This is a genomic window from Burkholderia sp. LK4 (assembly GCF_001043615.1).
In the GTDB taxonomy this organism is placed as follows: domain Bacteria; phylum Pseudomonadota; class Gammaproteobacteria; order Burkholderiales; family Burkholderiaceae; genus Burkholderia; species Burkholderia cepacia.
In genome coordinates this window covers 114366-160896 of record NZ_LDUL01000036.1, presented here as the reverse complement: position 1 = coordinate 160896, position 46531 = coordinate 114366, and the positions used below count along the sequence as shown (strand labels likewise).

The following is a 46531-nucleotide window of genomic DNA, read 5'->3' as shown; positions in this document are numbered from 1 at the left end:
AACACGAAATTCCTGACAGGCCCCTATTTTCTGGCCATCGTCGAACTCAACAACCTTTCCCGTGCGGCCGAAACAATGTGCGTCGCGCAATCCACGCTATCGCACGCCCTTCGGCAACTCGAAGAGGAGCTAGGAATTGCTCTGTTCGATCGAGTCGGGCGTGGCATTCGCCTTACACAGGCCGGCCGGGTTTTCCGCGACTATGCCGCACGCACTTGCAATGAAACGACACGAGCAAGACGTGCCCTACAGGAACTGAACGAGCTCAACGCGGGCACCTTTACCTTGGGGGCGATCCCGATATTCCCGCTGTCATTTCTACCTCGAGCGGTCTCATCCTTTAATCAGCAGTATCCGAAGGTCCGGATCGTAGTTGAGGATCTACTCGCAACTGAGCTCGAGGAGAAACTGGCACTCGGAACACTCGATCTCGGTCTCGCCTTCCATCCAGCTTCGCGGGACGATGTCGAATCCGAGTATCTCTTCACGGAGCGACTTGTCCTTGCTGTCGGCCGGAGCCACCCCTTCGCACAGAGGCGCCGGGTCCAATGGAAAGCGCTCGATTCAATTCCCCTTGCGCTGCTGACACCAAAATTCTCGACGCGCACCCTGATCGAAGAGGCGTTCAAAACTGCCGGCGTCCAGTCGAGGGTAGTCGTGGAAATGGATACCACGGAGTCGCTTCTGGCAGTTGCCGCAGAAGGGCAACTTGCAACTATCGTTCCGGAACGTGCTGGTTCCGGCTTCGAACGCGTCAACTTGATACCCGTCACGCATCCGGAGTTGTCTCGAAAACTCGGTTTGTTGTGGCCGAAAGGAACGGGGCGAACTCGTGCCGCAACCACTTTCGCAGACGTGCTGAAAGCCGCGTCCGCAAATCTGCGGCGCGACTAGAAAACGTAATCTGTGGCCGAGTGAATTGGGTCTGCGACAATTCGCACGTGGTGGCGCTTTGCCACTACAGATCAGCATGCTCCGGTAGCCGGGCAATACAAGGGCACCTTCCACGCCCATGTCGAATGACCGGTACCGGGCAAGCCATGTGACTGTTTCGGGGCGGCTGCCAATGGCCGAATTCCGAAATCGAGCGGGCCACGCAGATATGAATCGACCGCCGTTGCGCCAGATGAAGCGTGCTTCTGCTCACCCCCTCAAAAAATCGACCTTCCCGAATAAGTCGTCAACCACTCCAACGCCAGCGTCCCCGCCAACGAGTTCCCATTAGCATCGAGCCCCGGCGCCCACACACAAACCGCCATTTCCCCGGGCAGCACCGCCACGATCCCGCCACCGACACCACTCTTCGCCGGCAACCCGACGCGATACACAAAATCCCCCGCCGCATCGTAAGTGCCACAGGTCAGCATCAACGCCGACAGCCGCTTGGCGGAACTCGAATCCACGATCCGCTCGCCGGTCACCGGCGCGACCCCGCCATTCGCGAGAAACAGCGCCGCGCTCGCCAGCTCGACGCAGTTCATCTCGATCGCACACTGCCGGCAATACGCGTCGATCACCGTATCCGGCGGCATCTGCATGTTGCCGAAGCTCGCCATGAAATGCGCCATCGCGCGGTTGCGCTCCGCGTGCTGCAGTTCCGACTGCGCGACGCGCGAATCGTAGTTGATGTCGTTCGCGCCGATCAGCCGCCGCACGAATTCGACGAGCGCCGTCTCGGCCTTCACGAAACGCCGGCACAGCACATCGGTGACAACCAGCGCCCCCGCATTGATGAACGGGTTGCGCGGCTTGCCGCGCTCGCTCTCGAGCTGGACCAGCGAGTTGAACGCGTTGCCGGACGGCTCGCGGCCGACCCGTTCCCACAGGTCGTCGCCCAGCAGCTGGAACGCGAGCGTGCACGCGAACAGCTTCGAGATGCTCTGGATCGAGAAGCGCTCGTGCGCGTCGCCGACCGTGCAAACGTTTCCATCGAGTGTGACGACGGCCATCCCGAACTTGTCGGCGGGCACTTTCGCGAGCTCGGGAATGTAATCGGCGACCCGTCCCTGGCCAATCCAGGGGGCGAGTTCGGTGTGGATGCGTTCGAGGATCGTTTGGTAATTCATCAAGTCAGGCGGGCAGCGCATGGCCCGGATTCAGGCGAGCCCGTATGGAACCGTCCCGGCGCCGATTCGTCAAGCTCGGCCGATATCGTTCCCTTATTTTCAAGACCGCTAAACAGGCAATCGGCTGTCGCAGTATCATGCGGTACGTTTCGGCCACTGGCCGGCGTCCGGCACCGGCCGGCGCCGCCGTGGCTTTCCCGATGAACCGACCGCTGCCCATGTCTTTTCGCATCCTGCTCGTCGAAGACGACACCCGCCTGTCCACGCTGATCGCCGGCTACCTGCGCAAGAACGACTATGAAGTCGACACTGTGCTGCATGGTGACGCCGCGGTGCCGGCGATCCTGTCCATTCGCCCCGATCTCGTCATTCTCGACGTGAACCTGCCGGGCAAGGACGGCTTCGAAATCTGCCGGGAGGCGCGCAAGCAGTACGACGGCGTGATCATCATGGTGACAGCCCGCGACGAGCCGTTCGACGAGCTGCTCGGCCTGGAATTCGGCGCGGACGACTACGTGCACAAGCCGGTCGAGCCACGCATCCTGCTCGCGCGGATCAAGGCCCAGCTGCGCCGTGCGCCAGCGCGCGCGCCCGAGAGCAGCGCGCCGCAGCCCGAACGCTACGCGTTCGGCAAGTTCTCGATCGACCGCACCGACCGCTCCGTCGTGCTGCCCGACGGCAGCACGCCCGACCTGACGTCGGCCGAATTCGACCTGCTGTGGGCACTCGTGTGCCATGCGGGCGAAGTCGTCAGCCGCGACGACCTGATGCTGCAGTTGCGCGGCGTCGAGTTCGACGGCCTCGACCGCACGATCGACGGGCGCATCTCGAAGCTGCGCCGCAAGCTGCGCGACGACGCGAGCAACCCGCAGCGGATCAAGACGATCCGCAGCAAGGGTTATCAATTCAGCAAGCACGCGTGGGAATGACGCGGCCTTCGGGCGACGCCGTCACGTTCCGCGCGGGCATTCCCCCTGCCGGCCGGGAGCCGAGATGATCCGACGAACCCGTTCGCACCCCGATGCACCGCCGCTGCCGACGCTGCGCTACGTCAAATGGCGCTGGCTGCATTTCCGCCGCGCGTGGACCGATACGCGCGCCGACCGCATTCCGAGCTGGTCGCGCCTTTACGTGCGCACCTACCTGCATCTGCTCGGCCTCGTGCTGCTGACCGCGCTCGTGCCGGCGCTCGCGCTGTGTGTCGAATTGTCGCCGCAGGTCGTGTGGCATGCGTTCGATTCGCTGCCCGGCGACATCTGGATCGTGCTCGCGTTCGTGTTCGCCGCACCCGCGCTCGCGGCGTACCGGTGGATGCGGCCGGTGTGGTCGGATCTCGTGATGGTGCGCGAGCGCGCGATCGACTTCACGGGCGGCCGCTTCAACACGCGCGCGCGCGAATCGCACAGCGTGATCATCGGCCCGCTCGCACGGACGCTGAATGCGCTCGCGATGCGGATGGAACGCCTGATCGCCGCGCAGCGCGACCTCACGAACGGCATCTCGCACGAGCTGCGCACGCCGCTCGCACGTGTGCGTTTCGCGCTCGAAATGCTGCGCGAGCCAAGTTCCGCGGCCGAATACCAGAGCGCGCTCGAGAGCATCGCGCAGGACGTGACCGAGCTCGAGGAACTGATCGACATGAGCCTGACGTTCGCGCGGCTCGAATACAGTTCGCTGCAGTCGAATCTCGAGATGACGGCCCCCGTCGCGTGGTTCGAACACCAGGTCAACGATGCGCAGCTGCTGTATCCGGAACGCGCGATCGAGTCGCGTATCGCGATCGCGTCGGACCTGCGGGTGAAGATGGACCGGCGGCTGATGTCGTACGCGATGCGCAACCTGCTGCGCAACGCGAGCAAGTACGCGAGGTCGCGGATCGTCGTCGGGATCTCGCTCGTGCACGGCAACATCGGGATCTTCGTCGAGGACGACGGCCCCGGCGTGCCGGAGAGCGAGCGCGAGCGGATCTTCGACGCGTTCGTGCGCCTCGACCGCCGCACCGGCGGTTATGGCCTCGGCCTGTCGATCACGCGGCAGGTGCTTCACGCGCACAACGGCCGGATCGCGGTCGTCGACCCGATGGAACTCGGCGGCGCACGCTTCGAGATCAGCTGGCCGGTCTGACGATCCGCAACACGAATCCCGGGCCCCGGGACTCGACAGCAACCCCGCACGACCCCACGACAGCCGCGCGCGCCGGATTCGAGCGCGTCGCCGGCTTGTCCCGCCGTTCCTTTCCCGTCCCGATGTCTGCCCGCACCGCCACCGCATGACGATTCGTTTGCCCCGCGCGCACGCTTTGCATTACGATTGCAATTGCAACTGTGTAGGCGGGCCGATCCGTGTCAGTGGAGGCGGGCGGCCCGCGACGCAGCCGTGAAGCCGGGGCAGCCACGATGGCCGCTCCGTTGTTCATGCATTCCTGTCAGGGTCATACGTCATGCGGCTTTTGAATATCGTGTCTTCTCCCCGCGGCGCGAGGTCGGCGTCGATCGCGGTCGCCAATGCCTTTGTCGATGCGTTCCGGGAAACGGGCGCATCGATCGACGTCGATACGCTGAATGTCTGGGAAGAAGACTTGCCGGACTTCGGCAGCGACGCGATCGGCGCCAAGTACAAAGGCGTCGCCAACGCGCCGATGGACGACGCGGAACAGTCGGTCTGGCGGCGCATCCAGGCGCTCGTGAAGCGCTTTCAGGAAGCGGACCGGATCGTCGTGGGCGTGCCGATGTGGAATTTCGGCTATCCGTACAAGCTCAAGCAGCTGATCGATCTCGTCAGCCAGCGGAACATGCTGTTCACGTTCGACGGCAAGGCCTACGGTCCGCTGCTGGAGATTCCGCGCGCGCTGGTCATCCATGTTCGCGGACAGAGCCGGGAGACGGGCGCCGGTGCCGACAATCCGGGGTTCCGGCATCAGGCCGACTACATCGAATTCTGGTTGAAGTTCATCGGCGTGAGCGAGGTCAGGAGCCTGACCGTCGAACACACGTGGGGGGCGCGGGCGAGCGACAGCATCGAACAGGCGCAGGCCCGGGCGGTCGCGATGGCCGCGGCGTTCTGATCCGGGCGTGTCGCACGAAGGCGTGGCGGATGCCGCCGAAGCGGCACCCGCGCACGCTCAGTACGTGCGGCCGAGCTGCAGGTAGAAGTTGCGGCGGCCGCCGGGCGCGAGCGCCACGCCGAGGTAGACCGGCCCGAACGCGGTCGACAGGCTCGTGAAGAACGTATAGCTCTGCTTGAGCGCGCCGCCGCCGATCTGCTGCCCGCTCGACCAGACGTTGCCGACTTCCGCGCTGGCGCCCACCGACAGCGCCTTGATCGGCGATGCGTTGAACGTCATCAGCTGGTTCATGTAGGTCACCTGCGCATACGCGAGTTCGTTGCCGTTCAGCTGGTCGGCCGCATACGCGGACAGATGCTGGAAGCCGCCGAGCGTGAAGTTGAACGCATTGATCAGGTTGGTGCCGCCGATGCTCTTGCCGCCTTCGATCGTCGCGCTGACGCTGTGGCTGCCGAACTGCTGCGCCACCATCGCCTTGCCGTAGATCTCGGTGTAGGGCGCGTTGTTGATGCTGTCGTCGAATTCGCTCGCCGAGCCCCCGTTGCGCGACACCAGCGAGCGCTCGACGCGGAACTCGGTGAAATAACCCTTGCGCGGGAACAGCGGATCGTCGAGCTGGTCGATGACGAGCCGCGCGCGCGCGATCAGCGCCTGCGACGTGAAGCTCGGCCACAGCAGCGTCTGGCCGCTGCCGTCGTCGAACGGGACGTTGTAGGTCGGCGAGCCGTGCCCGGTCACGTACCCGACGCCGATCCGGAAATCGCCGAGCCGCGCGATCGGCAGGCCGAAATCGAGCCCGGCGCGCGCGGTCTGCATCAGGTACTGCGTGATCTTCACGTCGCCGGAGTCGTCGTACAGGTTCGCGTAGCGGCGCTGGTATTCGGCGTAGGGCGACAGATAGACGCCGTACGCCATCGACAGCGGCTGGCGGAATTCGACGCGCGCCGATTGCAGGTCGCTGCCGATCGTCGTGTCCGCGCGGAATTCGAGCCCCGATTCGGTCAGCCACGGGCGCCGGTAGCCGACATGCAGGCGGAAGCCGCCCTCGTCGGTCGAGCTGCTCGACATGCCGAGCCCGAACAGCAGGAAATTCGGCCCCCAGTATTTCTCGCGGGCGTCGATCTCGAGCACGTTCTCGTCACCGTGGCTCACGATCTGCTGCGTGACGCTCTCGAAGTTGCCGCCCGTCGTGAGGCCGAGCAGATCCTGGCTGACGGTGTTCGGATCGTACGTGTCGCCGGGCTTCACGTGCAGCGCGTTGCTGACGACCCGCTTCGGCACGCCGCCGGAGGTCTTGATCTCGATGCGCGTGATCCGGATCGGCGGCGGCAGCGGTTGCGCGTGCGCGGAGCGGTACGCCGCATATTGTTCCGGCGTGAGCGCGAAGCGCCGCAGCCTAGGCAGCGCCGCGGTCGCGGCGGCCGCGCCGGCGGCGATCGCCTGCTTCGCGTTCTGGAAATCGGTGAACGCGAGCGAGCCGAGGTCCGGCGTGAGCAGCACGTCCTGCGCGTCGAGCTGCTTGCGCTGGGCGGTCACGTTCTGGCGGATCAGGATGCCGACCATCTGCTGCATCACGTCGGCGGGCGACGCGAGCGCGTCGAGCGGGCGCAGTTGCGAGCCGATGTCGACCGCGATCACGACGTTTGCGCCCATCTGCCGCGCGGTGTCGACGGGCAGGTTGCTGACGAGCCCGCCGTCCACCAGCGCGCGCCCGTTGATCTCGGCCGGCGCGAACAGGCCCGGCATGGCCATGCTCGCGCGGATCGCGAGCGGCAGCGAGCCGCGGTCGAGCACCACCATCTGGCCCGTCTGCAGGTCGGTCGCGACCGCGCGGTACGGGATCGGCAGCCGGTCGAACGGCTGGTTGGTCGGCACGGCGGCCGTCCAGTTCGCGAGCAGCGCCTGCAGCCGGTTGCCCTGCACGAGGCCGACCGGCGCCTTCACGCCTTTCTTGCCGAAACCGAGCGTCAGCCCGTTGATGTACAGGCGTTCGTCCTCCCGGCTGGTTTGCGGCAGGTCCGCGCGGTCCGTCACGTCGAACGCGATGTCCGCGAGGTTGACCTCCGAGAGCCGCTTCTGCATCTCGCCGGCGGCCATGCCGCTCGCATACAGCCCGCCGACCACGGCACCCATGCTGGTGCCCGCGATGCAGTCGATCGGGATGCGGTTGTCCTCCAGCACCTTCAGGACCCCGAGGTGTGCGTAACCGCGCGCGCCGCCGCCGGACAGCACGAGGCCGATCGACGGGCGGCCGGCCGGGCCGCCGTCGGCGTCGCAGGTGTGCCCGGATGCGGCGGGCGTGGCAGCCGGCGCGCTGGCGGCGGTGGCCTGGGCGGCGGCGGATTCGGGGGCCGGCAGCGGTTGCGCGGCGACCGTGCAGCACCAGAAGGCGACGAGCGTCGTGCAAAGCGGGCGCACCCGCGCCCAGCGGAAGGAAACGGTCGCTGTCATGGAGGAAATACCTGGCGTGATCGGGCGTCTGAGGCCTGCCGGGAGCAGGCAAGACCGAGAGATTACCGTGTTTTACAGACGTAATGCGAGAGGCTGTGGCGTAGCCGGATGTGTCCGGAACGGCACATTTGACAATTGCGTCGCGAAAAAATCATTGGAATTGCCTAAAGTATCGGAACGATTTGCCGCTAAGTCCGTGATGGAGCGGCATGGCCGCGCCACGGAAATGCGGCGCGGCTGCCCCGCGTCCGTTCGATTACAAGGGTTTGATATGTCGACACCGCTGTTCGGAAAGTTGTTTGCGCAACCCGTTGCGATCGACCCTGGAACGGCAAGTACGCGGATTTATACGCACGAACGCGGCGTGGTGCTGAACCAGCCGTCGGTCGTCTGCTTCCGCAAGGCCGGCGCGACCGATGCACGGCCGACGCTCGAGGCCGTCGGCGAGCTCGCGAAGGCGCTGCTCGGCCGCGAGCCGGGGCATCTCGAAGCCGTGCGGCCGATGCGGCACGGCGTGATCGCCGACGCGCACGCGGCCGAGCAGATGATCCGCAGCTTCATCGACATGTCGCGCACGCGGTCGCGTTTCGGCCGCCGCGTCGAGGTCACGCTGTGCGTGCCGTCCGATGCGACGGCCGTCGAGCGCCGCGCGCTTCGCGAGGCCGCGTTCGCGGCGGGTGTATCGGAGGTCGAACTGATCGAGGAATCGCTGGCGGCCGGGCTCGGCGCGGGCCTGCCGGTGACCGAGCCGGTCGGCTCGATGGTCGTCGACATCGGCGGCGGGACGACGGAAGTCGCGGTGATCGCGCTCGGCGGCATCGTCTACCGCGAGGCGATCCGCGTCGGCGGCAACCAGTTCGACGCGGCGATCGTCAACCATGTCCGCAACCTGTATGGCGTGCTGCTCGGCGAGCAGACGGCCGAGCACGTGAAGCAGTCGATCGGCTCGGCCACCAGCGCGGTGCCGCGCAGGTCGACGCGCGCGGTCGGGCGCAGCGTCGGCGACGGCCTGCCGCGCTCGATCGAGCTGTCCAACCACGACGTGGCGGACGCGCTGGTCGCGCCGCTCAAGCAGGTGATCGGCGCGGTGAAGTCGGTGCTGGAGAACGCGCCGGCCGAGCTCGTGACCGATATCGCGAATCGCGGCGTGGTGCTGACGGGCGGCGGCGCGCTGCTCGCGGATCTCGAGCGCCTGCTGTACGACGAGACGGGCCTCGTCGCCCGGATCGCCGACGAGCCGGCCACCTGCGCGGTGCGGGGCGCCGGCGAGGCGATGGGGCGGCTCGCGATGTGCCCGGTCGACTGATTCGGGCTGGGCCGGGCATCGCGGCACGGTTATTGACGTTCCTTCGATCTCCGTAAATTTCCGGAGACTTTCCCTTTCCAGTTGCCTGCCCGCTTCGCCGGGCACGCTGCTCCGGTCGACTTGCCGGAAGGCCGGCCATCGTCCGGCATCGGTCCGCCGCGTGGACACCCGAACGCGCACCGTGCTAGCGTTACGCGCCCGCGCGGGGCCGGGCACGCCGAAATGCCCGGCGAGCCCGACGAGTCCGACGACCTGAGAGACCGAAAACCTTGAAAAACCGTACCAAACGGGGCTTCTTCGCCCGAACGGGCCGCCTGCTGGCCATCGTTGCCTGCCTGTGGATCGTCGCAGCCGTTGCGCTCGTCGCGCACGGGCTGCGGATGCCGAGCGAGCCGGCCGACGTTGCCGTGATCTTCGGCAACGCGCTCGACGCGACCGGCGCGCCGAAGCCCGTACTCGCCGCCAGGCTCGATGTCGGCGTGCGCTGCTACCGCACGGGGCAGTGCCCGGCGTTCCTGGTCAGCGGCGCGATCGACGGCCCCGGGCTGAACGAGGCGACCGCAATGCGCGACTATCTGGTGGCGCGCGGCGTGCCGGCCGACCGGATCGCGGTGGACGACCAGGGCGACAACACGCTCGCGACGGCGCAGCACACGCTCGCTTACCTGCAGGCGCACCGCGTGTCGCGCGTGCTGATCGTCAGCCAGTTCTACCACCTCGCGCGGGCGCGGCTCGCGTTCGAGCGCGTCGGCATCGCGCGGGCGAACATCTCCGCCGCGTACCCGGCCCGTTTCCAGTTGCGCGACATCTATTCGAGCTGGCGCGAAGTGCCGGCCTACGCGGTGTATGCGGTGCGGTTGTGGGTGAACCCCGATGCGCGGCCCGTCTCGTTCCGGCCGATGCTTTATCTGATACGGCTGTTTTCGTCACGCGGTGCGGGTCTTCCGATCGACGCGTGACGAACATCGACTAACCCTGGACATCCCGCACGTTTCGTCTGACGAATAACGGCGGGTGGATTATCGTGTGTCGATACTTCCCGCGCATGTGGATATTGCGTTGCAAAAAAATTCGGCCGTGATAATCGCGTGGATATCCGTGTTTTCACGGATGCGTTATTTTCGATGCTGTAAATAAATATCCGGGAAATTGACAAAAAAGGAATGCCGATTTACCTGTCTGACGCGTCCCGATAAGTAAAAAATGCGTGCCCGCCGGACCTCGATCAAATGGGGAAAAGATCGACTGGAAAAGCCTGTTTTTTTGATATAGCCTTGTCTGACAAAAGCAGGGCGGTGATCAAATCAACCAGAAAATCGCTGCAGAAAAACAGGGGCCATCGACATGTCATTCGACTAGTTTCACGCCTGCCTTCCCGGGCCAATTAAAGATTCGTCCATGAATTAACCGACGTCGCATCGCGACAGGCGGCGTGGATGCTTTTGTCCGCGATTTTCTGCTGCCGGCCGTTCGATTTCACGGTAATACCAATTCCAATAACGAGGGAAAGCATGAATCTTGCGCGTTCGAAAAAAGCCGGCGAACCGTTTCCGAGATTGCTGTTGCCGACGGGCGTTTTCCTGGCGTTGTCCGGCGCCGGTATCGTGCCCGCCCAGGCGACCTGCAGCACGGCGGGCACGACGGTGACCTGCTCCGGGGTCGCCAACCCGCTTGCGCCGAGCTATGCGAACAGCGCGAACAACATCCAGGCCACCGTCAATCCCGGCGCGAGCGTGGGCGTTCTGCTCGGCGTCGGCGGCACCGCGATGTCGCTGACCGGCAACGGCGTCAGGCTGACCAACAACGGCACGATCGACCCATCCGCACTCGGCTCGGGCCTCGGCGTGCTGTCGAGCGGGGCAGTGGTCGGCAATGCGTCCGCGAGCGCGAACACCACGGTCGTCAACAACGGCACGATGAACGGCTCGACCGGCGTGGCGATCAGCGGCGTGACGGGCATGGCGCTGTCGGTCCAGAACGGCACGGGCGGTACGTCGACGATCAACAACACCGGCACGATCGGCTCGAACCCGCTGGTCGGCGCGACCCTCGTCGGCGCGGACGCGCCCGTGGTGGCTGCTTACGGCGGCGCCACGGTCAACATGACGAACAGCGGGACGATCAACGGTCGTGTGTCGCTCGGCTCGAACGGCACGCCCGGCCAGGGCAATACGTTTACCAACTCGGGCACGATCAACGGCGGCGTGTCGATGGGCGCGAACAGCACCAACACGTTCAATGCCGTGACGGGTTCGTCGGTCAACACGGCGGGCGGCACCGGCGGCGGGTTCAACATCACGATCGGCCCGAACACGATCAACGTGGCGGCGACGGGCACGGTCGACGGCGGCGCGGGCGGCAACAACACGCTCAACCTGCAGCAGGGCACCAGCGCGAACGGCACGATCGCGGTCAATAATTACGTCAACTTCAATCACGTCGACGTCCAGAGCGGCAACTGGACGATCAACGGCGCGTCGACCGCGCAGGACACGACGCTGGCGGGCGGCGTCGCGATCATCGGCGACAACGCGTCGCTCGGCACCGGTAACGTCACGGCCAACGGCGGCGCGCTGCAGGCGGGTGCCGCGGGGCTCAACGTCGCCAATACCGTGACGCTCGGCACGGGCGGGCTGACGGTGCAGGGCGCGACCGGGCTCACGCTGTCGGGCGCGGTGACGGGCGGCGGCGCGCTGACGAAGAACGACGGCGGCACGCTGACGTTGAACGGCGCGAACAGCTATACGGGCGGCACGAACCTGAACGGCGGCGGCATCGTCGTCGGCAACAACGGGGCGCTCGGCAGCGGTGCGCTGAACGTCAACGCCGCGGCCTCGCTCGACTCGAGTGCGAACACGACGCTCGGCAACAACGTCAATCTCGCCAACAGCAGCACGCTGACGGTCGGCGGCAGCAACAATCTCGGGCTGGCCGGCACCATCAGCGGCAACGGCGGTCTCGTGAAGAACGGCGCGGCGACCACGACACTGACGGGCGCGAACACCTACACGGGCGGCACGACGATCAATGCCGGCACGCTCGCAGTGGGCGCGGGCGGCAGCCTGGCGGCGACCGGTGCGGTGAACCTGGCCAACGCGGGTGCGACGCTCGACCTGAGCGCCGCGACGAGCGCTCAGGCGATCGGCGCGCTGGCGGGCTCGGCGGGTACCAGCGTGAACCTCGGCGGCAATTCGCTGACGCTGAACGGCACCACCAATGCGACGTATGCCGGCTCGATCGGCGGCGCGGGCGGCATCACGCTCTCCGGCAGCGGCACGCAGACGCTGACGGGCACGAACGTGTACTCGGGCGGCACGAACCTGAACGGCGGCAACCTCGCGGTCGGCAGCAATACGGCGCTCGGCATCGGCGCGGTGAACGTCAACGGCTCGTCGTCGCTCGACGCGACCGCCAACGTATCGCTCGCGAACAATGTCAACGTCGCCACCGGAACGACGCTGACGCTCGTCGGCAGCGCCGATGTCGGCCTGAGCGGCACGGTCTCGGGCGGCGGCGGTCTCGTGAAGAACGGCGCGGCGACCGTGACGCTGTCCGGCGCGAACAACTACGCCGGCGGCACGACGCTGAATGCCGGCGGCCTGGTGCTCGGCAACAACTCGGCACTCGGCACGGGCGCGTTGACCGTCGGCGGTGCGGCGACGCTCGATACGAGCGCGAACCTGTCGGTCAACAACGCCGTCAACCTTGCCACCAGTTCGACGCTGACACTGGGCGGCAGCCATGCGCTCACGCTGAGCGGCGGCATTTCCGGCGCGGGCGCCCTCGTGAAGGACGGCGCGGCGACCACGACGCTGACGGGGACGAACACCTACACCGGCGGCACGACGATCAATGCCGGCACGCTCGCGGTGGGTGCGGGCGGCAGCCTGGCGGCGACCGGCGCGGTGAACCTGGCCAACGCGGGTGCGACGCTCGACCTGAGCGCCGCGACGAGCGCGCAGACGATCGGCGGGCTGTCGGGGGTGGCCGGGACGAACGTCAACATGGGCGGCAACGGGCTGACGCTGGGCGGGACGGCCAGCGGCACGTTCAGCGGCGCGATCGGCGGCACGGGCAGCCTGACGCTGGCCGGCACCGGCACGCAGACGCTGAACGGCGCAAGCACCTACTCGGGCGGCACGAACCTGAACGGCGGCAGCAGCGTCGTGCTCGGCAACAATGCGGCGCTCGGCACCGGCACGCTGAACGTCGGCGGCGCGGCGACGCTCGACACGAACACGAGCCTGTCGGTCAACAACGCGGTCAATCTTGGCAACGGTTCGACGCTGACGCTCGGCGGCAGCAACGCGCTCACGCTGAGCGGCGGCATTGCCGGCGCGGGCGCTCTCGTGAAGAACGGCGCGGCGACCACGACACTGACGGGCGCGAACACCTATACCGGCGGCACGACGATCAATGCCGGCACGCTCGCGGTGGGCGCGGGCGGCAGCCTGGCGGCAACCGGCGCGGTGAATCTGGCCAACGCGGGCGCGGCGCTCGACCTGAGCGCCGCGACGAGCGCGCAGACGATCGGCGGGCTGTCGGGGGTGGCCGGGACGAACGTCAACATGGGCGGCAACGGGCTGACGCTCGGCGGGACGGCCAGCGGCACGTTCAGCGGCGCGATCGGCGGCACGGGCAGCCTGACGCTGGCCGGCACCGGCACGCAGACGTTGAACGGCGCGAGCACCTACTCGGGCGGCACGAACCTGAACGGCGGCAGCAGCGTCGTGCTCGGCAACAACTCGGCACTCGGCACGGGCACGCTGAACGTCGGCGGTGCGGCGACGCTCGACACGAACACGAACCTGTCGGTCGATAACGCGGTCAATCTTGGCAACGGTTCGACGCTGACGCTCGGCGGCAGCAACGCGCTCACGCTGACCGGCGGCATCGCCGGCGCGGGCGGTCTCGTGAAGGACGGCGCGGCGACCACGACGTTGACGGCCGCGAACACCTACACGGGCGGCACGACGATCAACGCCGGCACGCTGGCGCTCGGTGCCGGCGGCAGCCTCGCGGCGACGGGCGCGGTGAACGTGGCCGGCGCGGGCGCGGCGCTCGACCTGAGCGCCGCGACGGGTGCGCAGACGATCGGTGCACTGAGCGGCGTGGCCGGCTCGGCCGTGAATCTCGGCACGAACGGGCTGACGCTGAGCGGGACCGCCAGCGGCAACTTCGGCGGCACGATCGGCGGCACCGGCGGCCTGACCGTGGCCGGCACGGGCACGCAAACGCTGTCCGGCACGAATACCTACACGGGCGGCACGACGATCAACGGCGGCAGCACACTCGCGCTCGGCGCGGGCGGCAGCCTCGCGTCGACCGGTACGGTGGACCTCGCCGGTGCGGGCGCGACGTTCAATCTGAGCGGCGCGTCGGGTTCGCAAACGATCGGCGCGCTGACCGGTGCGGCGAATACGAATGTGGATCTTGGCGCGAACGGGCTGACGTTGAGCGGCAACGGCAACCACGCGTTCGGCGGGACGATCGGCGGCACGGGCAGCGTGACGTTCGCGGGTGCCGGCACGCAGACGCTGACGGGTGCGAATACGTACACCGGCGGCACGACGATCAACGGCGGCAGCACACTCGCGCTCGGCGCGAACGGCAGCCTGGCGTCGGGCGGTGCCGTGAACCTTGCCGGCGCAGGCGCGACGTTCAACCTGAGCGGTGCGTCGAGCCCGCAAACGATCGGCGCGTTGAACGGGGCGGCAAATACGAACGTGGATCTTGGCGCGAACGGGCTGACGCTGAGCGGCACGGCCAGCGGCACCTTCGGCGGCGTGATCGGCGGCACGGGCGGCGTGACGTTCGCGGGCACGGGTACGCAAACGCTGACGGGTGCGAACACCTACACCGGCGGCACGACGATCAACGCCGGCAGCACACTCGCGCTCGGCGCGAACGGCAGCCTGGCGTCGGGTGGTGCCGTGAACCTTGCCGGCGCAGGCGCGACGTTCAACCTGAGCGGCGCATCGGGCTCTCAAACGATCGGCGCATTGAACGGCGCGGCAAATACGAACGTCGATCTTGGCGCGAACGGGCTGACGCTGAGCGGCACGGCCAGCGGCACCTTCGGCGGCGTGATCGGCGGCACGGGCGGCGTGACGTTCGCGGGCACGGGTACGCAAACGCTGACGGGTGCGAACACCTACACCGGCGGCACGACGATCAACGGCGGCAGCACGCTTGCGCTCGGCGCGAACGGCAGCCTGGCGTCGGGCGGTGCCGTGAACCTTGCCGGCGCAGGCGCGACGTTCAACCTGAGCGGCGCGTCGAGCCCGCAAACGATCGGCGCGTTGAACGGGGCGGCGAATACGAACGTGGATCTTGGCGCGAACGGGCTGACGCTGAGCGGGACGGCCAGCGGCACGTTCGGCGGCGTGATTGGCGGCACGGGCAGCGTGACGTATGCGGGCACCGGCACGCAGACGCTGACCGGCGCGAACACCTACACCGGCGGCACGACGATCAACGCCGGCAGCACGCTTGCGCTGGGCGCGAACGGGAGCCTCGCGTCGGGCGGTGCCGTGAACCTTGCCGGCGCAGGCGCGACGTTCAACCTGAGCGGTGCGTCGGGCTCGCAAACGATCGGCGCGTTGAACGGCGCGGCGAATACGAACGTGGATCTTGGCGCGAACGGGCTGACGCTGAGCGGCACGGCCAGCGGCACGTTCGGCGGGACGATCGGCGGCACGGGCGGCGTGACGTATGCGGGCACCGGCACGCAGACGCTGACCGGCGCGAACACCTACACCGGCGGCACGACGATCAACGCCGGCAGCACACTCGCGCTCGGCGCGAACGGCAGCCTCGCGTCGGGCAGCGCGGTGAGTCTCGCCGGCACGGGCGCGACGCTCAACCTCGGTGGCGCATCGGGCGCGCAGACGCTCGGCGTGCTGACCGGCGGTACCGGCACGAACGTGAATCTCGGTGCGAATACGCTGACGCTGAACGGCAGCGGCAACAACACGTTCGGCGGCGCGATCGGCGGCACGGGCAGCGTGACGTTCGCGGGCGCCGGCACGCAAACGCTGACGGGCGCGAATACGTACACCGGCGGCACGACGATCAACGGCGGCAGCACACTGGCGCTCGGCGCCGGCGGCAGCCTGGCTTCGGGCAGCGCCGTGAATCTCGCGGGCACGGGTGCGACGTTCGACGTGAGCGGCGCATCGGGTGCACAGACGTTTGGTGCGCTGAGCGGCGCGGTCGGCACGAACGTGAACCTCGGCGGCAACGCACTGACGTTGAACGGAAGCGGCGGGACATTCGGCGGGGCGATCGGCGGCACGGGCAGCGTGACGTTCGCGGGTGCCGGCACGCAAACGCTGACGGGCGCGAATACGTACACCGGCGGCACGACGATCAACGGCGGCAGCACGCTGGCCCTGGGGGCGGGCGGCAGCCTGGCTTCGGGCAGTGCGGTGAATCTCGCCGGCACGGGCGCGACGCTCAACCTCGGCGGCGCATCGGGCGCACAGACGCTCGGCGTGCTGACCGGCGGTACCGGCACGAACGTGAACCTCGGTGCGAATGGCCTGACGCTGAACGGCAGCGGCAACAACACGTTCGGCGGTGCGATCGGCGGCACGGGCAACGTGACGTTCGCGGGCGCCGGCACGCAGACGCTGACGGGCGCGAATACGTACACGGGCGGCACGACGGTCAACGGCGGCAGCACGCTGGCATTGGGTGCGGGCGGCAGCCTGGCGTCGGCGGGCGCGGTGAATCTCGCGGGCACGGGTGCGACGTTCGACGTAAGCGCCGCGACGGGCGCACAGACGATCGGTGCGCTGACCGGCACGGGCGGCACGAACGTGAACCTCGGCGCGAATGCGCTGACGCTGAACGGCAGTGGCAACAACACGTTCGGCGGGACGATCGGCGGCACGGGCGGCGTGACGGTTGCCGGTAGCGGCACGCAAACGCTGACGGGCGCGAACACCTACACCGGCGGCACGACGATCAACGGCGGCAGCACGCTCGCGCTGGGCGCGGGCGGCAGCCTCGCGTCGGCGGGCGCGGTGAATCTCGCGGGCACGGGTGCGACGCTCGACGTAAGCGCCGCGACGGGCGCGCAGACGATCGGCACGTTGAACGGTGCGACCGGCGCGACGATCAATCTCGGCGCCAACGCGCTGACGTTGAACGGCAGCGGCAACGGCACGTTCGGCGGGACGATCGGCGGTGCGGGCGGCGTGACGATCGCCGGCACCGGTGTTCAGACGCTGACGGGCGCGAACACGTACACGGGCGGCACCACGATCGCGGCCGGCGGTGCGCTGCAACTCGGCAACGGCGGCACGTCGGGCAGCATCGCCGGCAATGTCGTCGACAACGGCGCGCTGATCGTCAATCAATCCGGCAACGTGACGATTGCAAGCGTGCTGTCCGGCGCGGGCTCGCTGACGCAGGCCGGCAGCGGGCAACTGACGTTGACGGGCACCAGCACCTTGAGCGGGCCGACCACGGTCAGCGCGGGCACGCTCGCCGTCAACGGGTCGCTCGGCCAGTCGACCGTCACCGTGCAGAACGGCGCGACCGTCACGGGCACCGGCACGATCGGCGGCCTCGTGGTGCAGGGCGGCGCGACGGCGGCCGCGTCGCAGCCGGGCGCGGCGCTGAACGTGGGCGGCAACGTCACGTTCCAGCCGGGCTCGACGTTCCAGGTCGCGGCGTCGCCGCAGCAAAGCGGCAGCCTCGCGGCAGGCGGCACGGCGACGCTGAACGGCGGCACCGTGCAGGTGCTCGCGAACCAGAGCGGCTACCAGCCGAGCACGACCTACACGATCGTGACCGCGGCGTCGGGCGTGCAGGGCGCGTTCAGCCAGGTGAATGCGAACTATGCGTTCCTGATGCCGACGCTCAGCTACGACCCGAATCACGTGTACCTGCGACTGGTCCAGAACGGCACGTCGCTGCCCGACGTCGCGACGACGCCCAACCAGCGCGCGGTCGCGGCCGCGCTCGGCGGGCTCGGCGCCGGCAATCCGCTGTACGACGCAGTCCTGACGACCGACGTGCCGACCGCACGCCGCGCATACGGGCTGCTCGACGGCGAACTGCAGGCGAGCCTGAAGAGCATGCTGCTGCTCGACAGCCGCTACGTGCGCGACGCGGTGACCGATCGCGTCCGCCAGGGCCTCGCGCCCGGATCGGGCCCGCTTGCCGCGCTGTCGTCGGGCGGTGCGGCGCTGTGCGGCGACAACACGGCCGGCGCGGTCGACCCGACGCTGCCGCCGGAGCGCCGGATCGGTTCGCGCGAGGGCTGCTACGGCGGCACGCCTTATCAACCGGTGGTCTGGGGGCAGGCGTTCGGCGGCCGCAGCCGGCTCACCGGCGACGGCAACGCGTCGACGATCAACCGCAGCATGACGGGCTTCATCGCCGGTGCCGACATGGCGCTCAACGACAAGTGGCGTGCGGGCCTGGCCGCGGGCGTCACGCACAGCTCGCTCGACAACGCCCAGAGTTCGTCGGCGTCGGTGAACAGCTACTACCTGTCGCTGTACGGCGGCGCGCAGTACGGTGCGCTCGGCGTGCGCGGCGGCGCGTCGTACACGTGGTACCGGATCAACAGCGACCGCAATCCGGGCTTCGCGGGTTTCTCCGATCACGATTCGGCCGGTTACGACGCGAATTCGGCGCAGGTGTTCGGCGAAGTCGGCTACGCGCTGCCGGTCGGGCCCGTGGCGATCGAACCGTTCGCGGGCCTCGCGTATGTGAACCTGCATACCGACGGTTATACGGAAACGGGCGGCGCGGCCGCACTGCGTGCCGGCGGCGAGACGACCCACGTCGGCTTCTCGACGCTCGGCTTGCGCGCGGCGTCGCAGCTCGGCTCGATCGGGAGCGGCACGTTCACCGCGCGCGGGACGGTCGGCTGGCGGCATGCGTTTGGCAACGTGCGGCCGTCGTCGGCGTTCACGTTCGCGAACGGCGGCACGTCGTTCCAGGTATCGGGCGTGCCGATTGCTCGCGACAGCGCCGTGCTCGAGGCCGGCATCGACGCGAACATCACGAAGCGCCTGACGCTCGGCCTCACGTACAGTGGCCAGTACGGCAGCGGCGTGCGCGACAACGCCATCCTCGGCAACATCCTGTGGAAATTCTGATCCGCATTTGATGTGCCTGTAAGCGACGCCAGGCGGCGACGGCAACGTCGCATGGCGTCGCGCTCTTTTCGTCGCTGCGCACGTTCCCCGTTCTGTCCTATCCTGTGCGAACCACGCGGCGCGCGACGCGCGTCGCGCTCGACACAGGAGCATCGATGCCGAATCACGCCGAAGCCACGACGACCCAGGCGCCCCAGGTTGCGCCAACTGCCCCGACCCACGCGTCGGGCCCCGCCTTCATCGCGCCCGAAGCCGATCCGCAGGCACTGGCGCGCAACAACCAGTACGTGCTGAAATCCGGCAACGCGTTCGTGGTCAGCGACGCGCTCGGCGACATCGGCGGTCATGACGACGGCCTGTTCGTCGACGACATGCGCGTGCTGTCGAAGTGGCGCCTGACGTTCGGCGGCCGCGCGCCGTCGCTGCTGTCGGGCGCGACGAGCGCCGACAACGCGTCGTTCACCGCCCACCTGACGAACCGCCCGCTGCCGCCGCTCGGCGGCCACGAAACGCCCGAGGGCGTGATCCACATCGAACGGATGCGCGTGCTCGCGGGCGACGTGCTTTACGAAGCGCTGACGCTGACGAACTACGGCTCGAGCGAGGCCGAGGTGCCGCTGTCGCTGTCGTTCGCGGCCGATTTCAAGGACATGTTCGAGGTGCGCGGCACCCAGCGCCCGAAGCGCGGCACCGTGGTGGCGCCGCGCGTCGACGCGGGCGCGGTGCGGCTGCGCTATGACGGCCTCGACAGCGTCGAGCGCAACGTGACCGTGCATTTCTCGCCGGCGCCCGACGCGCTGTCGGTCGATCGTGCCGATTACACGCTGACGATCGCCGCGCAGGCATGCGTGTCGATCTACCTGACCGTCGATGCGACGCTCGGCCCGGTGCATGAGGAAGGGCCGGGATGCGGCCGCGTCGCGCTGCGCACCGCGCTCGTCGGCGTGCACCGCGAAATGCGCGCGCGGCGCGAATCGATGGCGCGCGTGAACACCGGCAATCCGTTGTTCGATGCGTGGCTCGACCGTTCGCTCGCGGATCTCGGGCTGCTCACGACGCAGCTCGACACGGGGCCGTACCCGTATGCGGGCATTCCGTGGTTCTCGACGCCGTTCGGCCGCGACGCGGTCATCACGTCGTTGCAGATGCTCTGGCTGCAGCCGTCGCTCGCGCGCGGCGTGCTGCGGTTCCTGGCCGAGCACCAGGCGCGCGAGACTTCCGCGTTCCGCGATGCCGAGCCCGGCAAGATCATGCACGAGTTCCGCCGCAGCGAGATGGCCGCGACGGGCGAGGTGCCGTTCGCGCTGTACTACGGCGGTGTCGATACGACGCCGCTGTTCATCGTGCTCGCGGGCGCGTATGTCGAACGCACCGGAGACGATGCGCTGATCGACGAACTGTGGCCCGCGCTCGAGCGCGCCGCGCAATGGGTGATCGACAAGTGCGACCGCAATCCTTACGGATTGCTCGATTACCAGCGCACGTCGGAGCGCGGCCTCGCGAACCAGGGCTGGAAGGACAGCCACGATTCGGTGTTCCATGCGGACGGCCGCTTTCCGGATGGGCCGATCGCGCTCGTCGAAGTGCAGGCGTATGCGTGCGCGGCGCTCGATGCGATGTCGATGTGCTCGTACCGGCGCGGCCACGCGGCCGACGCCACGCGTTATGCGCTGCGCGCGAAGGCGCTGCGCGAGCAGGTCGACGCGCTGTTCTGGATGCCGGAAGGCGATTTCTACGGCATCGCGCTCGACGGTCATGGCGACCTGTGCCGCGTGTTCGCATCGAACGCGGGCCACCTGCTCGCGTTCGGGCTGCCCGACGCCGAGCGCGGCGCGGCGGTTGCCGGCGTGCTCGGCTCGGCGCTGTTCCAGACCGGCTGGGGCATCCGCACGCTGGCCGCCGGCCAGCCGCGCTTCAACCCGATGGCGTATCACAACGGCTCGGTGTGGCCGCACGACAATGCGCTGATCGCGCGCGGCCTCGCGCGCTACGGCGACAAGACGGCCGCGGTGAACCTGCTGCGCGCGCTGTTCGAGGCGGCGGTGAGTTTCGAGATGCGCTTGCCCGAGCTGTTCTGCGGGTTTCCGCGCCGACGCGGCGAACCGCCGACCGCGTATCCGGTGGCCTGCCTGCCGCAAGCATGGGCGGCGGGCGCGCCGTTCATGATGCTGCAGGCCTGCCTCGGCGTGAGCATCGACGCGTCGCGTCACGAGGTGCGCGTCGAGCGTCCGGCGCTGCCGGAAGGCGTCGACTGGCTGCGGATCGACGCGTTGCGCGTCGGTGAGGAAACCGTGTCGCTCACGTTCCGCCGCGTCGACGGCCAGGTCGTCGCGTCGGCGGAGCAGCCGGGCCGCGTGAAGGTGGTCGCGGTGCTGTAGCGGTGCCGCGCGAACGTTGCGCGATGTCGCGCCACGTTCGCACGACGCGGCATAGAATCGTGACATGACCCTTGAACGATGGCGGAGGTAAACGATGACGACCGACAACCGGCCCGACGACGGCGAGCACAAGCTCGAGAATCTGGAAGCGGCGGTCGACCACCTGCACAAGTCGATCGAATCGCAGAGCATCGCGGTCGGCGCGGCGAAAGGCATTCTGTTCAGCCTGATCGAAACGCTCGGCGCGCTGATCGGCGATCCCGACCTGCCCGAGCACGCGCGCTCGGGTTACGAGGCGCTGCGCGACAAGGCGAGCGAACTGCGCGGCGGGCTTGACCGGCATTGATGCGCGGCTGGCGCCGGCGTTGGCCGAAAGGGCTGCGCCGGCGCTGCCCGATTCCGCAGTCGAAGCACAAAACCCCGTGCGCTCAATGAGTTAGGTGGCCGATGCGCAGGATATCCACAAGCTTGCCAACACAATCTGTGGAGAACCGTCCGGCCCCGGGCCGGAGATGCGGCGCGTGCCGCGCGAAAGCGTGTGCGGTGCCACACGGTTGACCGCGCAAGGTCCTGGTATCGAATCCCCTTTTGTATCAGCGTGTTACGCGCCGCATCGGCGGGATATCCACAGGCTTGCCAACATATTCTGTGGATAACTCGCAATCGATTGCGTCGCGACAGTTGAGGATCGGGCCGCCGAGGAGCCCGCTCGAGAAGCCCGGTGCACACGGGCTGCCCGATGTCTGCGTCCGCACGCTAATTCGTGCGCGATCAACGGCTTAGGCCCCGGGTACCCAGGATATCCACATCCTTGCCAACACTTTCTGTGGACAAGCGGGGCCGTGTCATTCGGCCTGCGCCGCGACGGCTGCTTCGGCCACGATCCAGTCGCGAAAGAGCGTCATTGCCGGCGTGAGCGGCTTCGACTTCAGCGAGGTGAGCCAGTAGCCGCCGGCGCGCACGTCGACGTCGAACGGCCGTGCGAGCAGGCCGAGCTGAAGTTCGCGTACGAACATGCATGCCGGCGCGAGCGCGACGCCCGCGCCCTGCATCGCGGCCTCGACCATCAGCCGCGACGAATCGAACACGGGCCCGTTGACCGCCCATGGCGCGAGCTGCGCGGCGTCGAACCAGCCGAGCCATTCGTCGGTGCGGTACGAGCGCAGCAGCGTTTCGTTCGCGAGATCGGCCGGTTGCGCGAGGCGTCGCGCGATGTCCGGCGCGCACAGCGCGGTGAGCGGCGCGTCGAGCAGGTGCTCGTTGCGCGTCGCCGGCCAGCTACCTTCCCCGAAGCGGATCGCGAAGTCGAGGCCCTCGGCGGCGAGATCGACGACGTTGTTGTTGGTCCGCAGCCGCAGCTCGACGAACGGATGCGTATCGCCGAACTGCTTCAACCGTGGCATTAGCCAGCCTATGGCAAAGGTGCCGACGACGCCGAGCGACAGCACCTCGTGGAAGCGCCCGCCGTCGAACTGCTTGAGCACCGTCTCGATGCGGCTGAACGCGTCGCTCAGCACGGGCAGCAGTGCGCGCCCCTCGTCGGTGAGCCCGAGGCCGCGCGGCAGCCGCGTGAACAGCGTGCAGCCGAGCCGCTCCTCGAGCGAGCGCACCTGCTGGCTGACCGCGGCCTGGGTCACGCTCAGCTCGAGGCCGGCGCGCGTGAAGTTCAGGTGGCGCGCCGACGATTCGAACGCGCGCAGGGCATTGAGCGGAAGATGAGGGCGGAGCTTGGTCATAAGATTTTCTTTTGTCAGCGCTCAATTATCGTTGCTTGTCAGGCAACCGTAAAGTCACGATAGTGCTGTCTCGGCGGCCGGCCGTGTTCACTATCGATTCGCCTCCATTCCATCACGAGACAACCGACATGACCTACTCATCGAAACGTCGAACCCTGTTGCTGGCCGCCGCGACGGCGCCGCTCGTTCTCACCGTCACCGCGTGCGCGTCGCGACAGGCCGCCGCGCCCGACGAGGCAAGCGCCGCCGCCGCGGCCGCTGCGGCGGCCGTGGCGCCTGCCGCCGCCGGGCAGATGCTGGCCGAGCTCGAAAGCAGCGTGGGCGGCCGCCTCGGCGTGTGCGCGATCGACGCGGCGAGCGGCCGCGTCATCGCGCATCGCGCGGACGAACGCTTCCCGTTCTGCAGCACGTTCAAGGCGATGCTGAGTGCGGCGGTGCTGGCGCAGAGCGTCGAGCGTCCGGCGTTGCTGCAACAGCGCGTGACGTATACCCGGGCCGATCTCGTCAACTATTCGCCGGTGTCGGAGAAGCATGTCGGCGAGGGCATGACGGTCGCCGCGCTGTGCGAGGCCGCGATCCAGTACAGCGACAACTCGGCCGCGAACCTGCTGATGAAGCTGCTCGGCGGCCCGTCGGCGGTAACGGCCTACACGCGCTCGATCGGCGACGACACGTTCAGGCTCGATCGATGGGAGACCGAACTGAATACCGCGCTGCCGGGCGACCTGCGCGACACGACGACGCCGGCCGCGATGGCCGCGAGCATGCGCGTGCTGATGGTCGGCGATGCGCTGCCGGCCGCGCAGCGTGCGCAGCTCGTTGCGTGGATGCGTGGCAACAAGGTGGGCGACAAGCGGCTCCGCGCGGGCGTGCCGGCCGGGTGGACGGTCGGTGACAAGACGGGCACCGGCGACTACGGGACGACCAACGACGCGGGTGTCGTGTGGTCGCCGTCGCGTGCGCCGATCGCGGTGGCCGTGTACTACACGCAGGCGCGTGCCGATGCGCGCGCGAAGGACGACGTGATCGCGTCGGTCGCGCGCATCGTGGTTCAGGCCTTCGGTTGACGCGGGCGGTGCGGTGCGCGTGTGTGATGCGATGCGCGGGCGGGCCGTGCCGCAGCCGTGACCCGCGCGATCAAACGTTGTGCGATCAACGACTTAGGTCACGCATGCTCAGGATATCCACATGCTTGCCAACAAAAATTGTGGACAAGCCCGCGCGCGGCCGCGCTCGGCGTGGCGCGGGCCGGCGTGCCACATTTGAGGCGGCGCGGACAAAGCCTTTCGGATCAAGCGCTTGGTCGCGGTATGCGCAGGCTATCCACACGCTTGCCAACACAATCTGTGGACAAAGCCGGTTCGCCCGCGCGGAAGGCGGCCCGTCACGTGGCGCGACGACGTGCGAGCGGCACTTTGCCTGCCGCGTGCCGCATTTGAGGCGGCGCGGACAAAGTCTTTCGGATCAAGCGCTTGATCGCGGTATGCGCAGGCTATCCACATGCTTGCCAACAAAAATTGTGGACAAGCCCGGCGGCCGCGGCGGCGACGGTCAGGGCTGCCGATCGTCGACCGTGGGCCAGCGCACGAACGCGAACACCCACAACATGACGAAGTTCAGGATCGGGACGAACATCGTCAGGATCCACCAGCCCGAATGCCCGGTGCGCCGGACGATGCGGACGTACGGATAAACGACGACGGCGACGAGCACGAGTGAGACGACCAGCTGCCACGCGGTGAAGTGTTCCATGGCCTTCCTCGGAGTGATGTGTCGGGCGGAACGTCCGGCCCGTTGAGCCGTCGCGCGAAGCCGGTGATGCGCGGCCGCGTGCGGCTCGCGTGATCTTGACGCGCGGCGGGCGCGAGCGTCAAGGCGAGGGCGGTGTACGGTGGCGGCGCGTCTGTCGCGCGGGATCGTCCGCATTCACGCATGTCCGGGCCGCACGCTGCCGCAACCGTGACGCGGCGCATGAACCCTAAGCCGATCAACGGGTTAGCGCACGCGTGCGCAGGATATCCACAAGCTTGCCAACAAAATCTGTGGGTAAGTCGCGCAGCGCATGGCCGGCACGTGTGCGCCGGCTGCGGCGTGCATCGTCGTGGCGTCGTGATGCGAAGTGCGGCGAAGCGGTGGACGCGGCGGCCGTCACCGGGGCCTCGTCTGCATCACGCGTGCCAAAGTCCATCGGATCAAGGGTTTAGCGTTGCGGTGCGCAGGATATCCACAAGCTTGCCAACAATTTCTGTGGAGAAGTCGGGGTGCGTGCGCGACGCGCAGGACACCCGCGAATGCCACGTGTTGCCGCGATTCGTGCGGGCACTCACGCAGTGCAGATGCCGGCCACGCCGACTTTCTGGAACAGGTGCGGGCTCGCGACGGCGGACGACGGATAGGCCGACAGCTTGGCCACGAACCCGGGGTGCGTGAAGGCCGCGCGAAATGCTTCGGTCGATTCCCAGATCGCGTAGTTCAGGTAAGTCGGACTGTCGCCGAGCGCGCGATGAAGCTGGGTCGAGATGAATCCCGGTTGCTGCTTCATGAATTCGGCATCGTCCTTCCACACGGAGAGAAAGTCCGCTTCGTCGGCGGGGGCCAACGTGAACAGGTTGACGAGAACGACCGGCTCGGCGTCGATGCCGATCTGTTGCTGGATCGGAAAGGCCGGATCCATCGGCTTGAATTGAGGCATGGGAAGTCCTTCGGGTGAGGGGGGCGGGCGCGATTGAGCGCTCACGTCGGTGCATCGACGCCATGTGCGCTGGACATCGCTGACAGCACGCGGATCGCCGCGTCCAGGTCAGCCGAACTGAAGTCGCCGGCGATGTCGCGGACATGCTGTTGCCACTCCCCGACCACGGCCTGATAGGCCGCATCACCACGCGGCGTCAGCGCATACAGAGGCGAGCGCTTGTGCGCCGGATTGGGTAGCGACTGGACGAGCCCTTCGTCGGTCAGCACGTTGACCTGTTTCAGCACGGCCTGCCGCGTGATGCCCATTGCTTCGGCGATCTGCGGGATGTTCGGGGCAACCGGTGCCATCGCGATGGCACCCAGCACCTGCCAGCGCGCACTGGTCAGCCCGTGCGGGCCGGCAAAGGTGTTGCCCCATTCGATCAGCAGGCCGTTCAACCGGAATACGGACAGCGCGACGGTGGTCAACTTCGCGGATTTCGTCATGTTCGATACGCGTGATGAATTGACAACTACTTTACGTAATGGACAACTGGTTGTCAAATTGGCGAATGAGCGTCACTGAGCGTAGTCAGGCCGGTAAACTGGCAACGCGATCCGGCACCGGTAACATTTGCCGCGACGGATGGCGGGCCAACAACAAAGAACCTGGAGAGAATCAGTGAGAACCATCTGGAAAACGGTCGCCGTGCCGCTGCTGGCGATCGCATGCGGAACGCCTGCACACGCGTGCCTGCCGGCCCGATACGAGACCGCGTATTTCGGCACGGCCGAATACATGGGCGACGCACTACGCGACAAGGTAGTCGACGACATCCGCGCCAATCACTACACGATCATCGAGCCGAAAATCGGCTTGCTGTTCTACGCGATCGTCCGGAAGGGGGACGGGATCTATCTGGGCGCTGACCGGATCGCCACGGGGAGCGATTCGTTCTGGTACCTCGGGCACGGCTATTACCAACTGAACGGTCAGCTCTATTTCATGGGTGAACACGTCGGCGCGCATCCGTTCGACGGTACCGTGGTCGTCCACACCGAGGATCGCACCCGGCAAAGGCCGGACGACTATCCCAAGGGCCGCCTGTTTTGCGTCGTGAAGAAATACGCCAGCATTCTCGAAACCTCGACCGGCCTGCGGATCGAGCGGATCGTCGTCGACAACTGAGCGGGGAGCATGAGTGACCCGGGCGGCGCATTTCCGACGCAGCCCTGACAAACCCTTTCCGATCAATGGCTTGGTGCCGTTAATGAAAGGTTGTCCACAAGCTTGCCAACACAATCTGTGGAAAAGCTGCGCGTGGCACGTCGCACTTGGCGCGGCGTCAGGCCGGCAGCGGAAAGCGCACCGTGACGGTCAGCCCGCGCCCGCCGCGTGTCGTGCCGAGTGCGACCGTCGCGCGATGCTGTTCGGCGATCCGCTTGACGATCGACAGCCCGAGCCCGCTGCCCGACGACGTGACGGCCTGCGCGCCTTCGCCGCGATAGAAACGCTCCCACACATCGGTGCGTTCGGCTTCCGGGATACCGGGGCCGTCGTCGGCGACTTCGAGCACGGGCGTCGTGCCGTCGAGCCGCGCGGACACGTCGACACGCGCGCCGTCGCCCGCATAACGGATCGCGTTGTCGACGAGGTTGTTCAGCAGCACGCGCAGCGTGTCGGCATTGCCCGACGTCATCACGGGCGTCGATACGATCGCGCCGAGATCGATCCGGTGCGCGTCGGCGACGCGCGTGCGGTCCGATACCACCGACCGGCACAGCGCGGCGAGATCGACGGGCGCCGACGCGGAGGCGACCGCCTGCGCATCGGGTTCGAGGCGCGCGAGCGTCAGCAGCTGTTCGGCGAGGTGGCCGAGCCGCGTCGTGCCGGCATGGATCTGCGCGAGGATGTGCTCGCGTTCCTCGGCGGTCGACGCGCGCCGCAGCAGCTGCGACTGGATCGACAAGCCCATGATCGGCGTGCGCAATTCGTGCGCGGCATCGGCGATGAAGTGCCGTTGCAGCGTGAACGAACGGTCCAGGCGCGCGAGCAGGTCGTTGATCGCTTCGGCGAGCGGACGGACTTCGTTCGGCATCGCGCCGACGTCGACCGGCTCGAGATTGTTCGCATTCCTGCGTTTGAGGCCGGATGCGATCGTGCGCAGCGGCCGCAACCCCGCGCCGATGCCGAACCACAGGCCGATCGCGAGCAGCGGCAGCATCGAGAACACGGGCCACAGCAGGTGCACGGCGATACCCGCGATCGCTTCCCAGCGCGCATGGCGTGCCTGCGCGAGCCGGATCGTCGTGCCGCCGCGTTCGGTCACGTAGGTGCGCCACGGCTGGCCGCCGACGTCGACGCTCGCGATGCCTTTCTGCTCGGGCGGCGGCAGGGTCGAATCGCGGTCGGTCGAATACACGAGCTTGCCGTTGCGCCAGACCTGCAGCAGCACGGCGTCGGGATCGCTCGCCTCGAAACCGTGCTTGCCGCTGGCGCGGTTGCTGAACGACAGCTCGCCGTTCGGGCCGACGACGATCTGCTTCGACATGCTGCGCATCTGGTCGTCGAGCAGGTCGTCGAGCTCACGCAGCGCGCCCCAGTAGGTGCCGGCGCTCGCGACGAGGCCGATCACGCACGCGGCCGGGAGCAGCCACATCAGCAGGCGCCGCCGCAGCGACGCGTTGCGCCAGCGCGCGATCGCGTGTTGCATGCGCGTCATGCGCCGTCACCGATCCGGTAGCCGACGCCGCGCACCGTGCGGATCATGTCGTGGCCGAGTTTCTTGCGCAGGTTGTGGATGTGCACCTGTACGGCGTTGCTCTCGATTTCCTCGCCCCAGCTGTACAGCCGCTCCTCGAACTGCTCGCGCGAAATCACCGCGCCCGGGTCGCGCATCAATTCGTGCAGCAGCACGAACTCCTTCGGCGACAGCGTGACTTCGTCGTCGCCGAGCCAGACGAGGTGCTTGACGGGGTCGAGCCGCAGCGGGCCGATCGCGAGGGTCGTCTGCGCGCGGCCCGCGTGGCGGCGGTTGACCGCGCGGATGCGGGCGAGCAGTTCGTCGAGCTCGAACGGCTTGACGAGATAGTCGTCCGCGCCGCTGTCGAGGCCCGCGATGCGGTCGGGCACGCCGTCGCGCGCGGTGATGATGATCGCGGGCAGGTTTTCGTCGCGGCGGCGCAGCGCGGCGAGCACCGACAGGCCGTCGCGGTTCGGCAGCCCGAGATCGAGCAGCAGCAGGCCGTAGCCGGTCGCGCGCAACGCGAGCGACGCGGCGTCGCCGTCCTTCACCCAGTCGACCGCGAAGCCTTCCTGTTTGAGGCCCTGTTCGAGCCCGCTGCCGATCAGCGGATCGTCCTCGACGAGCAGTACGCGCATGGATTCGTGTCTCTTCAACGGGGCGCCATGGCGCCCGGGGTTCCCATGATAAGCGCGCGTGCCTTAGCGGGAGCTTAAACACGGGCGCGCGGCCGGCTTTCGCGCGTGCCCGGTGCGGCACCGTGCCGCTGCGGCGCGACCTTCAGGTTTGCTTAATCTTACGGTCCGTAATCTGGGGCCGTCGCGTTCAACGGAGCGCGGCGTCACATCGAAGAAGAGGACCGAGATCATGAAACACCTGACGAGAATCCTGGCGGTTGCGCTCGCCGTGCTGCCCGCCGCCGTTTACGCGGAATATACCGGGCCGTCCACGCTGACGACGACGACCGTGAAGGAGCTGCTCACGAACGGCAAGGACGACCAGCACGTGCAGTTGCAGGGGCGCATCGTCAAGCATGTCGGCGGCGAGGATTACGAATTCGCCGATGCGACGGGCACGATCCGCGTCGAGATCGACCACAAGCTGTGGGCGGCCGGCCAGCCCGTCAGCGACCGTAACGAAGTGAAGGTGACCGGCGAATTCGAGCGCAAATGGTCGGGCAGCGTGAAGGTCGACGCCGATCACGTCGAAGTGCTGCGCTGACCGGTGCACCGGTGCATACGGGGCCGGTGATACCATGGTCGACCGGTTCCCGTTCACACCAAGATGGCCGCCAATTTCGACGAACTCGCGTCCCGGATCCGGGCGCAATTTTCCGAGCTGAGCCCGCAATTCCAGGCGGGCGCGGCCTTCCTGCTCGATCATCCCGACGAAGTCGCCACGTCGTCGATGCGCAAGGTCGCACAGCGCGCGCAGGTGCAGCCCGCGTCGCTCGTGCGGCTCGCGCAGCAATTCGGCTTCCCCGGCTGGAACGAGCTGCGCGACCTGTGCGTCGCGCGCGTGCGCACGCGCCCCGAGCCGCTCACGCAGCGGGCGCGCTCGCTCGTGCGGCCCGATGCGAAGGCGTCGCTCGCGCACGACCTGCTCGCCGCGCAACAACACAACCTGTCGGCCACCGCCGCGCAGAACGAGCACGCGCTCGCCGAAGCCGCGAAACTGATCCGCAAGGCGTCGCACGTGCATGTCGCGGGGTTTCGCTCGTGCTACCCGGTTGCGTTCGGCTTCGTGTACGGCTACCGGCTGTTCCGCCCGACCGTGTCGCTGCTCAACGGCGTCGCCGGGTCGCTCGAAATGGAGCTGCGGACGATCGCGAAGCAGAGCGTGACCGTCATCGTCAGCTTCGCGCCGTATTCGGCGGAAGCGACGCGCGTCGCGCAGGCCGCGAAGGCGCAGGGCAGCCGGATCGTCGCGATCACCGACAGCGCGGTGTCGCCGATCGCGCTGCACGCGGACGCACAACTGATCTTCACGCACGACAGCCCGTCGTTTTTCCCGTCGCTGGTGGCCGCGCACGCGATGGCCGAAGCGCTGGTCGCGCAGTTGCTGGCGCTCGAAGGCAGCGATGCGATCGCCGCGCTCGAGCGCACGGAGGCGGAGCTGCATGCGAAGGGCGCTTACGTCGTCTGACGCGGTGCGTGCGGGTTCAACCTTCCTCATTTTCGATTCAACCAGGCTCGACCGATGACGTTCACATACGAGGTGACCGACGCGGGCGACGTGAACGTTCGCAAGCAGATCGTCGCGCCGCTCGTCCGATTCAACGAAAGCCAGGCGGGCCCGAACGACTTCCGTGCGCTGGCCGTGGTCGTGACCGACGCCGAAGGCACGGTAGTCGGCGGCTTGTGGGGCAGCACGGCCTACGGCTGGCTGCATGTCGACCTGCTCGTGGTGCCCGAGGCCGCGCGCGGCCAAGGTGCGGGCACGCGCATCATGGATCTGGCCGAGGCGGAAGCCGTCGCGCGCGGATGCCACGGCGCGTGGCTCGACACGTTCGACTTCCAGGCGCGGCCGTTCTACGAGAAACGCGGTTATGTCCGTTTCGGCGAGCTGCCGGATTATCCGGCCGGGCACACGCGCATTTTCCTGACGAAGCAGCTTTCAGGCTGAGCATCGCCGCATGGAGCGGCCCGGTTGACGAGGTCGCCGGCGCTCGCCTAGGATAGCGACCAGCGATGCAGGTCGCTTCCGGGTCCGCGGAAAGGGTTCAACCCACCTGTCGCAGCAAATCCAGTCTTCCTCCTGTCCTTTGTGCTGGCGGTATTGCGGACCTTCGGCCATGACTGCACGAGGATTCGCATGAAAAAGCTGCCTCCCGGGGCCAATCCCGAGCATCTGAAAAAGCAGGCCAAGGCATTGTTGCGCCTGTACCGGCAGGGTGACGCCGACGCCGTCGCGCGTTTTGTCCGCTTTCTCCCCGCCGCCGCCAACCGCACGCACGACGAAGCGCTCGCGCTCGGGCTCCGGCTGCACGATGCGCAGTCGTGCATTGCGCGCGAGTACGGTTTCGCGTCATGGGCCGATCTCGGCGCGTTCGTCGAAACGCACGCGCTTGCCGGGCAGCAGCGGTCGGCGTTGATCCGGCGCTGGCTCGACCTGGCGTACGGCGCCGACGTGACGGGCGGTTTCGACGCGGCCCGGCCGCGTGTCGCCGCGCAACTGCTGCTTGACCGGCCCGATCTCGTGGCGAGCGATCCGACCGTCGCATGCGCGGCCGGCGACCTCGATGCCGTGAAGGCGGCGCTGGCCGCCGATCCCGGATGGATCGCGCGCGCCGGCGGCGTGCTGAAGCTGCCGCCGCTGGTTGCCGTCACGCATTCGCGGCTCGGGCAGATTCCCGGGTTCGCCGTCCGGCTGCGCGCCTGCGCGCGTCATCTGCTCGATGCCGGCGCCGATCCGAACCAGCGGATCGGCAACCGGTTTCCGCCGGCGTCGCTCGCGGCGCCCGACGAAGCGGGGCCGCTGTCGGCGCTGTACGGTGCCGCGGGCGTCAATCGCGATCCGGTTCTGACCGCGATGCTGCTGGAAGCCGGCGCCGACCCGAACGACGGCGAATCGCTCTATCACTCGGTCGAAAACCCGGCCTGTACGCGCCTGCTGCTCGAACACGGCGCGCGGGTGGGCGGGACGAATGCGTTGCGTCGCGCATTCGACATGCGCGAGGCGGACGCGCTCGAACTGCTGCTCGCGCATGGCGGCGACCCGAACGAGCCGCCCGGCGAGGGGCTGGCGCAGACCTGGGGCGCACCGTTGTTGCGGGCGATCGGCGTGCGCTGCTCGGCGCGCCACGTCGCCGCGCTGCTGGCGGCCGGCGCCGATCCCCGCGCGCGGACCCCGGCGGGCGTCAGTGCGTACCGGCTGGCGATGCAGACCGGGCTGTCCGAGGTCGCCGCGTTGTTGCGTGCGGCGGGCGCGGAAGAGACGCTCGACGCCGAGGACGCGTTCGTGGCGGCGTGCGCGCGCGCCGACGCCGACGATGCGCGACGCATCCAGGCACGGCATCCCGAACTGCCGGGCGCGCTGCCCGGCGAGCGGCTGCGGCTGCTGCCGGATGCCGCCGCATGGGGCTCGGGCGACGCGGTGAAGGTCATGGTCGAACTGGGCTGGCCGATCGCGGCGCGGGGCGGCGACTGGGATGCGAGCGCGCTGAATCACGCGGTGTTTCGCGGCGATGCGGGCTTGCTGGCGTTCCTCCTCGAGCACGGCGCGAGCTGGCGTGACAGGCACGGGTTCGACAGCGATGCGCTCGGCACATTGTCCTGGGCATCCGTCAACGAACCGGAGCATGTCGGCGCCGCCGACTGGGAGGCTTGCGCGCGGGTGCTGCTCGCGCACGGTGTGCCGCAAGCCGCGCGGGACCCGTCGAATCCGGACGGCGTACTGATCGACGGTCGCGCGATGCGTTTCTCCGAAGCCGTCACCGACGTATTGCTCGGCATCGACGGCGGGCCACCGGCGGCAAGGTAAGTGGCTATCGGTCGGCAGCGGGCGGGCGGCGGTGTAGGCCCGCTCGTTGCCGGTTGCTTGTTACCGGCTTACGGCAAGCGGCAAGCGGCAAGCGGCAAGCGGCTACCGGCTACCGGCAACCGGCAACCGGCAACCGGCAACCGGCTTACGGCGCGCAGTCGGCGCATCGGTTTTTCCCTGTCACGCGACGACATTTCGGTGAACGCTGAAACGTCGCGTGCACGATCGGCGTAAGCTCGGCCGTCAACATCCTCCTGGAGCCCGCGATGACCCGTTCCGATCTTCAAGCCCGCCAAGCCGAAGCCTTCCGCGCACTGCATGCACGCGCCGGCGCCTTCATCATCCCGAACCCGTGGGATGCCGGTACCGCGCGCCTGCTCGCGATGGCCGGCTTCGAGGCGCTCGCGACCACGAGCGCCGGCTATGCCTTTTCGAAAGGCCGGCCCGACTATGCGATCGACCGCGGCGAGATGCTCGATCACATCGCCGAGATCGCCGCCGCGGGCGACCTGCCCGTGAGCGCCGACCTCGAGAACGGCTTCGGCGATGCGCCCGACACGGTGGCCGAGACGATCCGGCTCGCGGCCGAGGCCGGCGCGGTTGGCGGATCGATCGAGGATGCGACGGGCCGCGCCGACGCGCCGATCTATGCGCACAAAGCGGCGGTCGAGCGCATCGCGGCGGCCGTCGACGCGGCGCGTGCGCTGCCGTTTCCGTTCACGCTGACCGCGCGCTGCGAAAACTACCTGCATGGCCGCCACGACCTCGCCGACACGATCGCGCGGCTCGTCGCCTATCGCGACGCGGGCGCCGACGTGCTGTATGCGCCGGGCATCACCGATGCGGACGACATCGCGGCGGTGACGCGGGCGGTCGGCGCACCCGTGAACGTCGTGATGGGGCTGCAGGGCGGATTGCTGAGCGTCGACGCACTGGCGGCGCTCGGCGTGAAGCGCGTGAGTGTCGGCGGCGCACTGGCGCGGGCCGCGCTCGGCGCGTTCCTGCGTGCCGCGAAGGAGATGGCGCAGGACGGCACGTTTACGTTCACGCAAGCGGCCGTTCCCGGGCGCGATATCAACCGCTGGTTTGCGTCGCCGGATAATTCACCGGTTTTGTTCGATGAATGAGTGTAAATAAATCGTGGGATCGTTCCCAATCGAAAAGTTGATTGACAATAATCAATCGATTTCACGTCGGAATTAAACGTCGGTGACGACGTAAAATACATCGTCTATTCTCCGCATTTCGCCCGTTCGACCGGGTCCGGCGCGCAAGCCGCGCCGGATCGGGCGGCCGGACACCCGCCGGGCGCGTCGATGGCGCGCATTGTTGCATTTTCCCGATCATGACATTTTTGAAAAGGGGAGTTGCCGGCAGGTTTTTTGATTGATAATCTGCGGCACGTTCGAATGAACCGCTGGTGAGCTGCCGGGAATATCGATATATAAAAATGCTGAGAGAGCGATGACGATCCGAGAAAATCAACGCGTCAGGTTTCGCGTCGGCGATGTCGTGACGCTGAAGACGGGCGGGCCGCGCATGACCGTGACCTATGCCGGGCCGGTCGTATTCGACGACGGCGACTGGCTGATCTGCCAGTGGTTCGACGAACACGGCGAATTCCGGCAGGAAATGTTCCCTCACGACACCGTGGTGCCGGAGCCGCGCGCGATTTCGGCCGGCCGTGTCCGCATGCGCATGCAGTCGTATCGCTACCGGTCGGCGGCCTGACAATCACCTGACATCGCGATGCGGCGGCACGCGGCGCCCGCACCGCGACATTTCACGCCGGCCTGAAACATGCGGCGGTGCACGCCGCCGATACTGTCTGCATGAACCCGACCGATCCCATCGCAGCGGTTACGCACCGCGATCCCTATCCCTACTATGCGGCGCTCGTCGACGGGCCGCCGCTCGCGTTCGACGCCACGCTCGGCCTGTGGGTCGCGAGCCGCGCGGCCGCCGTGACGGCCGTGCTCGGCCATCCGGCCTGCCGCGTACGCCCGCTGGACGCGCCCGTGCCGCCCGCGTTGCGCGGCACGACGGCCGGCGCGCTGTTCGGCGAGCTGGTGCGCATGAACGACGGCGCGTTGCGGCACGACGTGCCGAAGCAGGCGCTGCGCGGGGCGTTCGCGCCGATCGACACGGCTGCGCTGCGCGACCGTGCGATGCAGCTCGCCGCGCGGCGCCTGCCGCCGCCGGGCGATGCCGGCGCGCTGGACACGTGGTGCATGACGATGCCCGTCTGCGCGGTCGCCGATCTGCTGGGCTTCGACGAGACGCAGCTCGACGCGATCGCGGCGCAGGTGGTCGACTTCGTCGCGGCGCTGTCGCCGCTGTCCGATGCCGACGCGCTGGCCCGCGCGAGCGACGCCGCGCGACAGTTGCTCGACCGGATGACGGTGCGCGTCGCGCAGACGCGTGCGCACGACGGCACGCTCGTCGCCGCCGTGCAGCAGGCGGCCCGTGCGGCGGGCTGGCAGGCAAGCGGCGCGCTGGTCGCGAACCTCGTCGGGCTGCTGTCGCAGACGTGCGAGGCGACTGCCGCCTGGCTCGGCAATGTGCTGGTGGCGTGGAACGGGGGCGCGGGAGCGGACTTAGAAGCGGGCTTAAAAGCGGGCGCAAGCGCCGCGCTTGTCGTGCCGGACGATGCCGCGCTCGACGCGTTCGTTGCAGAAGTCGGGCGCTTCGATTCACCGGTGCAGAACACGCGCCGCTTCGTCGCATCGCGCACGACGATCGACGACGTGACGGTCGAAGCCGGCGACGCGATCCTCGTCGTGCTCGCCGCGGCGAACCGCGACCCGGCCGTGCATCGCGATCCGCACCGGCTGATGCCCGGCCGCGCGGCCGGGCCGAATTTCGGCTTCGGCACGGGGCCGCATGGCTGCCCGGGCGAGCGGATCGCACGGGCGGTGACAGCGGGGGCGTTCGGGGCGTGGCTGCGTGCGGGCGGCGGGCCGCGGCACGACGGGCTGGCGTGGCATTACCGCGCGTCGACCAACGTCAGGATGCCGAAGTTCGACGCGGCAGGGTGATCGGGAAAGAGGGACTTAACGGCAGCCTTGCTTTTCCGCCCATTGCTCCTGGGCGGCGACACGGCGCTGCACGCGCTCGACGAGACCGGTTGAAAAGGTCCGCATGCTGATGCCGCGACGCTTGGCGAGGATCGTCTGCGCGACATCGGTGCGCGGGTTCGGCTGGCAGGCCCAGTACAGCGTCATCAGCCAGCCGATGCCGGTCCACCCGAACAGCGCGTTGAACATCGCGACCGTCAGCTTGTCGTGCCGGCCACGCCGGTCGGCAATGACCGCCGGCAGAAAATAGATCGCGATCGCGGCCACCGAACCGGCCACTTGAATCAGGACTGCGTTCTGCATGTTGCTGCTCCATCCGAACTGCAATGGAGCCGATTGTCGCGCTTTTTCCGTTCGCGTGCAGGCCGCGCGCAGACAATTGATTGTTGCGGTTTTAATGATGATCAGCCAGCTTCGGTGTCCGCCGGCTGCATTTCGTTGCTCAGCGCGAAACCTTCGTCACGCCAGCCCGTCACGCCGCCGATCATCAGCTTGACCGGCCGGCCCAGGCGTGCGAGCTGGATCGCCGCGCGCGCGGCGCCATTGCAGTGCGGGCCCGCGCAGTAGACGACGAACAGCGTGCCGGCCGGATAGCCGGCGAGCTTGCTCTCGATGATCTTGCGGCGCGGCAGGTTGCGCGCGCCGGGCACGTGGCCGGCGGCGAACTGGTCGGGGCCGCGCACGTCGAGCAGTACGAAATCGGGCGCGCCCGATGCGAGCGCGTCGTGCACGTCCCAGCAATCGGTCTCGAAGCGCAAGGACGCCTCGAAATGCGCGAGGGCGGCGGGGCTGTCGGCAGCGGGGACGTCAGTGACGCAGGACATGGTCAAGCTCTCCTGAAGGTTGCGCGGAACGCAGTGGAATGATGGGCAGTATCGCGGTTCGGCGACTGTCGCGGCAGTGGCGCGATCGACAAGTTCCGGTAACATCGCGCCATGCACAATCATCTCGTCGTCGCGCTCGCCTACGATCGCCTCTGCACCTTCGAATTCGGCTGCGTGGTCGAACTGTTCGCGCTCGAACGCCCCGAGCTCGGGGTCGACTGGTATCGCTTCGCGGTCTGCGCGAGCGAGCCGGGGCCCGTGCGCGCGGCGGGCGGCATCACGGTCGCCGCGCCGTATCGGCTCGCGACGCTCGATCGCGCCGATACCATCGTGATTCCCGGCTGGCGCGATCCGGACGAACCGCCGCCGGAGCCGTTGCTGAAGAAACTGCGGGCCGCGCATCGCCGTGGCGCGCGGCTTTGCTCGATCTGCTCGGGCGTGTTCGTGCTGGCCGCGGCCGGCGTGCTCGACGGCCTCACGGTGACGACCCACTGGCGCTATGCGGAGAAACTGCAGGCGCGTTATCCCGCGCTGCGCGTGAATCCCGATGCGCTTTACGTCGACGAAGGGCAGGTCGTCACGTCGGCCGGATCGGCGGCGGGGCTCGACATGCTGCTGCATCTCGTGCGCCGCGATCACGGCGGCGCGATCGCGAACCGGGTCGCGCAGCGCCTCGTGCTGCCGCCGCATCGCGACGGCGGCCAGGCGCAGTTCGTGCCGCGCCCGGTCGCGCCGGGCGGCACCGACCGGCTCGCAAAGCTGATCGACTGGATGCGCGTGCACGCGGCCGAGCCGCACACGCTCGCGTCGCTCGCCGCGCAGGCCGCGATGAGCACGCGCACGCTGCAGCGGCAGTTCGCGGACGCGACGGGGATGTCGCCGCTCGCATGGCTGATCCGCGAACGCGTGAACGTGGCGAAGGACATGCTCGAAGCGCATCCCGCGCTGTCGCTCGCGCAGGTGGCGGCGCGTGCGGGGTTCGGGTCGGAGGAGTCGCTGCGGCGGCATTTCCGGCGCGTCGCGGCGACGAGCCCGGCCGCGTATCGGCGCGGGATGGATCGTGGCGTAAGATCGCAGGACGCTTGAGCGCCGCGCCGTGGCGCGGTGGCTTTCGTACCCGGCGGCGCACCGCCTGACCGGGGCATTCCGGACGAAAGCGCAACAAACCAACAACATGACACTCAGAGAGAACCTCGGCTTCGGCTTCATGCGCGATGACGCGCACGTCTATTGCCACGATGGCCCGCTGCGGGACCGCGCCGGCAACCTCATCGAAGGCATCGCGATCGACAGCTTCCGGCCGTTGTCCCCGTATCTGGCGACGGACGGCGTGCGTGCCTATGCGTGCACTTTCACGTGGTTGCGCTTCACCGTGCTCGACGTCGACGCCGCGACGTTTCGCCTGCTGGACGAGTCGCATGCCGTCGACGCGAACCATGTCTATTTTCAGAACCGGAAACTTGCCGGCGCGTCGCCTGCGCGCTTTCGGCTGCTGAGCGAATCATGGGGGCATGACGACCGTTACCTGTATCACTACGGCAAGCGCATGCGCGGCGCGGATCCCGCGACGCTGCGTTGGGTCGGCGCGTATCTGGTCGACGCACAGCGTGTCTGGTACGGCGGGCGGGCAGTGGAAGGCGCCGATGCGGCGAGCTTTGTCAGCGCGGATGAAGTGGCGCATGATCAGGCGACCGACCGCGCGCGTCCCTACCGTTACGGCCATGCGGATGATCCCGGCCCGCGCGAGCAATGGGAACGCAACTGGTCGCCGTTCTTCGCCGCGCGTCCCGAATTGCAGGGGTACTGGTGGCATGCGCTGGTCGGGCAGGCCGCGGCGGACGTATCGACGCGGGAACTCGGCGGCGGATACCGGGTGATCGGCGATCAGGTGTACCTGCACGACCTGCCGCTGCTCGAACCGGACGCGGGGACGGTCCGATGGCTCGGCGATTCATTCATCGCGGACCGCTCGCGGCTCTATTCGTATTCGGAGTACCACAAGGGCTTTCTTCGCGGAGGGCCGCTTCCGGGCGATCCTGCGCAGTGGCGGCATCTTGGCGGGCCGTGGTATCAGGCGGGCGACCATTGCTATCGGCAGCAATGGCGCGGCCATGCGGAAGCCGCGAAGGTCGACGGCAAGACGTTCGAGATCCTGAACGATACCTATGCGAAGGATCGCAATGGCGTGCTGTGCATGCTGGTACGCAAGCGCGGCATCGATCCCGCACGAATCGAAGTCGTCGGCGACGACCATCTGCGGGAGGGCGGCCGGCTGTTCTATTTCGGCAAGGAAGTGAAGGCCAGGTTCGACGCCCCGACGGCCGAACCGGTCGGTCACGGCTTTCTGCGCGACGGGCAGGGGCGATTGCTGCACTACAACCAGCCGTATCGGCGCGGCGTCGACGGAGCGACGCTCACGTTCCTGTCCGATTATTTCGCACGGGACCGCGCGCGTGCCTACGTCTATTGCAACGGCGCCGAACTCGTGCCGCTGCCCGGCGTCGATCCGGCCGCCTTTCATCTGGAGCAACCCGATATCGGCACGGACGGCAGTCGTCGCTACGTGTATCAGGCATGGCTGGCTGCGTGGCGCGCGCGTGACAGGTCACCGATGCCCGACTACGTGCCGCCGGACTACGTGGCGCCCGAAGCGGAAGCACGGGCCGATGCCGGACCGGCGCCCGAATCGGTGTCGGCGAACGGGTTCCGGCAGGCGTCGCCCGCCGGGCCGGACGCCGCCCGCCGGGCGTGCGTGATCGAATGGGCGCGCGACGAGACGGGCGAACCGCGACTCGTCGTGGCCGGCGACGGATTCTGCGACATCTGGGATCTGGCGCAGCGGCAGGTGGTCGCGTCGTTTGCGCTGCCTCGTCCGTTCGTGCCCGACGAGACGGAGGCGACGGCCATGGACCGACTGCGCAACGTGCCGGTGAGCGCGTCGGCCGATGCGTCGTTGTCGACGCTGATTGTCGCGTACTGGGACAACACGGCACTTTACCGGGTCGATGCCGCGAGCGGTGCAGCGGACGCGTGCTGGCGGGCGGACAGCCGTTATGACGATCTGGAACGGGTTCATCTGTCGCCCGACGCGCGCGAAGCGTGGGTGCGCATCCGCAACCGGCTCTATCGTGTGCCGCTCGCCGGCGACGGCACGCTCGACGTGCTCGATTACGATCTGGCCGACCAGCGTTTCCGGGATGCTCCGTTCGCGGTGAGCGCCAGCCGGCATCGCCGCGCATTCGCGCGGGACGCGGCGCTGACGGTGCGCACGGATGGCGCGACCGATTGCGACATACCCGGCGCGGACAACGGCTTTCCATGCGCGTTTTCGGACGACGGCACGCGCGTGCTGGCGCGCGACGCGAAATTCGTGTTGCGCGAGTTCGACGTCGACAGCGGCAAGCGCCTCGCGTTGCATCGTGGCGGCTGGTGCGAGCGCAAGTGGTTCAAGAGCCAGGCCGGCTGGATCGGCGGGCGCCCCGTGTTCGTCGGCCTGCCGATGGGCGGGCAGGGCGAGGTCGACATCTGGGATGTGCTCGACAACCGGTTGCTGTTTCGCATCGAGGCCGCCGCACACGTGCCCGAGCCGGACGCGGGCTGACACCGTCGCGACGCTGCCGCCGATCGCGGGAAGAACGCCGGGAGATTCCGAAGCCGACGCGAGCAGCCGACGCGATCGCGCCGTGATACGGCGCATGCATCCTCCAACCCGACGACGACGGTGCAGCGCAGGCGGCCGGTGACGGGAGCAACCGGCCGCGTGTACTGAACGGCCGCGTGCCGCCGCGGCCGGTGCAGGCTCAGCGCGAAATGGTGTCGCGCGCCTTCTGCTTGATGCACGCGATCCGGTACACGCCATCCTCGACTTCGACACCGTGCGTGTCGTGCGTGAAGCCCGGGAAGCGCAGGTCATACTGCTCGAGCGCCTTCAGGTAACCGAGCAGCGGGCCGTCGGCCGGCCCCGCGTTCTCGCCGGGCATCAGCAGCGGAATGCCGGGCGGATAGGGCACGACACCCGTCGCGACGGTGCGGCCTTCCATCTCCGACAGCTCCAGCATCTCGATGTCGTTGTGCACGAGATGCTCGAACGCCTCGGCCGGGCTGTAATCGGGCTTCGGCAGCGTCGAGAAGCCGCGCGACATCATCTCGGTCGTCTTCAGGTCGCTCATCGCGCTGAACATCAGGTCGCACAGGTCGCGCAGGCCGAGCTTGCCGTAGCGTTCCGGATAGCGCGCGACGAGTTCGGGCAACGCCTGTTCGAGCGGCGCGTTCGCGTCGTAGTCGCGCTTGAAATCGAGCAGCGTGTTGACGAGCGTGCCCCACTTGCCCTTCGTCACGCCGAGCGAGAACAGGAACAGGATCGTGAAGTCGGTCGTTTTCTCGACGACGATCCCGTGCCGGTCGAGATACGCGGTGACGACCGATGCCGGAATGCCGACCGGCATCAGGCCGCCGTGCGATGCGACGCCCGGCGTGACGATCGACACCTTGATCGGGTCGAGCATGCAGTAGTCGTCCTCGATATCGCCGAAGCCGTGCCACGTGTCGCCCGGATGCAGTACCCAGCACGACGGGTCGGTGGCGAGCAGCGTCTCGTCCGCTTCGTGGAAGCGCACGCGGCGGCCCGTCTTGCGATCGACGACGTTGTCGGGCTGCCAGCCGTTGAAGAACCAGTCGTTGTTCTCCGCGCATTCCGCATGCAGGCGCGCAAGCATCTGGCGGAACGCGACGGCCTCGCGGATCGCGTCGGTCGTCAGCGCCTCGCCGCCGGGGCCGTCCATCATCGCGGCGCTTACGTCGTTCGACGCGATGATCGCGTAGTTCGGCGACGTCGACGCATGCATCATGTACGCCTCGTTGAAGCGTGCATGCTCGATCGGGTTGCGGCCGTCGCGGACGTGGATGAACGACGCCTGCGACAGCGCGGCGAGCAGCTTGTGCGTCGATTGCGTCGCGAACACCGTCGGCTTGCTCGCGTCGTGCTGCGACGGATCGCCGTGCATCGCGTGACGGTCGCGGTAGATCGGGTTGAAGCGCGCATAGCCGTACCACGCCTCGTCGAAATGCAGTCGATCGACGCTCTGCCCGAGCAGTTCCTCGACGCGCGCGACGTTGTAGCAGAGGCCGTCGTACGTCGAGTTCGTGATCAGCGCATGCACGGGCGTCGGATCGATGCCGTCGCGGCCGCGCACGAGCGGGTTCGCGTCGATCGCGAGCCGCACGGCGGCGGCCGTCAGCCGCTCGGGCATGATCGGCCCGATGATCCCGTAATGGTTGCGCGACGGAATCAGGTAGGTCGGAATCGCGCCGGACATCGTCATCGCGTGCTCGGCCGACTTGTGGCAGTTGCGGTCGCACAGCGCGACCTGGTTGCGCGTGACGCTCGCCATCAGGATCACGCGGTTCGACATCGACGAGCCGTTCGTCACGTGATACGTGCGGTGCGCGCCGAACACGCGCGCCGCGTAGCGTTCGCTTTCGCCGATCGGGCCGGAGTGGTCGAGCAGCGAGCCGAGTTCGCCGACCGAGATCGACAGGTCCGAGCGGAACAGCGCCTCGCCGAAGAATTCGAAGTACGCGCGGCCGACCGGCGATTTCAGGAACGCGGTGCCGCCGGTGTGACCGGGTGTGTGCCACGAGTATTCGTACACGCGCGAGAATTTCGCGAGCGCGCGGAACATCGGCGGCAGCACGGTCTCGCGGTAGCGTTCGATCGCGGCGACGATCCGCCCGCCGATGAACGCGGTGGTGTCCTCCAGCATCCAGATGAAGTCGTCGGCCTTGCGCATCGCGTCGACGGGTATCGCGGATGCGCTCGCGCGGCTCGCGAGCAGGAACACGGGCACGGTCGCGTTGCGCGCGCGCATTGCGTCGAGCACGGCCTGCGCGGGTGCGTGGCCGGCGTCGTTGCCGAGTTCCCAGTTGAGCAGCAGGCACTGGATCGCCGGATCGGCGGCGACGACCGCGCAGGCGTCGTCGGCGGACGTCGCGATCACGACGTCGACGAGCCGGGTGCGCAGCTCCTCGGCAAGCGCCGTCGCGGCGCGCCCGGTGGCCGTGCGTTCGTCGATGTCGTGCTGCACGAGCAGCGCCTTCATGCCGAGGCGGCGGAAGGCCGGTTGGGTCAAGGATGCGGTCATGTCATTCCCCCGTTTGCTGGGTTGCCTGGACGCTCGCGGCAACGGCCGGCGAGCGCGCGTGAAGGGTGTCGGCCTGGTGACGGCCCACGGAAATCCAGAAGGTCGCGGCGAGCGCGGCGATGGTCACGCCGAGCGCGAGATAGCGCACCCAGCGCGGCGAGCGGCCGCCCGGATGGACATGGGTTTCCTCGATCTCGCGCTGGCGGTTGATCGACAGCTCGTAGAAGACGATCGTCGCGACGACGAAGATCAGCGACCAGCGCGTCTGCTGGCCGTCGGAGCCGACCATCGCCCACAGTGCGTAGACGGCGCCGATCAGGCCGACGATCGTGTAGAACGTGAACTGGTGCGACGGCATCTTGCCGTAGCCGAGCACCTTGATCGCGATGCACGAATAGATGTACGGCAGCAGCGTCATGATCACGGCGATCGACGCGATCTTGCCGAACTGCTCGCTGGCGCTCGGCGACATCGTCGCGAGCACCTGCACCGACATGATCAGCGCGACGATCGCGAGGCCGGCCGACGGCACGTTCTTCGAGTTGACGCGCGCGAACACGCTGGCGAACAGGCCGTCGTCGGCCGCCGCCTTCGCGGTCTGGCCGACCAGCAGCGTCCACCCCGCGAGCGAGCCGAGGCAGCCGAGCGCCGCGCACAGCGCGACCGCGTTCGCGGCCGTATTGCCGAGCGCGAGGCGCGCGGCATCCGCGAACGGCGCGCTCGACGCGAGCAGCGCCTTGTTCGGGATCATCCCCATGATCACGGTCGAGCTGAGCACGTAGCAGACGGCCGCGAGCACCACGCCGCCGACGGTCGCGATCGGCACGTTGCGCGACGGATTCTCGACGACGCCGGCCGATACCGATGCGCTTTCCACGCCGATGAATGCCCACAGCGTGAAGTTCAGCGTCGCGCCGATCGCGCTGAAGCTGTTGGTGCCCGACACGTTCCAGCCGGCGAAATACACGTCCTTGCTGAACCAGAACCAGCCGAACACGGCCATCCCGAGGATCGGCACGAGCGCGAAGACCGTCGTGACCGACTGCACGCGGCCGACGACGTTCGGCCCGAGGATGTTCGCGTACGTGAACAGCCAGATCACGAAGATCTGCGCGAGCGCGAACACGAGCGGGTCCTTCAGTACCGGGAAGAAATGCGTGAGGTAGCCGAGGCCGGCGACCGCGAGGCCGACGTTGCCGAGCACGTTCGCGAGCCAGTAGATCAGGTTGGTCTGGTAGCCCATGTACGGGCCGAACGACTTGCGCGCATACGCGTACGGGCCGCCGGCGGCCGGGTCGATCGCGGCGAGCTTCGCGAACACGAGCGCGAGCGACACGGCGCCGACGACGGTGATCAGCCAGCCGAAGATCGCGATGCCGCCGGTCGCGGCGAGGTTCGCGGGCAGCATGAACACGCCGGAGCCCATCATGTTGCCCGCGACCATCAGCGTGGCGGGAATGACGCCGATTTTCGGCGCGGAAGCCGCGGCCGGCGTGGCGGCGGCGCGGGAGGAGGACGAGCTGGCATCGGACATGCGACGCTCCTTGAGAAGACGTGTTTCGGTTGAGGTGACGCGGTGTGGCGCCGGTCGACGATTCCGGTGCGGTTCGTCGTTTTAATTGACGCGTTCATGTTATCGCTCGGGGTGATTATTAATAAGGGTAAACGCCGGCATTTAATAACTCGAATATTGATGAATGTCATTGAAGCCGGTGAAACGGTGTTTGAGTTCCGGGTTGGGCGGCCCGGGCCGCAAGGCTGGAGGGCATTTTTGCCGTCTCGATCCGGGCGGGCGGGATTGCGCTGCCGAAGCTTCGATGAATAATCGTTTTTTACGAACTGGTTAAATCATTTCTCGATCAAAATGGCACCGTAATCGGGGTTTGTCTTTGTCGGTTATTATCGGGCGCATTAAATGCGCGCCGCCGGCGCGCGCGACCACCGCTGCTTCCCCGAGGATGATTCCGATGACGACGCTGCCTTCCCGTTTGCCGCTGATCCAGGCCCCGATGGTCGGTTCACTGAGCCCGCTCGCGATCGCCGTGTGCGAAGCCGGCGGGCTCGGCTCGCTCGCCTGCGCGGCACTGGGCCCGCAGCAATTGCGCGACGAGATCGCGGCGATCCGGGCGCGCACGAGCGCACCGTTCAACGTGAACTTCTTCTGCCATACGCCGCCGGCGCCCGATGCCGCGGTCGACGCGCGCTGGCGCGCGGCGCTCGCGGGCTACTACGCGGAAGCCGGGCTCGATCCGGCCGACGTGAAGGGCGGCCCCGGACGCGCGCCGTTCGACGATGCGATGTGCGCGGTCGTCGAGGAGTTGCGGCCGGCCGTCGTGAGCTTTCACTTCGGGCTCCCGGACGATCCGCTGCTCGATCGCGTGCGGCGCACGGGCGCGCAGGTCGTCTCGTCCGCGACGACCGTCGAGGAAGCGCGCTGGCTGGATGCGCGCGGCGTCGACGCGATCGTCGCGCAGGGCGCGGAGGCCGGCGGCCATCGCGGCATGTTCCTGACCGACGACATCCACGCGCAGCCGGGCCTGTTCGCGTTGCTGCCGCAGATCGTCGACGCGGTGCGCGCGCCGGTGATCGCCGCCGGCGCGATCGCCGACGGGCGCGGCATCGCGGCCGCGTTCGCGCTCGGCGCGCGCGCGGTGCAGATCGGCACCGCTTACCTGCTGACGCCGCAGGCCGGCCGCTCGGCGCAGCATCGCGCCGCGCTGCGCGCCGCGCGCGACGACGGCACGCGCTTGACCAACCTGTACACGGGCCGCCCCGCGCGCGGGCTGCTGACGCGCTTCATGCGCGAACAGGGGCCGATGAGCGCGCTCGCGCCGGCGTTTCCGCTCGCGACGGCCATGGTCGATCCGCTGCGCGGCGCGTTCGAGCGGCAGGGCCGCGACGACTTCTCGGTGCTGTGGTCGGGCGAGGCCGCGGCGCTCGCGCGTGAAGAGGACGCGGGCGAGCTGACGCAGCGCCTGTGGCGCGATGCGCTGGCATGTGCGGCGGGGCTGCGCGACGCGTTTCCGCAGGCGCGCTGAGCGACCGGGAAGGGGGCGCCGGCGCGGGAGCATCGGCGTATCATCTGGGTTTTCGTCAGCCCGATCCAGGCACCCCCACCATGACCTCCGTCGACACTACCCCCGTCCTCGACCATGACAAGCTCGTTACCTTCATCGAGCGCAAGTGGAACGATGAAATCCTCCACGCACTGACCGACTACATCGCGATCCCCGCGAAGAGCCCGGCGTTCGACCCCGACTGGGCGAAGCGCGGTTATCTCGAGCGCGTCGTCACCGATGCCGCGCAGTGGGCCGAGAAGCAGCCCGTGAAGGGCCTGAAGCTCGAGATCGTCCGCCTGCCGGGCCGCACGCCGGTGATCTTCTTCGAATCGCCCGCCACGCGCTCGGGCAGCACCGACACGATCCTGCTGTACGGCCACCTCGACAAGCAGCCCGAGTTCGACGGCTGG

At 68.0% G+C, this 46531-nt stretch carries 34 protein-coding genes (1 of these 34 running past the window's edge); 22 read left to right on the top strand and 12 right to left on the bottom strand.

The window, feature by feature from the left end; translation table 11 throughout:
• On the top strand, positions 1-894 hold an 894-nt coding region (locus VK92_RS40300), incomplete at its 5' end, for a LysR substrate-binding domain-containing protein (protein WP_082160936.1).
• A 257-nt stretch (positions 895-1151) separates the two neighbouring features.
• Here the strand turns inward: VK92_RS40300 and VK92_RS19530 are convergent.
• Positions 1152-2066, bottom strand: a complete 915-nt coding sequence (locus tag VK92_RS19530; RefSeq protein WP_048026302.1) for a glutaminase — start codon at positions 2064-2066, stop codon at positions 1152-1154.
• Positions 2067-2284: 218 nt separating this feature from the next.
• Here VK92_RS19530 and VK92_RS19525 point away from each other — a divergent pair, with 218 nt between their 5' ends.
• The 3 genes from VK92_RS19525 (at position 2285) to VK92_RS19515 (ending at position 5130) form a co-directional block, all read left to right on the top strand.
• Positions 2285-2995 carry a response regulator gene (locus tag VK92_RS19525; RefSeq protein ID WP_027789596.1) on the top strand — a complete coding sequence of 237 codons (711 nt, stop codon included), beginning with the start codon at positions 2285-2287 and terminating at the stop codon, positions 2993-2995.
• A 64-nt stretch (positions 2996-3059) separates the two neighbouring features.
• Positions 3060-4190, top strand: coding sequence for an ATP-binding protein (locus tag VK92_RS19520; RefSeq protein WP_021162771.1), 1131 nt, complete (start codon positions 3060-3062; stop codon positions 4188-4190).
• Between the two features lie 316 nt (positions 4191-4506).
• Positions 4507-5130 (top strand): FMN-dependent NADH-azoreductase, encoded by a 624-nt coding sequence (locus VK92_RS19515; protein WP_021162770.1) that lies wholly within the window; start codon positions 4507-4509, stop codon positions 5128-5130.
• Between the two features lie 57 nt (positions 5131-5187).
• Here the strand turns inward: VK92_RS19515 and VK92_RS19510 are convergent, their stop codons facing one another.
• Positions 5188-7581, bottom strand: a complete 2394-nt coding sequence (locus tag VK92_RS19510; protein WP_048026304.1) for a patatin-like phospholipase family protein — start codon at positions 7579-7581, stop codon at positions 5188-5190.
• A gap of 271 nt (positions 7582-7852) precedes the next feature.
• Between VK92_RS19510 and VK92_RS19505 the strand changes: the two genes are divergently transcribed.
• The 5 genes from VK92_RS19505 (at position 7853) to VK92_RS19485 (ending at position 21732) form a co-directional block, all read left to right on the top strand.
• Complete coding sequence (locus tag VK92_RS19505; protein WP_027789592.1) at positions 7853-8887, top strand: rod shape-determining protein; 1035 nt, start codon at positions 7853-7855, stop codon at positions 8885-8887.
• Between the two features lie 269 nt (positions 8888-9156).
• Positions 9157-9846 (top strand): YdcF family protein, encoded by a 690-nt coding sequence (locus VK92_RS19500; RefSeq protein WP_048026307.1) that lies wholly within the window; start codon positions 9157-9159, stop codon positions 9844-9846.
• Between the two features lie 552 nt (positions 9847-10398).
• Positions 10399-19008: an autotransporter-associated beta strand repeat-containing protein gene (locus VK92_RS19495; RefSeq protein WP_048026308.1), complete on the top strand. Its 8610-nt coding sequence runs from the start codon at positions 10399-10401 to the stop codon at positions 19006-19008.
• Between the two features lie 155 nt (positions 19009-19163).
• A complete protein-coding gene (locus tag VK92_RS19490; RefSeq protein WP_021158801.1) occupies positions 19164-21386 on the top strand; it encodes an amylo-alpha-1,6-glucosidase in 2223 nt (740 codons plus the stop codon).
• 94 nt (positions 21387-21480) lie between these two features.
• Positions 21481-21732, top strand: a complete 252-nt coding sequence (locus VK92_RS19485) for a hypothetical protein (RefSeq protein WP_006482135.1) — start codon at positions 21481-21483, stop codon at positions 21730-21732.
• A 499-nt stretch (positions 21733-22231) separates the two neighbouring features.
• Here VK92_RS19485 and penR read toward each other — a convergent pair whose 3' ends face one another.
• Positions 22232-23122: a beta-lactamase transcriptional regulator PenR gene (gene penR / locus VK92_RS19480; protein ID WP_048026310.1), complete on the bottom strand. Its 891-nt coding sequence runs from the start codon at positions 23120-23122 to the stop codon at positions 22232-22234.
• A 128-nt stretch (positions 23123-23250) separates the two neighbouring features.
• Here penR and blaPEN-bcc point away from each other — a divergent pair, with 128 nt between their 5' ends.
• Positions 23251-24189 (top strand): PEN family class A beta-lactamase, Bcc-type, encoded by a 939-nt coding sequence (gene blaPEN-bcc, locus VK92_RS19475; protein WP_048026311.1) that lies wholly within the window; start codon positions 23251-23253, stop codon positions 24187-24189.
• A gap of 484 nt (positions 24190-24673) precedes the next feature.
• Here blaPEN-bcc and VK92_RS19470 read toward each other — a convergent pair whose 3' ends face one another.
• From VK92_RS19470 to VK92_RS19460, 3 genes are all read right to left on the bottom strand, one after another.
• A complete protein-coding gene (locus tag VK92_RS19470; protein ID WP_027789587.1) occupies positions 24674-24874 on the bottom strand; it encodes a membrane protein in 201 nt (66 codons plus the stop codon).
• Positions 24875-25445: 571 nt separating this feature from the next.
• A complete protein-coding gene (locus VK92_RS19465; protein WP_048026313.1) occupies positions 25446-25814 on the bottom strand; it encodes an antibiotic biosynthesis monooxygenase family protein in 369 nt (122 codons plus the stop codon).
• Between the two features lie 41 nt (positions 25815-25855).
• A complete protein-coding gene (locus VK92_RS19460) occupies positions 25856-26302 on the bottom strand; it encodes a MarR family winged helix-turn-helix transcriptional regulator (protein ID WP_048026314.1) in 447 nt (148 codons plus the stop codon).
• Between the two features lie 175 nt (positions 26303-26477).
• On the opposite strand from VK92_RS19460, the gene VK92_RS19455 reads away from it, so the two are divergent.
• On the top strand, positions 26478-26984 hold the full coding sequence (locus VK92_RS19455; protein ID WP_124469544.1) for a hypothetical protein: 507 nt from the start codon (positions 26478-26480) through the stop codon (positions 26982-26984).
• 157 nt (positions 26985-27141) lie between these two features.
• On the opposite strand, the gene VK92_RS19450 is transcribed toward VK92_RS19455, so the two are convergent.
• Together VK92_RS19450 and VK92_RS19445 are read right to left on the bottom strand one after the other, a co-directional pair.
• Complete coding sequence (locus VK92_RS19450) at positions 27142-28518, bottom strand: ATP-binding protein (protein ID WP_021159888.1); 1377 nt, start codon at positions 28516-28518, stop codon at positions 27142-27144.
• Entirely contained in the window at positions 28515-29177 is a 663-nt protein-coding gene (locus tag VK92_RS19445) for a response regulator (RefSeq protein WP_021159887.1), read from the bottom strand. The genes VK92_RS19450 and VK92_RS19445 overlap by 4 nt, the downstream gene beginning before the upstream one ends.
• Positions 29178-29406: 229 nt before the next feature.
• Between VK92_RS19445 and VK92_RS19440 the strand changes: the two genes are divergently transcribed.
• From VK92_RS19440 to VK92_RS19410, 7 genes are all read left to right on the top strand, one after another.
• Complete coding sequence (locus VK92_RS19440; protein WP_048026318.1) at positions 29407-29760, top strand: YgiW/YdeI family stress tolerance OB fold protein; 354 nt, start codon at positions 29407-29409, stop codon at positions 29758-29760.
• Positions 29761-29823: 63 nt separating this feature from the next.
• Positions 29824-30684: a MurR/RpiR family transcriptional regulator gene (locus tag VK92_RS19435; RefSeq protein WP_021159885.1), complete on the top strand. Its 861-nt coding sequence runs from the start codon at positions 29824-29826 to the stop codon at positions 30682-30684.
• A gap of 54 nt (positions 30685-30738) precedes the next feature.
• Complete coding sequence (locus VK92_RS19430; RefSeq protein ID WP_048026321.1) at positions 30739-31164, top strand: GNAT family N-acetyltransferase; 426 nt, start codon at positions 30739-30741, stop codon at positions 31162-31164.
• 189 nt (positions 31165-31353) lie between these two features.
• Positions 31354-33021 (top strand): ankyrin repeat domain-containing protein, encoded by a 1668-nt coding sequence (locus VK92_RS19425; protein ID WP_048026323.1) that lies wholly within the window; start codon positions 31354-31356, stop codon positions 33019-33021.
• Between the two features lie 266 nt (positions 33022-33287).
• Entirely contained in the window at positions 33288-34148 is an 861-nt protein-coding gene (locus tag VK92_RS19420) for an isocitrate lyase/PEP mutase family protein (RefSeq protein WP_048023319.1), read from the top strand.
• Between the two features lie 337 nt (positions 34149-34485).
• Positions 34486-34752: a YodC family protein gene (locus VK92_RS19415; RefSeq protein ID WP_048023317.1), complete on the top strand. Its 267-nt coding sequence runs from the start codon at positions 34486-34488 to the stop codon at positions 34750-34752.
• Positions 34753-34853: 101 nt separating this feature from the next.
• Positions 34854-36059 (top strand): cytochrome P450, encoded by a 1206-nt coding sequence (locus VK92_RS19410; RefSeq protein ID WP_048023315.1) that lies wholly within the window; start codon positions 34854-34856, stop codon positions 36057-36059.
• A gap of 15 nt (positions 36060-36074) precedes the next feature.
• Here VK92_RS19410 and VK92_RS19405 read toward each other — a convergent pair whose 3' ends face one another.
• Positions 36075-36401, bottom strand: a complete 327-nt coding sequence (locus VK92_RS19405) for a superinfection immunity protein (RefSeq protein ID WP_011354384.1) — start codon at positions 36399-36401, stop codon at positions 36075-36077.
• A gap of 101 nt (positions 36402-36502) precedes the next feature.
• Positions 36503-36922, bottom strand: a complete 420-nt coding sequence (locus VK92_RS19400; RefSeq protein WP_048023313.1) for a rhodanese-like domain-containing protein — start codon at positions 36920-36922, stop codon at positions 36503-36505.
• Between the two features lie 111 nt (positions 36923-37033).
• Between VK92_RS19400 and ftrA the strand changes: the two genes are divergently transcribed.
• Both ftrA and VK92_RS19390 read left to right on the top strand, forming a co-directional pair.
• On the top strand, positions 37034-38008 hold the full coding sequence (gene ftrA, locus VK92_RS19395; protein WP_048023311.1) for a transcriptional regulator FtrA: 975 nt from the start codon (positions 37034-37036) through the stop codon (positions 38006-38008).
• 88 nt (positions 38009-38096) lie between these two features.
• On the top strand, positions 38097-40523 hold the full coding sequence (locus VK92_RS19390; RefSeq protein ID WP_131723240.1) for a DKNYY domain-containing protein: 2427 nt from the start codon (positions 38097-38099) through the stop codon (positions 40521-40523).
• A gap of 199 nt (positions 40524-40722) precedes the next feature.
• Here VK92_RS19390 and VK92_RS19385 read toward each other — a convergent pair whose 3' ends face one another.
• On the bottom strand, positions 40723-43062 hold the full coding sequence (locus tag VK92_RS19385; protein WP_048023308.1) for an Orn/Lys/Arg decarboxylase N-terminal domain-containing protein: 2340 nt from the start codon (positions 43060-43062) through the stop codon (positions 40723-40725).
• 1 nt (position 43063) lies between these two features.
• Positions 43064-44596: an arginine/agmatine antiporter gene (gene adiC, locus VK92_RS19380; protein ID WP_021163783.1), complete on the bottom strand. Its 1533-nt coding sequence runs from the start codon at positions 44594-44596 to the stop codon at positions 43064-43066.
• Positions 44597-45029: 433 nt separating this feature from the next.
• Between adiC and VK92_RS19375 the strand changes: the two genes are divergently transcribed.
• Positions 45030-46100, top strand: a complete 1071-nt coding sequence (locus tag VK92_RS19375; RefSeq protein WP_048023339.1) for an NAD(P)H-dependent flavin oxidoreductase — start codon at positions 45030-45032, stop codon at positions 46098-46100.
• 80 nt (positions 46101-46180) lie between these two features.
• Positions 46181-46531, top strand: partial view of a M20 family metallopeptidase gene (locus VK92_RS19370; RefSeq protein ID WP_021163689.1) — the start only. It continues 1104 nt past the right edge of the window; only the first 351 of its 1455 coding nucleotides appear in the window; it begins with the start codon at positions 46181-46183; the stop codon falls past the right edge of the window.

What these genes read in the sequence shown, in the direction of transcription:
- VK92_RS19530 (WP_048026302.1), bottom strand. Translation starts at nt 2,066, where the DNA reads ATGAATTACCAAACGATCCTCGAACGCATCCACACCGAACTCGCCCCC.
- VK92_RS19445 (WP_021159887.1), bottom strand. Translation starts at nt 29,177, where the DNA reads ATGCGCGTACTGCTCGTCGAGGACGATCCGCTGATCGGCAGCGGGCTC.
- VK92_RS19495 (WP_048026308.1), top strand. Translation starts at nt 10,399, where the DNA reads ATGAATCTTGCGCGTTCGAAAAAAGCCGGCGAACCGTTTCCGAGATTG.
- VK92_RS19450 (WP_021159888.1), bottom strand. Translation starts at nt 28,518, where the DNA reads ATGACGCGCATGCAACACGCGATCGCGCGCTGGCGCAACGCGTCGCTG.
- VK92_RS19420 (WP_048023319.1), top strand. Translation starts at nt 33,288, where the DNA reads ATGACCCGTTCCGATCTTCAAGCCCGCCAAGCCGAAGCCTTCCGCGCA.
- blaPEN-bcc (WP_048026311.1), top strand. Translation starts at nt 23,251, where the DNA reads ATGACCTACTCATCGAAACGTCGAACCCTGTTGCTGGCCGCCGCGACG.
- VK92_RS19460 (WP_048026314.1), bottom strand. Translation starts at nt 26,302, where the DNA reads ATGACGAAATCCGCGAAGTTGACCACCGTCGCGCTGTCCGTATTCCGG.
- VK92_RS19390 (WP_131723240.1), top strand. Translation starts at nt 38,097, where the DNA reads ATGACACTCAGAGAGAACCTCGGCTTCGGCTTCATGCGCGATGACGCG.
- VK92_RS19485 (WP_006482135.1), top strand. Translation starts at nt 21,481, where the DNA reads ATGACGACCGACAACCGGCCCGACGACGGCGAGCACAAGCTCGAGAAT.
- VK92_RS19525 (WP_027789596.1), top strand. Translation starts at nt 2,285, where the DNA reads ATGTCTTTTCGCATCCTGCTCGTCGAAGACGACACCCGCCTGTCCACG.
- VK92_RS19490 (WP_021158801.1), top strand. Translation starts at nt 19,164, where the DNA reads ATGCCGAATCACGCCGAAGCCACGACGACCCAGGCGCCCCAGGTTGCG.
- VK92_RS19465 (WP_048026313.1), bottom strand. Translation starts at nt 25,814, where the DNA reads ATGCCTCAATTCAAGCCGATGGATCCGGCCTTTCCGATCCAGCAACAG.
- VK92_RS19435 (WP_021159885.1), top strand. Translation starts at nt 29,824, where the DNA reads ATGGCCGCCAATTTCGACGAACTCGCGTCCCGGATCCGGGCGCAATTT.
- VK92_RS19375 (WP_048023339.1), top strand. Translation starts at nt 45,030, where the DNA reads ATGACGACGCTGCCTTCCCGTTTGCCGCTGATCCAGGCCCCGATGGTC.
- VK92_RS19400 (WP_048023313.1), bottom strand. Translation starts at nt 36,922, where the DNA reads ATGTCCTGCGTCACTGACGTCCCCGCTGCCGACAGCCCCGCCGCCCTC.
- VK92_RS19430 (WP_048026321.1), top strand. Translation starts at nt 30,739, where the DNA reads ATGACGTTCACATACGAGGTGACCGACGCGGGCGACGTGAACGTTCGC.
- VK92_RS19505 (WP_027789592.1), top strand. Translation starts at nt 7,853, where the DNA reads ATGTCGACACCGCTGTTCGGAAAGTTGTTTGCGCAACCCGTTGCGATC.
- VK92_RS19515 (WP_021162770.1), top strand. Translation starts at nt 4,507, where the DNA reads ATGCGGCTTTTGAATATCGTGTCTTCTCCCCGCGGCGCGAGGTCGGCG.
- VK92_RS19470 (WP_027789587.1), bottom strand. Translation starts at nt 24,874, where the DNA reads ATGGAACACTTCACCGCGTGGCAGCTGGTCGTCTCACTCGTGCTCGTC.
- VK92_RS19440 (WP_048026318.1), top strand. Translation starts at nt 29,407, where the DNA reads ATGAAACACCTGACGAGAATCCTGGCGGTTGCGCTCGCCGTGCTGCCC.
- adiC (WP_021163783.1), bottom strand. Translation starts at nt 44,596, where the DNA reads ATGTCCGATGCCAGCTCGTCCTCCTCCCGCGCCGCCGCCACGCCGGCC.
- penR (WP_048026310.1), bottom strand. Translation starts at nt 23,122, where the DNA reads ATGACCAAGCTCCGCCCTCATCTTCCGCTCAATGCCCTGCGCGCGTTC.
- VK92_RS19405 (WP_011354384.1), bottom strand. Translation starts at nt 36,401, where the DNA reads ATGCAGAACGCAGTCCTGATTCAAGTGGCCGGTTCGGTGGCCGCGATC.
- VK92_RS19410 (WP_048023315.1), top strand. Translation starts at nt 34,854, where the DNA reads ATGAACCCGACCGATCCCATCGCAGCGGTTACGCACCGCGATCCCTAT.
- VK92_RS19385 (WP_048023308.1), bottom strand. Translation starts at nt 43,062, where the DNA reads ATGACCGCATCCTTGACCCAACCGGCCTTCCGCCGCCTCGGCATGAAG.
- VK92_RS19520 (WP_021162771.1), top strand. Translation starts at nt 3,060, where the DNA reads ATGATCCGACGAACCCGTTCGCACCCCGATGCACCGCCGCTGCCGACG.
- VK92_RS19415 (WP_048023317.1), top strand. Translation starts at nt 34,486, where the DNA reads ATGACGATCCGAGAAAATCAACGCGTCAGGTTTCGCGTCGGCGATGTC.
- VK92_RS19425 (WP_048026323.1), top strand. Translation starts at nt 31,354, where the DNA reads ATGAAAAAGCTGCCTCCCGGGGCCAATCCCGAGCATCTGAAAAAGCAG.
- VK92_RS19510 (WP_048026304.1), bottom strand. Translation starts at nt 7,581, where the DNA reads ATGACAGCGACCGTTTCCTTCCGCTGGGCGCGGGTGCGCCCGCTTTGC.
- ftrA (WP_048023311.1), top strand. Translation starts at nt 37,034, where the DNA reads ATGCACAATCATCTCGTCGTCGCGCTCGCCTACGATCGCCTCTGCACC.